Consider the following 56768-nt stretch of genomic DNA (forward strand, 5'->3'; position numbering starts at 1 on the left):
GTCGGAGACCTCTTCGACGTCGTGCCCCAGCTCACCGAGGAGATCAACACCCGCAAGGCCTGACCCCCACCACACACGCAACACGCACACAGCACACAGCACCACCCCGGCCGGGGCCGCACGGTGACACCCACCGCGCGGCCCCGGCCCCGTTCCCCACACCATTGACGCAGGTCCGACGGCCTTATAGCTTCACTATGCGGATTCTCGATTCCGTGAAGCGGAAGATGCGAGCGTGGAGGGTACGGGAATGGGTCAGCAGGAGCAGGTGGCAACGAGCCTCGCCGGTACGGTCAGCGAGGCCGTCAGCGCCTCCCTCTCGGCGGTGGACGCGGAACTCGCCCGCCGCTACCCGGGAGACCCCGGCACCCGCCAGCCCGTGCACACCGTCTACGTCCCCGGTGACGTGTTCACCGCCGGCACCATCCGCTCCTGGGGCGGCCGGGCGCTGGAGGCCCTCGACGCGCACGCCCCCGACGCCGCCTCCTTCGCCGCCGTCCTCGGCATTCCGGAGGAACTGGCCGGGCCCGTCCATGACCGCGTACGCGCCAAGCTGGAGCGCGAGCCCGTCGAGGACCTGCGCATCGACTTCGAGGACGGCTACGGCCCGCGCTCCGACGCCGAGGAGGACGAGGCCGCGGCCCGTGCCGCACGGCTCGTCTCGCAGGCGTACGCGGACGGCACCGCGGCCCCGTACATGGGGATCCGGATGAAGTGCATGGAGGCCGCCGTACGGGACCGAGGGATCCGTACCACAGACGTGTTCCTCACCGGACTGATGCGGGCCGGCGGGCTGCCCGACGGGCTGGTGCTGACGCTGCCGAAGGTGACGTACCCGGAACAGGTCACCGCGTTCGTCCGCCTCCTCGAAGCCTTCGAGGAGACTCATGGCCTCGACGCCGGCCGGCTCGGTTTCGAGATCCAGATCGAGACCAGCCAGTCGATCCTCGCCGCCGACGGCACCGCCGCCGTGGCCCGTATGATCGACGCCGCCCGGGGCCGGGCGACCGGTCTGCACTACGGCACCTTCGACTACAGCGCCTGCGTCGGTGTCAGCGCCGCGTACCAGGCCAGTGACCATCCGGCCGCCGACCACGCCAAGGCCGTCATGCAGGTCGCCGCCGCGGGCACCGGCGTGCGCGTCAGCGACGGCTCCACCAATGTCCTGCCCGTCGGTCCCACCGCGCAGGTCCACGACGCCTGGCGGCTCCACCACGGACTCACCCGCCGCGCCCTGGCCCGCGCCTACTACCAGGGCTGGGACATGCACCCGGGGCATCTGCCCACCCGTTACGCGGCCGTCTACACCTTCTACCGAGAGGGCCTGGAACAGGCGGCGGCCCGCCTCGCCGCGTACGTCGCCAGGGCGGGCGGCGACGTCATGGACGAACCTGCCACCGCCAAGGCCCTCAGCGGCTACCTGCTGCGCGGCATCGACTGCGGCGCCCTGGACACCGCCGAGGTCGCCCGGCTCACCGGTCTCACCCGCGCGGACCTGGACGCCTTCGCCTCGCCGCGCCGGGGCGGGCTGACGGTCACCGCGCCCTGAGAGCCGCCCCGCTGGCGTTCTCCGGGCGGGCTTCAGGCGGGCGGCAGTTCGCCGGAGCCGCGGGCGATGAGCGTCGTCGGGAGCTCCACCCGGACGGGGGCGTGGTCGACGCCGTCCAGACGGCGGAACAGGTGCTCGGCGGCGGTGCGGCCCACCGCCGCCGCGTCCTGCGAGATGACGGTGATGCCGAGCAGATCGGCCAGCTCGATGTCGTCGAAGCCGACCAGGGCCACGGGGCGTTCCCGCTCCGCCAGGACACGTACCGCGGTCACCGTCACCCGGTTGTTGCCCGCGAACAGCGCGGTGACCGGTTCCGGTCCGGCGAGCATCCTCTCGGCCGCCGCCCGGACCCGCCCGGGGTCGGTGGAGCCGAGCGAGACCCAGCCGTCCTCGACCTCGACGCCCGCGTCCGCCATCGCCGCGTGGTATCCGCGCAGTCGCTCGGTGGCCGTGTGGATACGGGGCTGGTCGCCGATGAAGCCGATTCTCCGGTGGCCGTGCGCGAGCAGATGGGCGACGCCTTCGCGGGCGCCGCCGAAGCTGTCCGAGAGGACCATGTCGGCGTTGATCCGGCCCGCCGGGCGGTCCACGAAGACCGTGGCGATGCCCGCCTTCATCTCCGGCTCCAGATAGCGGTGGTCGTCGCCCGCGGGGATCACGATCAGACCGTCCACACGGCGGGCGCACAGCGCGAGGACGAGTTCCTGCTCGCGCTCGGGGTCCTCGGCGCTCGAACCGTTGATCAGGAGCGCGCCGTGCGCGCGGGCCACCTCCTCCACCGCGCGGCTCAGCGGGCCGTAGAAGGGGTCGGCGAGGTCTTCCAGGACCAGGCCGATGGAGGCGGTGCGGCCCTTGCGCAGGACGCGGGCGCTGTCGTTGCGGCGGAAGCCGAGAGCGTCGATCGCCTCCTGGACCCGGCGTTCGGTGTCGGGGGTGACGCCCGGTTCGCTGTTCACCACCCGCGAGACCGTCTTGAGGCCCACTCCGGCGCGGGCCGCCACGTCCTTCATCGTCGGCCGGTTGCCGTAGCGGGGCTCGGAGTGACGGGTGGTCTCGGCCACGTGCGCTGTCCTGTCGTCGGTAAGGTCGGGTCCGGCGCTTCCGGGCGGTCCCGTGAACGGTGCCGGGGAGGGCCGGAAGGCTGTGGCGTCGAGCATAGGCCCTGGACAACGTTGTCAGCAGAATGGAGACTGTGCAGACCATCGACTGAACCCGCAGGTCCCGCCCCTTCACTTCACCCGGAGAGCCCACACCGATGCATACCGACCTCGTCGCCGCGCTCGACATCGGAGGCACCAAGATCGCCGGTGCGTTGGTGGACGGCGGCGGAACCCTTCTCGTACGGGTGCAACGGCCGACGCCCGCCCGGCAGGACGCCGAGACGGTGATGGACGCCGTCGGCGAGGTGCTGTCCGAACTGATGGCGTCGCCGCTGTGGAGCAGGGCGGCCTCCGTCGGTATCGGCAGCGCGGGCCCCGTGGATGCCTCGGCCGGTACGGTGAGCCCGGTCAACGTCCCGTGCTGGCGGGACTTTCCGCTGGTGGAGCGGGTGCACAAGGCGACCGGGGGGCTGGCCGTCACACTCGTCGGCGACGGGGTGGCGATGACGGCGGCCGAGCACTGGCTCGGTGCGGCGCGCGGCTACGACAACGCGCTCTGCCTCGTCGTGTCCACGGGCGTCGGCGGTGGTCTGGTCCTCGGCGGCAGACTGCACCCTGGCCCCACGGGCAACGCCGGTCACATCGGGCACCTCAGCGTGGACCTGGACGGCGACCCGTGCCCGTGCGGCTCCCGCGGCTGCGTCGAACGCCTCGCCAGCGGGCCGAACATCGCCCGCCGGGCCCTGGAGAGCGGCTGGAGCCCCGGCCCGGACGGCGATGCCACAGCCGCAGCCGTGGCCGCCGCCGCCCGTGCCGGGGACCCGGTCGCCATCGCCTCGTACGAGCGGGCGGCCCAGGCGCTGGCCGCCGGGATCGCCGCGACCGCCACGCTCGTCGAGATCGGGATCGCGGTGATCGGCGGCGGCGTGGCGGGTGCGGGCGACGTGCTCTTCGCGCCCCTGCGCCGGTCCCTGCGTGACTACGCCACGCTCTCGTTCGTCCGCCGGCTCGTCGTGGCGCCCGCCGTGATGGGTACGGACGCGGGGCTGGTGGGAGCCGCGGCCGCCGCCGCGACGGCCGCGCGACGGCCGACGGCCCCCTGACGTCCGGGGGGTGCCCGGTTCGTCAGGCCGGACACCCCCCGGACGATTCCCGGCGTTGCCGCGGCCGGCCGGCGGGTCATCACCCGAGGGGACCTCGGGTCATCACCGGAGGGGACCGGTCCCCGACTGCGGCCCCGGTCCCCGCCCCATCGCCGAGGGCTCCGACGACGCCCGGCCGCCCGCCGTGACGGCGCCCCGGGAGCCGGGCCTCGTACAGTGGTACGCCCGGCAACGGGCATCCGGCCGCCACGTCCCGGCAACGGCATCGCCACATCGGGGTTTCCGCGGCAGGGTGTTGCGGGCAAGCCACAGGGGGCTACGGAAGAGGGGGAACCGTGATCGTCTGGGTCAACGGTGCGTTCAGTGCGGGCAAGACGAGCGCCGCGTGCGAACTGATCGATCTGATCCCGAACAGCACGTTGTACGACCCCGAGATGACCGGCGCCGGGCTGCGCGGCCTGCTGCCCCAGAAGAAGCTGGCCGAGGTGAGCGACTTCCAGGACCTGCCGATCTGGCGGCGGCTGGTGGTGGACACGGCGGCCGCGTTGCTCGCCGAGGTGCCGGGGGTGCTCGTGGTGCCGATGACGCTCCTGCGCCAGGAGTACCGCGACGAGATCTTCGGCGGATTCGCCTCGCGGCGCATTCCCGTGTGCCATGTACTGCTCTCACCTGAGGAAACGATCCTGCGAAGCCGGATCGCGGGCCGGGAGGAAGTGCCGGCCGACCCCGAGCACAGCGAACGCGTCCGGCGGTGGGCATACGAGCACATCGACCCCTATCTGGCGGCCCTCGACTGGATCGCGGCGGACGCCCACACGATCGACACCAGCGCGCTCACCCCGTACGAGACGGCCGAGCGGATCGCGGAGGCGGTACGCACCGGAGCGGCCGGGGCGTGCGAGATAGTCCAGACCCCCGATCCGACGGCGGAGACCGTCGCGTCCGGAGTCCTGCTCTTCGACGAACAGGACCGTGTCCTGCTCGTCGATCCCACCTACAAGCCGGGCTGGGAGTTCCCCGGCGGCGTGGTGGAGGCGGGGGAGGCTCCGGCGCGGGCGGGGATGCGGGAGGTCGCGGAGGAGATAGGGATCCGGCTGGAGCGGGTGCCGAAACTCCTGGTGGTCGACTGGGAGTCGCCGAAGCCGCCCGGCTACGGGGGGCTGCGCTTCCTCTTCGACGGTGGCCTGCTGCGCGGTGAGGACGCCGCGCATCTGCTGCTTCCGGGGTCGGAGCTGCGCGGCTGGCGGTTCGTCACCGAGGCGGAGGCGGCGACCATGCTGCCGCCCACCCGCTACGAGCGGCTGCGCTGGGCGCTGCGGGCGCGCGAACGGTCGGTCGTGCTCAATCTGGAGGCCGGCGTGCCGGTGGGCTGAGGGGCCGGAGTGCGGGTGGGCCGGGGTGCCCCCGCACCCCGGCCGGACACGAAGGGCCTAACCCTTCTTGGACTCCGCGTAGTTGCGCAGGAACAGCGCCTCGGCCACCGAGAGACGTTCCAGTTCCTCCGGGGACACGCTCTCGTTCACCGCGTGGATCTGGGCCTCGGGCTCACTGAGGCCGATCAGCAGGATCTCCGCCTCCGGATACAGGCCCGCGAGCGTGTTGCACAGCGGGATCGAGCCGCCCATGCCGGAGGACTGCATCTCCTCGCCCGGGTACGCGACCCGCATGGCCTCGGCCATCGACGTGTACGCCGGGCTCGTGATGTCGGCGCGGAACGGCTGGCCCTGGCCCACCTGTTCCACCGAGACCCGCGCTCCCCAGGGGGCGTGCGACTCCAGATGGGCGGTCAGCAGCTTCGTCGCCTCGGCGGCGTCCTGGCCGGGCGGCACCCGCAGGCTCACCTGCGCGCGGGCGCTCGCCTGGAGGGACGGTGTGGCACCGACCACCGGCGGGCAGTCGATGCCGATGACCGTGACGGCCGGACGCGCCCAGATCCGGTCCGCGACACTCCCCGTACCGATCAGTTCCACACCGTCCAGGACCTTCGCGTCCTTGCGGAACTCCGCCTCCGGGTACTGCAGCCCCTCCCACTCCGTGTCCGTGGTGAGACCGTCGACCGTCGTCGTGCCGTCCTCGGCGCGCAGTGAGGCCAGCAGCTGGATCATGGCCGCCAGCGCGTCGGGGGCCGCGCCGCCGAACTGCCCCGAGTGCAGGTTCCCTTCGAGCGTGTCGAGCTTCACCCGCAGCATCGTCATCCCGCGCAGTGTCGCGGTGACGGTCGGCAGCCCGACACGGAAGTTACCGGTGTCGCCGATGACGATCGTGTCGGCGGCCAGCAGTTCGGGGTGCGCCTCCGCGTACCGCTCCAGGCCGCCGGTGCCCTGTTCCTCCGAGCCCTCGGCGATCACCTTCACGGAGACCGGCACGCCGCCGTTCGCCTTCAGCGCGCGCAGCGCGAGCAGATGCATGATGAACCCGCCCTTGCAGTCGGCCGCGCCCCGGCCGAACCAGCGGCCGTCGCGCTCCGTCAGCTCGAACGGCGGGGAGAGCCAGGCGGACTCGTCCAGCGGCGGCTGCACATCGTAGTGCGCGTAGAGCAGCACGGTCGGCGCACCCGCCGGGCCGGGCAGGAAGCCGTAGACGGACTGGGTTCCGTCGGGGGTGTCGAGCAGGGCGACGTCCTGGAAGTCCTCGGCGCGCAGTGCCGAGGCGACCCATTCGGCCGCCGCCTCGCACTCGCTCTTCGGGAACTGGGCGGGGTCCGCCACCGACCGGAACGCCACCAGCTCGGCCAGCTCCGTCCTGGCTCGGGGCATCAGCGAGGCGACGGTCTCGGAAATCGGACGGGCGGTCATGGGCACGCTCCTCGTGGGTGCGACGTTATGAATACGGCGCGGTGTACGCGTCCGTGGGCGACGCCTTTTGTCCGGCGTTGTCAGTACGACGAAATCATGGCCGATCCTCCCACAGAGGGGCTTGGCCGAATCGCGCCGTAGGATGCCGTGAGCAGCTTGGGGCCACTGGTTGATCGGGAGCAGAAGCACATCGTGAGCAGCGAGAACGCAGACGCCGGACGTGAGTCGGAAGAGCCGTCCATTTCGGAGGAATCGTCCGTTCCGGAGGAGTCGTCCGTGTGGGACGTCGTCGTGGTCGGCGCGGGTCCGGCCGGAGCATCGGCGGCATACGCGGCCGCTGTCGCGGGCCGACGGGTACTGCTGCTGGAGAAGGCGGAACTGCCCCGCTACAAGACCTGCGGCGGCGGAATCATCGGGTACTCCCGCGATTCGCTGCCCCCGGGCTTCGAACTGCCCCTCAGGGACCGCATCCACGCGGTGACCTTCTCGCTCAACGGGAAGCTGTCGCGTACACGCCGGTCCAAGCGCATGCTCTTCGGGCTCATCAACCGCTCCGAGTTCGACGCGGGCCTGGTCGAGGAGGCGCAGAAGGCCGGCGCCGAACTGCGCACCGGAGTCGCGGTGGCGCGGGTGGAGCAGCACGGTCCCGCCGTCCCCGACCGGCGCACCGTCGCCGTGGTGCTGTCCGGGGGCGAGACCGTTCTCGCGCGGGCCGTCGTCGGCGCGGACGGCAGTGCGGGCCGGATAGGGGCTCATGTCGGGGTCAAGCTCGACCAGGTGGACCTCGGGCTGGAGGCGGAGATCCCCGTCCCGGCGACGGTGGCGGAGGACTGGGCGGGGCGGGTGCTCATCGACTGGGGCCCACTGCCCGGGAGTTACGGCTGGGTGTTCCCCAAGGGCGACACCCTGACCGTCGGGGTCATCTCGGCGCGCGGTGACGGTGCGGGGACCAAGCGGTATCTGGAGGACTTCATCGCCCGTCTCGGCCTCGCCGGGTTCGAGCCGAAGATCTCCTCCGGCCATCTGACCCGTTGCCGCAGCGACGACTCCCCGCTGTCGCGCGGCCGGGTCGTGGTGTGCGGCGACGCGGCGGGGCTGCTGGAGCCGTGGACACGGGAGGGCATCTCCTTCGCGCTGCGCTCCGGACGGCTCGCCGGTGAGTGGGCGGTGCGGATCGCCGAGTCCCACGACGCGGTGGACGCCCGCAGGCAGGCCCTCAACTACGCCTTCGCCATCAAGGCCGGGCTGGGCGTGGAGATGGGCGTCGGGCGGCGCATGCTGAAGCTGTTCGAGCGCCGCCCCGGACTGCTGCACGCGGTGCTGACCGGCTTCCGGCCCGCCTGGAACGCGTTCGCCGGTATCACCCGGGGCACCACGTCCCTGGCCGAGCTCGTCCGTACGCACCCGCTGGCCCAGCGCGCGCTGAGCGCGCTGGACCGGTAGAGGCAGTCCCGCGGGGCGTGGGCGGGAAGTCCCGCCGCCGGCCCGGACGACGTACTCCCCGGGGAGTACGGGCGACCACCACGCCCGGCTGACGCCCGAGCGGTGGCGGCCCGTCTAGCGTTGCCGTCATGGACGGACAGCAGCCATCACGCACGGGCGGTGCTCCCCCCGGGGGCCGCGGCTCCCCCCGGGGACGCGGGGGCGCACCGTACTGGCTGTCGGCCCTGGGGGAGAGGCCCGCCGCCCGGCTGCCCTGGCTCTCGACCGCCGCGCTGCTGGTGTTCGTCATGGTCGGCACGGGCTTCGCGGCGCACGGCCAGGACCGGCAGCCGGTGGACCTCTTCGCGCGGCTGCTGCTGTTCGTCGCGGTCGCGGTGCTGCTGGCGCGCCACCGGTACCCCGTGGTGGCCGTCGCCACGACCTCCGCCGTGACCCTGCTCTACATGGGGGCGGGCTATCCGTACGGACCGGTCTTCGTCGCCGTCGCCGTGGGCTGCTTCGGCGCCATCGTGTCCGGCCATCGCAAGGCCGCCTGGTGGTCGCTCGGCGGACTGTGGGCCGGCCATGTGCTGGTGGGCCACTGGCTCTACCGGTGGCTGCCGCCGGCCGGGGACGGCGCCGCCCCCTGGGGGCAGGAGGCGTTCATCGCCGCCTGGGTGCTCGCCATCGCCGCCGCCGCCGAACTGCTGCGGGTACGCCGCGAACAATGGGCGGCGGCCAGGGCGCAACGGCAGGCCGCGGAGCGGCGGCGGGCCGACGAGGAAAGGCTGCGCATGGCCCGCGAACTCCACGACGTGCTCGCCCACAGCATCTCCGTCATCAATGTGCAGGCCGGTGTGGGGCTCGCGCTGCTCGACTCCGATCCCGAGCAGGCCCGCACCGCGCTCATCACCATCAAGGGGGCCAGCAAGGAGGCGCTCGGCGAGGTGCGCCAGGTCCTGGCCGGCCTCCGTACGCCCGGCGAGGCCCCCCGCGCCCCGGCCCCGGGACTGGGCCATCTGCCCGAACTCGTGGAGCAGGCGGCGAGCGCCGGGCTCACCGTCACCGTCGAGACCGGGGGCGTGCGCGCGGCCGTCCCGCCCAGCACCGATCTGGCCGCTTTCCGGATCGTCCAGGAGGCCCTGACCAACGTCGTGCGGCACTCGGGTTCCCGTACCGCGCTGGTCCGGATCGGATATGGCACCGGGCGCCTTCGGCTCCGTATCGACGACGAGGGACCGGCGACCGGCGGGGACGCGGGTGGCGGCGGCAACGGACTCGTGGGGATGCGGGAGCGGGCGGCGGCGCTCGGTGGCACGATCGAGGCGGGCCCCCGGCCCGGGGGCGGCTTCCGGGTACGGGCGGAACTCCCGCTGGCCGCCACCGGGCCGGACCGTGCCGCCCCGCCCCGGGACCCCGGGGCACACCCGGAGGAGACCCCGTGATCCGTGTACTGCTCGCCGATGACCAGCTGCTGGTCCGGGCCGGCTTCCGGGCGCTGCTGGACGCCCAGCCGGACATCGAGGTGGCCGGGGAGGCGGCCGACGGGGAGGAGGCGGTCCGGCTGGTGCGCGAGCTGCGGCCCGACACGGTGCTGATGGACATCCGGATGCCCCGCCTCGACGGCCTGGCCGCCACCCGGCGGATCACCGGGGACCCCGGGCTCGGCGAGGTGAAGGTGGTCATGCTCACCACCTTCGAACTGGACGAGTACGTCTTCGAGGCGATCCGGTCCGGGGCCTCGGGCTTCCTCGTCAAGGACACCGAGCCCGAGGAACTGCTGCGCGCGGTACGGGCGGTGGTGGACGGGGACGCCCTGCTGTCGCCCGGAGTGACCCGCCGGCTGATCGCGGAGTTCGCCGCCCGGTCCAAGGAACCCGCGGAGGCCACCGCGCTCGGCCGGCTCACGGAGCGGGAGCGGGAGGTGATGGCGCTGGTCGGGATCGGGCTGTCGAACGAGGAGATCGCCCGCAGGCTCGTGGTCAGCCCGCTCACGGCCAAGACCCATGTGAGCCGCACCATGGTCAAGCTGGGCGCCCGCGACCGGGCCCAGCTCGTCGTGCTCGCCTATGAGTCGGGGCTCGTACGGCCCGGTTGGCTGGGCTGAGCGTCGGGCACCCTGCGGCCCTCCGCCGGACGCGGGAAACGCCGGAGCACATGGACGACCCGGGCGAGGAACACCACGGCGGCGACCCCCGCGGCGATCCTGAACAGCAGATGCTCGCCGGTGCGCGTGAGATCGAGGAACATGGCCGGTACGTAGATGCCCGCGCAGGTGACCGCGGCGACCGCGACACCGCTCACCACCGCGTAACCGATCTCGATGGTGATGGCGTCCCGGTCTGCCTGTGTGCGTCGCCCCATGCCCGGATTCTCACAGGGGTGCCGGGCGGCGGCAAGGGAGCCCGGGTGCCGCGCGCCGCCGTTGCGCAGCCCCTCGTGGAGCGTCAGCTCCAGGTGACCGCGGAGCTGTCCGCCCACAGCCGCGCCACCGCGCGGTCGCCGGTCAGCGTGACGGCGGAGAGCGGCAGCCGGTTCCACAGCGTCAGATAGATCCCCTCGGCCGTCCCGCGCAACTCGCAGTCGGCGGGCGGCAGGTGGTCGCTCCCGTGCTCCCGTACCACCTTCGGCGGCTCGGCCGACAGCTGTACCGTCCACACCGCGTCCGTCCGCCCCCCGGCTCCGTCGGCCGCGTCCGTGGCCCGCAGCCGCAGGGTGCGCGGAGTGCCGGTGCGCACCTTGCTCGTGGAGCGGGCGTGGAACCCGGTCAGCAACTCGTCGATGCCGTCCAGCGCGTGCTCCGCGGTCACCGGCGTGAGCGGCCCGCCGAGCGCGGACTCGGCGTCGACCCGGTGCACCGTGGTCTCGTGCAGCTGACGGCGCGCCCAGAACGCCAGGGGTGAGGGCGCGGGCAGGAAGGTCCAGCAGTCGAGGTCGGCGGGTGCGGCCTCCAGGGCTTCGACCAGACGGCGGTGGCCCTCGCGGAACCAGTCGAGCAGTTCGTCCCCGTCGAGATCCGGCTCACCGCCGCCGGGGCGGTACTTCCGCTGTCCCTCGGTCACCAGACCCGCCGCCCAGCGGTGCACCATGCCGGTGTGCCGCAGCAGATGGCGTACCTGCCAGCCGGGGCAGGTGGGGACCGAGGCACCGGGACCCGCCGCTCCGGCCGCCGTCGCGAGCAGACGGCCTTCCGCGGCCAGGGCCGTGATGTTCTCCGAGATCGCCATGAGGCTGATTGTGCCAGGGGCCCGGCGGCTCGGGGGCGCAGGTTTTCAGACGCCCTGGGGGTGCGCCGACCGGGCCCCGCCGCCCCGGCGCAGCAGCCGCGTGAACCAGCCGAGCGCCAGCGACTGCGCCAGTACCGACACCACGAGGGCGAGATACATGAACCAGGCGGGCCCGCCCGACTCCGCCCCGGCAAGCGAGCTGCCGACGAAGAAGACGAACACGGTCGGCGCGGCCAGCAGGAACAGCCAGACTCCGGCGAACGAGGCGTCTTCGTGCGAGACGAACAGGGTGTCCACGGTCACGAAGACCGCTGCCGCGAACACCAGGGCGAGGTAGCACAGCGATACGGCGTTGCCGAAGGTCAGCCGGACCAGTGCGCGCAGGTGCGGGTGGTTGATGAGCTGGTTCGTCACTGAAGGCTCCCGGTTGAGTGGTCGAGAACTCCATCGTGCGCCGGGACGGCCGGTCCTGCCTGAGTACACCTACTCAATCGCTCACGTGTACGCACGCTCAGGTGTGCGTCGCGTTGCGGGCGCCGTAGCCCAGCGCGGCGGCCGCGGCGGCCAGCAGGGCCACGGTCGTCAGAGCCACCGGCAGGGAGGACCAGTCGGCCAGGAAGCCGATCGCGGGCGGCCCCAGCAGCATTCCGCCGTAGCCGAGCGTCGAGGCGGCGGCGACCCCGCTCGGCCCTGCCAGCTCCCCGGCCCGGCTCACCGCGACGGGGAAGATATTGGCGAGGCCCAGGCCCGTGACGGCGAAGCCGGCGAGGGCGAGCCAGGCGGTCGGCGCGAGCGCGCCGAGCAGCATTCCGGCCGCGGCGATCACGCCGCCCATGACGAGCGTCCGGGTCTGGCCGAGCCGTTCGAGCAGCGTGGTGCCGGTGAGCCTGCCGATGGTCATGGTCAGGGCGAAGAGCGAGTATCCGGCGGCGGCGAGACCGGGATGGGCGTGGAGGTCCTGTTCCAGGTGCAGCGCGCCCCAGTCGGCGAGCGCGCCCTCGCCGTATGCGGTGCACAGGGCGATCACCCCGAAGAGCACGACGACCCGGCGGGCCCGGCCGTCCGGCCGCCGCTCCGGGTCCGAAGGGGAGCGCGAGGCGGCGGGCGTCGCGGACCGCGAGGGGTGGCGCAGCAGTACCGGTCCCACGGCGGCGGTGACCACCAGCCCGACTCCGGTGAGGACGAAGAGGTGCGTGGCGGGGGAGAGTCCGCCCGCGACCAGCCCGCCGAGCCCGGCGCCGATCATTCCGCCGAGGCTGAACGCGGCGTGGAAGCTCGGCATCACCGGTCGTCGCAGGGCGGCGACCAGATCGACCGCGGCGCTGTTCATCGCCACGTTCATGCCGCCGTAGGCGGCGCCGAAGACCAGCAGCACCAGGCCGAGCGAGGTCGCCGAACGGGTCTGTGCGGGAAGCGCGATGCTCAGGGAGAGGAGGACGCCGCAGACCACGGTGACGGCATGGCTGCCGTAGCGGCGGCAGAGCCGGCCGGTGAGCATCATGGTGACCACCGCACCCGCCGAGACGCCCAGCAGGGCGAGTCCCAGGGTGGAGGCGGAGGCGCCGGTCTGCTGCTTGATGGCCGGGATACGGACCACCCAGCCGGCGAAGAGGAAGCCGTCGAGGGCGAAGAACACGGTCAGCGCGGTACGGAGGCGGGCCGACAAGGGTGGGGCGGTGTCTCCGCCGAGTCCCCCCGGTAGGGCCGTCCGCAGTTTGTTTAGTTGCGGCACAAAGTCAGCATAGGGGCGCGCGGCCGAGGGGCGCAAGACGGCTGCCGGGGGCGCCCGGCGATGCGGGGAAGGGCGGCGGGGGAGCGGCGGTCACCGGTCCCCGGGGCGTCGGCAACGCCTCCGGATCATGGGAGACTCGCCCCCATGAACGGCAAGGTGACCACCACCCGGACGAAGTTGGAGAGGGGCCGCAGCGCGCTCGGGCCCGCGCTGGAGCTGGTCCACACCGGACGCGCGCCCACCCGCGCCGTGCTCACCTCGGAGCTCGGCGTCACCCGTGCCACCGCCGGCGCGGTCGCCGCGGAACTGGAAGCGCTCGGGCTCATCCGGGTCGACTCCAGCCCCGGTTCCGCCGCCGGTTCGCAGGGCCGCCCCTCGCACCGGCTGGCCGTCCGCGAGACCGGACCGGTCGCCCTTGCCGCCCAGGTGCACGCGGACGGCTTCCGTGCCGCACTCGTCGGGCTCGGCGGCCGGATCGTCGCCACCGCACCGGGCTGTGTCGCCGTGATGGCCGACCCCGCGCAGGTGCTCGGGGAGGTCGTCGGGGAGGGCGCCCGGCTGCTGCGCGAGAGCGGGCTGCGCTGCGTCGGCGCGGGGCTCGCCGTGCCCTCGGCCGTGGCCGAACCCGAGGGCACGGCCCTCAACCCGCTCCACATCGCCTGGCCCGCGGGATCGCCGGTCCGCGAGATCTTCGCCGCGTGCGTACGCGAGGCCGGCATCACCGCCCCCGCGTTCACCGGCAACGACGTCAACCTCACCGCGCTCGCGGAGCACCGGCACGGCGCGGGGCGCGGGGCGCAGCATCTGCTCTGCGTCGCCACCGGACACCGCGGTGTCGGCGGCGCCCTGGTGCTCGACGGCCGCCTGCACAGCGGGAGTTCGGGGCTCGCGCTGGAAGTGGGGCATCTCACGGTGAACCCGGAGGGGCGTCCCTGCCACTGCGGCGGACGCGGCTGCCTCGACGTCGAAACGGATCCGCTGGCCTTCCTCACCGCCGCCCGCCGGGAGCCGGGGCCGGAGGAGTCACTGCTGAAACAGGCCGGTGATCTGCTGCGTACGGAGTACGAGGACGCCGGCGTGCGGAACGCCGCCGAGGAGCTGATCGACCGGCTCGGCCTCGGCCTCGCCGGTCTGGTCAACATCCTCAACCCGGACCGCATCATCCTCGGCGGGCTGCACCGGGACCTGCTCGAAGCCGACCCGGAGCGGCTGCGCGCCGTCGTCGCCGACCGCAGCCTCTGGGGGCGCAGCGGCAGTGTGCCGATCCTGTCCTGCACCCTCTCCCACAACAGCCTGGTGGGCGCCGCCGAGCTGGCCTGGCAGCCGGTGCTCGACGACCCGCTCGCCGCCCTCGCCTGACCGCTCCCGCGCGGTACGCAGGACGAGGGGGAGAGCGGGGCCGCGGACCGCCGTGCCGACCGGGAGGGGAGCGGGGGAGCAGCCGCCGGTGCGCCGACTGCTCCCGAGGGGGTACGCACACGGCCGCCGGCCGTACGACGCCCCGGACCCCTCGCCGGGGACATTCTCGTAAGCGTCAGGAGAACACGACAACACCCCTGCACGAGGGAGCTGACCGAAGATGAACACCCTGGCGTACAACGGCGGACCCGGACCCTGGATCCTCCTCTTCCCGATCATCTGGGCGGCGGTCGTCGTCGGCGCCGTCACCCTGCTGCGGCGCACCGGGTGGCGCGGCGGGCGCGGCCCCTGGCAGGCCGCCCGGCCCTCGCACACCGCTCCCGGCGAGCCCTCGCCGATAGCCCTGCTGGGCCGCCGCTTCGCGACGGGCGAGATCGACGAGGACGAGTACTGGCGCCGGCTCTCCGTCCTGGACGAGCAGTTCGGCCCCGGCTCCAGGGGCGGTGCGGTATGAGGGAGGACCGCGCGTAGCGGGCGCAGAGGCGGAGCGGCCCGCCAGACGGCGGGCCGTGCCCCGTACGGTCAGCCGACGACGGCGGGCCGTACGGGGGTCGCGACCGCCGCCGCGGGGCCGGTGCGCTCGGCACCGAACGGCCCGTCGGTCATCGACCCGTACACGGGGAGCGGTGGCAGGGTGGAGGTGTCGCACGGCGCCGGCAGGGTGAACCAGACGGCCTTGCCGGACCGGCCGCTCGGCCGTACACCCCAGCTCTCGCTGACCGCGGCGATCAGGGCCAGGCCCCGGCCCGAGGTGGCGAAGGAGTCCGCGTCGTTCACGGTGGGCAGCCGTGGGTCGTGGTCGTGGACGGAGACCGTCAGCCGGTCGAGCAGCAGCTCGATCTCGACGGTGCATGACTTGTCCGGCTGTGCGTGCCGGTGGACATTGGTCAGCAGTTCGGTGACGCCCAGGGCTGCCTGGTCGATCAGAGGATCGAGATGCCAGTAGCGCAGTTGCGCCGAGATGATTCTGCGGACCTGACCGATCCGCGACGGCAGGGCCTGGAGCTCCACCGTGCAGTGCCTGCTTGGCTCGCTGATCACGGCTGCGACTCCCCGAAATAGGTCCGGAAGAAGACGAAGGAACGGATCCAGCATGTGGCTGGCTGCTGTTTCTGGTCTGCTTTATGGCTGGGACTGCTGGGACTGCTGGGGGTCCTGATTGCTGCCGGCCGGCGGACTGGATCGCAGTGTCACCGCCGGTTCACCATCAGTGACGTATCTCCAGAGTGGACCAGGGGTTACCGCGCCGCAACTCGCGGTGCCCGGCCGACGGATCCCCGCCGGCCGCCCTTCACCTTCTCCGGTCCTCTCGGGCCGTCGCCGGGCCTCTCCCGGCTCCGGCTCAGCCGCGCCGGCCACCCGTGCTGCGCAGTACCTCCAGGAACCGGCTCACCGGAGCCGCGCCGTCCCGCAGGTGGTTGCGCTGGCCCATCGTCAGCCTGTACCGCACCCCGTTGACCCGCGCGATCGCCGAATCGGCGGCAGCGAACCAGCGTTTGCCCGCACTCACCGTCCCCAGCGGGGCGCTGTCGATCTCGCGCCCATTGCTCGTCAGAAGAGCCACCCGGCCGTCCTTGACGATCACCTGTCCGGCATTGGTGAGCGACCTGGTCCATCGCTCGATCCTGACCCCGGTCGCACTGAACTCGACGTCCGCCATTGTGGCTTCGCCCCCCTTCGTACCGACTCCTGCTTGGGCAGTCTGCCCAAACCGAGCCGGATTCGCCAGGTGGCATCCGGACCGAATCGCGCTCCGGCGGCAGCGCACGCCACAACCGCCCCACCGGGCAACACCAAGGCAGTGCTATGGGTCATCAAAGTCAATGTTTGCGCAGGTGGGGGGAATATCGTGGTGGGTGGGCAACATCGATGACACGAGGAGGCACGCGCTGATGGACACCAGTGAGCACGGGCGTGACAGTGGGGCCACGGCGACCCTGGACATCGACCGCAGCGACCCGGAGTACCGGGCCTGGCTCAAGGAGGCCGTACGCAAGGTCCAGGCCGACGCGAACCGCTCGGCCGACACCCATCTGCTGCGCTTCCCGCTGCCCGAGCAGTGGGGCATCGACCTCTACCTCAAGGACGAGTCCACACACCCCACGGGCAGTCTCAAGCACCGGCTGGCCCGCTCGCTGTTCCTCTACGGGCTCTGCAACGGCTGGATCCGCCGGGGCAAGCCGGTCATCGAGGCGTCCAGCGGCTCGACCGCCGTCTCGGAGGCCTACTTCGCGAAACTGATCGGCGTGCCGTTCATCGCCGTGATGCCGCGCACCACCAGCCCGGAGAAGTGCCGCCTGATCGAATTCCACGGCGGACAGTGCCACTTCGTCGACGCGTCGTGGAAGATCTACGAGGAGTCCGCGGCTCTCGCCGCCGAGACCGGTGGGCACTACATGGACCAGTTCACCTACGCGGAGCGGGCCACCGACTGGCGGGGCAACAACAACATCGCGGAGTCGATCTACCAGCAGCTGCGGCTGGAGCGGTATCCGGAACCCGCCTGGATCGTCGCCACGGCCGGGACCGGTGGCACCTCGGCGACCATCGCCCGCTACGTCCACTACATGCAGCACGACACCCGGATCTGTGTGCCCGACCCGGAGAACTCCTGTTTCTTCGACGGCTGGACCCAGCACAACCCGCTGGCCACCAGCGACTGCGGCTCCCGTATTGAGGGCATCGGCAGGCCCCGTATGGAGCCGAGCTTCGTGCCGGGCGCCATCGACCGGATGATGAAGGTGCCCGACGCCGCCAGCGTCGCCGCCGTACGCGCGCTGGAGCGTGCCATCGGACGAAAGGCGGGCGGCTCGACGGGCACCGGCCTGTGGAGCGCGTTCAAGCTGGTCGCCGAGATGGTGGAGCAGGGGCGCACCGGCAGCATCGTCACGCTGCTCTGCGACCCGGGCGACCGCTACCTCGACAAGTACTACTCCGACAGCTGGCTGAGGGAACAGGGCCTGGACATCGCCCCGTACGCCGAGACCATCGACCGATTCCTCGACACGGGAAACTGGTCCGGCTGACCGTCCCGGGGGCCGGTGCGCCGGGACGCCGGGGAGCCGGGGAGCCGAGTCGATCTCAGGCCGGAGCCCCGGCCAGCCGCTTGTCGAGCCGGCGCACGGCGTCGCGGAACGAGCGGCCCACGCCGGCGCGCCCCAGCCCGAGCGCGAACCGGAACAGTGCGCTCCCGTCGGCGGCGAACGTCCACTGGACATGCGTACCGGTCCCGGCGGGGGTGAGCCGCCACTCCTCCAACAGGGCGGTGAGACCGGGTGCGTTGGCGTCGTCGACCCGGTAGGCGTACCGCTCGTCGGGTTCCGCCACGACGATCGTCTCGCGCAGCAGTGCGCCGCCCCTGAGCCGCACCTCCCGGCCCGCCCCCGCATCGGTGGACGCGGCGCTGGTCACCGCGGTGAACCAGCGGGGCCAGGACTCCACGTCGTCGGCCAGCGCCCGGTACACGGCGTCGGGGGGTGCGGCCACTTCGGCGGCGAAGACCAGGCGCAGCGGCGCGGACTCGGTGAAGTCCAGTCCCACGGTACGGAGTCGGCGTGCCATGAACGCACCTCCCGGGCGATCGGCGGCGGACGGGCGGGGCATACCATATCCGCCCGTCAACCAGATGTCTGTACCAATAGACCGATCGGTTCGTACGGCCTGCCGGACATCGCCACTCCCGCCCCGCGCCGTATCCCCCGTCCCCCGAGTGCCATGGGCGGTGCCGCCGCGGTGGGCGGATCCGGCACGGGTGCGGTACGCGGGAGCGGCCAGGTCCCTCAGCGGTCCCACTGGACCGGGTCGTCGAGCAGATGGTCGAGGACCCCGCCGAACACCCGTCGCCCGCACGAGGCGAGCAAGGGGTCTCCCCAGCCCGGCAGCAGCCGGACGTGCAGTTCCTCCACCCACACCACATGGGATCCGGAATTGGTCGGCAGCACATCGATCGAGGCCCGGCCCAGCACCACCGACCCCCTCTTCTCCAGTCGGCAGACCCCGGCCCGCCCGACGGCCGGCGGAGTCCACCGGACCACTTCCATCGGATCGTCGAAGCCCAACGGGCCCATGCCCGTCCGGGCCACGAACAGGGTGCCCATCACGGTCGGCAGACCGGTCGGGACGGTCACCGAGGTGAGCGGGACATGCGTGCCGTGCCGTTCCCAGTCGGTCACCCGCCGCCAGGACTCGGCGGCGGGAAGGGGAGTGAAGCGCTCGATCCGGAAGACGGCCACACCTGAATTCTAGGACGCCCGGGGCGTACGGCGAGCCGAGCGGAATCTCCGGCACCGGCCGAAACCCCCTACGGGCACGGGCCGGCGTACGGGGCGCCTGTCGGCGTACGTACGGGCACGGGCCGGTGAACGGGGCAACGGCCGGCGTACGGGCACCGGTCTGCGCGGGCGCGGACCCACGCCCCCGGGTCAGCTCTCCGGAGCCGCCTCGTCACACGTTTCGCCCGCCACCACGAGACCCGGCAGATGCTCCTCGATCTCCTCGCGCGCACCTGCCGAGAGACCCGAATCCGTGACGAAGGCGGCCACCTCGTCCAGCGTCGCGAAGGAACTCAGCCCGACCGTGCCCCACTTGGTGTGATCGGCCACCACCACGACCCGCCGCGCCGCCTGTACGAAACGGCGGTTGGTCTCCGCCTCCGCGAGATTCGGCGTCGACAGACCGGCCTCGACCGAGATCCCGTGCACACCGAGGAACAGCACGTCGAAGTGGAGTGATGCGATGGCCCGGTCGGCGACGGGGCCCACCAGGGAGTCCGACGGAGTGCGTACACCGCCCGTCAGTACCACCGTCGCCGCCCCCGCCCGTGCCGCGCCGCCCGCCGCGGGGCGCTGCGCGCCGTGGAACACATCGGCGACCCGCACCGAGTTGGTCACCACCGTCAGATCCGGTACGTCCAGCAGGTGCTGGGCCAGCGCGTACGTGGTGGTCCCGCCGGACAGGGCGATGGCGCTGCCCGGCACCGCCATCGCCGCGGCGGTCCGCGCGATGTCCTCCTTGGCGCTCAGTTCGAGCGTCGACTTCGCCTCGAACCCGGGCTCATGGGTGCTCGCCTCGACCACCGGCACCGCGCCGCCGTGCACCTTCTCGATGACACCCTGCCGCGCGAGCGCGTCCAGATCCCGGCGGATGGTCATGTCGGAGACGCTCAGCTTGCGGGTCAGCTCATTGACCCGGACCCCGCCGCGCCTGCGCACCTCGTCGAGGATCAGGGCGCGCCGCTGCTCCGCGAGCAGGTTCTGATTCTCGCTCAACGCCGGGTCCGGTCCTTCCTTCTGGCCTTGCGGTTCCGCGTCGGGCCGCAGAACGTGGTTCATCCTGCCACGCAGGAATGTCGGCCGCGTCACTGGGGAGATTCGGTGAGACATCTGCCGTACCCGGCCCGGGTCCGGGATTCTGGTGACACCGCGCTTCGGCTCGTGTCCCCGCGCGCACCGCCCCGACCCCTGTCGCGCCACTCCTCCCTGTCCGGCCTCCCCTGTCCTCGTCCTCCCGCTTCTCCCGTGTTCTCCCCGCACCTGCCACTCCATCCACCCCCGGCCGTGAGGCCGGACGGCCCAGAGAGCGAGTCACCCCCTTGCCCCCTGCCACCCAGGCCCCGCAGAGCTCCGGGACAGCGCTCGAACTGCTGGTCCACGGTGTCGGCGGCACCACACCCCAGGAGATGCTCGACGATCCCCGGGCGGTCCGGATCACCGGTGACGCGACGGCCGCCGTGTACCGGCGTCCGGAGGACATCGACGGCGAGCGGCACCCGGAGCGGTACCGGGAGGAACCCGTCGCGGAGGCGTACTGCTGGTCCAACCTCACCTCCGGCAACGCTTCCCGCGCCCTGTGGCTGCTCCTGCTGCCGTTCATGGTGGTCAACCTCGCCCACTGGATGCGGCCGACCGCCGTCGGCCGTACCCGCGCCGTCCGGCTGTACGGCGTACTGGTGCGGCTCCTCGCGCTCAGCCTGACCGTCCTGCTGACGGCCGCGGCCTGCGAAGTGGCCCTGGATCTGGTGGCCTGGCAGTGTGCGGGCACGTCCGACTGCTCCGGCCGGCGGTCCTGGCTGGGCTTCCTGTCGACCGAGCAGGGCGGCTGGTGGTCCCAGCCCGGACGCCGCCTGGCGGTCGCGGCCCTCGTGCCCACCTCGCTGGTGGGGCTGCTGTGGTACCTGTCCAACCGCACCTGGAGCGCGTACGAATCGCAGCGCCCGCTGGACGGGGCGGAACCGGACGAGGACACCTCCGGCACTCCCGAAACCTCCGGCACCGCCCACACCCCCGACACCCCCGTGGCCTCGCAGCCGGCAGCCGGTCCTGTCCGTCCCGCGCTCGGCCGGCCCGGATTCTGGTACGGACGCAGGATCGTCGCCCGGCTCCGCGCCGCCCACACCGCGGCCGGATTCCTCACCGTCGCCTCCTGCGTCGCGGGAGCCGCGGTCCGCCACGACCGGGCCGCCGATGGCCCCGTACCGGAGATTCTCGGCGGCCTGATCGAGGCGGCCGTCGGGGCGTGCGCACTGGTGGCGGTCTGGGTCGTGTGCCGGCGGGGCCGCAGCGAGCGGCGTCTGGACCAGCGGCTCGACAGCGCCCTCATCACCTTCCTGCCCGGCACCGCGCTGGCCCTGCTCGTTCTCGCCGCCGGATACGCCGCCTGGTCGCGTCCGGCCTGGGACTCCACGGGCTCCCTGCCCGGCGAGACGGCCTTCCGGGCCCTCGCCATCGGCCAGGGCGCCCTCGTCGTCGTGCTCGCCGTCGTGGCCCGCACCCTGTACCGCCGCGCCCCGGAACCCCGCACCACCATGTACGGACTGGGCGGGCCCGCCGTCGCGATGCTCGCCTGCGCGCTCGGCGGCGTCATGACCGGCGGCGTGGCCCAGCGCGTGGCCGACTGGCTCGACGGGCCCGGCACCCCGGGCATGGGCCGCGGCGCCGCCATCGAGGGCCCGCCCGTACTGCTCAGCTGGCAGGCCTCGGTCATCCCGGTCCTGCTCCTGCTCCTGCTCGTCCCGGTGATCGCGCTGGTCGTCCGCACCGCGCGCGACGCCCGCCGCGCGGGCCCCGGCATCGAGGCGGAGTACGGGGCCGAGCGGCCCGAGCCCGGCCGTACCCGGCGGATCGCGCGGACCCGGGCGCTGGCCGCGCTCACCGACTCCGCGCCCTGGATCGTCGGCGTGGTCTCCGGCGCCTCCCTGCTGCTGGGAGCCGGTGCGGTGGCCGGGGCCTGGCTGAGCGGACAGGTGCCGGGCCTGGCGATGGAAGGGTCCACTCCCTTCGTCGAATCGCTCGCCGAGACCGCACAGTCGACCGGCTCCTGGCTGGTCGGTTTCGGGTTCGTCCTGTTCGTCGCCTGCGGACGCCGTGCCTACCGCGACGCCTCCGCCCGACGCACCATCGGCATCCTCTGGGACGTGGGGACGTTCTGGCCGCGTGCCGCCCACCCCTTCGCCCCGCCCTGCTACGCCGAGCGGGCCGTCCCCGACCTCGCCTCCCGGATGTCCGCCTGGACCGGCGCGAACACCCGCGGCCGGCTCGTCATCTCGGGCCACTCCCAGGGCAGCGTCCTCGCGGCGTCCGCGGTGTGGCAGCTGCCCGACGCGACCCGCCGCCGGGTCGCGCTGCTCACCTACGGCTCACCGATCGAGCGGCTGTACGGGCGTTGGTTCCCGGCCTACTTCGGTCCCGTACCCCTGCACGGGCTGCACCGCTCCGTGCACTGCTGGCGCAATCTGTGGCGGGCCACCGACCCGATAGGCGGCCCCGTCCGCCTCGACGAGGGCCGGCGCACGGAGGTGGACCGAGGCCCGCTGAAGGACCCGCTGGCCTATGGGCGTACCCCCGAACTCCCGCTGCCCGAACCGATCCTGGGGCACTCCGACTACCAGGCCGACCCGGTCTTCGCGCAGGAGCGGGCCGCGCTGCTCGAACAGCTCGGGCCGCTCCTGCCGACGCAGGCCGACGGGGAGGCTCAGACAAGCTCCGGGAGGTCCTCCGGGTAGAGCAGGGTGAGGTCGTCCGTGCTCGTCTCGACGAGCTGGGCGACCCGGCCCGCATGCCGTTCCACCATCGATTCGAAGGTCTGGCGGGCCGTGCGGCCGTTACCGAAGGCGGGGCCCTTGGGCAGCTCCGAGAAGTACGTGAGCAGGGCCTTCCCGGTGCCGTCCGCGAGGCTGTACTCCTGCTCCTCGGCCTGCTGCTCGACGATCCGCAGCAGTTCCTCGGGCAGATAGTCGCTGAAGGTGATGGTCCGGGAGAAACGGGACGCCACACCGGGGTTGACGGTGAGGAACCGCTCCATCTCGTGGGTGTATCCGGCGACGATCACCACGACCGCGTCCCGGTGGTCCTCCATCAGCTTCACCAGCGTGTCGATGGCCTCCCGGCCGAAGTCCCGGCCCGAGTCCTCGGGCGAGAGCGCGTACGCCTCGTCGACGAACAGCACCCCGCCGCGCGCCCGGTCGAACGCCTCCTGGGTCCGGATGGCGGTCGAGCCGATGTGCTCGCCGACCAGGTCGACCCGGGACACCTCGACGAGGTGGCCGCGCTCCAGGACTCCGAGGGAGGCCAGGATCTCCCCGTACAGCCGGGCCACCGTCGTCTTGCCGGTACCGGGGGAGCCGGTGAAGACGAGATGGCGGCGCACCGAGGCGGCCTTGAGCCCGGCCTCCCGGCGGCGCCTGCCGACCTCGATCATGTCGGTGAGCGCCCGCACCTCGCGCTTGACGCTGTCCAGGCCCACCAGCGCGTCCAGTTCGCCCAGGACGGCCGCCGAATCGCGTGCGGTCGCCGCCGCGGGCTCCGGGACCGGGACGCTCTGCGGGGCCGTGCGCTGTCCCGGCATCGCCCCCAGCAGCCCGGGGGTCGACTGGGTCGCCGTCAGTACCGCGGGCGGCGGGGGAGCGGCCGCCCCGCGCAGCCCGCTCTCGTCGCTCGTGCAGTCCTCCACCACGGGGCCCGTCCCGCCCCCGTCGCCGCTCGGGGAGCCGCCCTCCGCGAACTCGTAGCCGCCCCGTGCGCACCGCTCGGTGCGGCAGCGCGTGAGGGTGGTGCGGCAGCCGTCCATCACATGGAAGCCGTAGCCGTCGCTGCCGGTGACACGGCAGCCGTGGAAGGTGCCGCGGCCCTCCGCGGAGACGTAGAACCCCGCCTCGGCGGGTGAGGTGACCGTGCAGCGCTCGATGGTCGGGTCGGCCCCCTTGGTGACGATGACTCCGGTCTGGGCGGCGTCGATGGTGCAGTTGTTCAGCGTGCCGCCGCTGCCGTGGTCGCGGAACCAGGCACCCGTGGACGCCTCCCGGATCCGGCAGTCGTCCAGTTGGGCGGTGGCCCCGTCGCTCACGGAGACCGCGGTGTTGCGGATCTGGGAGAGATCGCTGTCCACGACATCGGCGCGCGAACCCCGGTCGAGGACGAACAGCGCGTCGGGCACGTCGTGGACACGGCACGCGTCGAGTATCACCGTCGCCCCGTCGCTCACCCAGACCGCGGGATAGTCGCCCGTGCTGTCGTGGATCTCGCACTGGTTGGCGTCGACCCTGGTGCCGGGGTCCCAGACCGAGAGTCCGTTGCGGCCGAAGCGGCGCACCGTGGAGCGGGTCAGCGTGAGCACGGAACGGGACCGCAGATCCACCGCGTTCTCAGGAACGTCATGGATGTCGCAGTCGGCCAGCGTCAGCACGGCGTCGGTGTCCAGCGTGACGCCGTCCGCGGACGTGCGGTGCACGGTGCAGTCGGTGAGATGGGCGGAGGCACGGGCGGTGACCTGGACCCCGCTGCCCTTGATCTCGTACACCTCGCAGCCGACGGCCTCCAGGCCGCTGCCCTCGCCGGTGATGCTGAGGCCCGCGCCCGAGGAGTGATGGATCCGGCACCGGTCCAGGCGGGGATGTCCGCCGTCGCGCACGGCGACACCGGACTGCCCGGCGGAGACGACCTCGCACTCCTCGAACACCCCTCCCGCCCCGTCCAGTACGGCGATGCCGACCCCGGCCGGATTGTCCACGGTGCAACGCCGCACGGTGGGCCGGGCGGCGCCGCGTACCTCGATCCCGGCGGCCGACCTGGTCACGATCCGCAGATCGGTGAACTCGGGTGCCCCGTCCTCGACGAGCAGAGCGGGAGCCGCGGAGTCCTGGCCCTCCACATGCAGGTCCTGGACGATCGCGGAGGCCCGCACGGTCAGTGGCACGCCGTCGACCGGCGCGATGCGCACGGAGCCGACCGAGCCCTCGGGGCCGCGCAGTGTCACCGCGCGGTGGACGACGAGATTCTCCCGGTAGGTCCCGGGCGCGACGGTGAGGACGTCACCGTCGGCCGCCGCTTCCAGAGCCGCGGAGAGGGAGGCGTATTCGCCCGTGCGGCGCCGCCATCGAGATGTGCCGGTGTGCGTCACCTGGACGGTTCCCTGTGCCATGGCGCTGCTGTGCCCCCACCTCGTGCTGTGTGCGATCCCCCGGGTACGTCCGCGTCGCGGCGGGCGATGCGCCGGTGCCGACGTCCAGGGGACGGCGACAGCTCCGGGTCCGCCTGCCGAGGGGGCGGGCGGCCGGTCCACCGTAGCGCGCGCGAGGCGCCGGAGTTGACGGGTCCGGCGCTGACCAGCCCGACGGGCGGCCCCGTGTGACGGTCCGTGGCCCGCCGGTCACGGCCGCACCCGGCGGTGGGGGAGCCGGATGCGGGAGCGCGGGCGGGGCCGCGCACGGGGAGGGGACGTCAGTTGCCGGTCCCGGCTCTGCCCCAGTCCGGACCGGCCCTGGCCCAGGCCCGGTCCAGCAGCGCGTAACGCCGGTGCGCCATGCGCCAGACGATCAGCCGTCTGCACACTTCGATGAATCCGGAGACGAGCAGGAACACGCCGACTCCGGCCAGCACCGCGTGGGTGTGGGCCGTGGGCACGTCCATGGGGCGAGGCGCCGGGCGCCCCGCGGCGTCGGTCCAGATCCGGACCCGGGAACCGGGCCCCCCGACCTTGGAGGCGGTGGACACCGTGCCCCTGCGGGGTCTGCCGTCGGGGGCACGCCACTTGGCCACCACCGTGGTGTGCGCGGCCCGTCCGGAGGAGCCCTCCTGCTCCCCGGCGAGGCGCGGCGGGCCCGCCGCCCGGCGCACCACGACCGCGGTCGTGGGATGGCGCTGGGCCCGCTGGGCCCGGACCGACTCCTGGAGGGCGTCGTCGGTCAGCGCGCCGCACACCCAGCCGAGCGCCGGCGCCACCAGCACCACCAGCAGCAGGGCGGCCAGTGCCAGCCAGGCCTCGCGCCGGTCGGTGGCACGGCGCAGGGGATTGCGGCGCCAACGCCAGACTCCCCAGACGGCTCGCATCAGCGCGCACCCCGTTCCGTATCCGTGACCCACCGAATCCGTGATATCCCGATATGGCACGGATCGCCTGCCGGGGAAGCGAGGAGAGAGCAACCTCACTGCTCCAACGTCCGGCCTGTCCGGGCGAGTTCCCGGCTCCCGGGCCGGGAGGCCTGCCGGTGCCGTGGACAGGATCCCCGACCCGGCCCGCCGCGGTCCGCCCGGGGATCCGATTCCGGCCGAAGAGGAGGTTCTTCCCGGCTGTGGTGATCACACGACGCCCGCACGGCCCGAGCGTCCGGGCGGAGGGCTCGCCGATGGCGGTCCGCCGGTACGCGGCCGACACCTGCGTCATACATGGCTGCTGACCTCGCGTGACGACCTCGCCCGCGCTGTCGGCCGGGCTCCGGGGAGGGCCGTCGTCGAGTCCCCATGGCTCGACGGCGACGGCTTCACCGGGGCACACACGGCGGCGTCCCGGAGCGGCCGTGCGTCCACCCCGCCGGTCCCCTCGGCGCGCACGGCCGTCCACGATCGGGCCTGCGCCACGGTCGTGCGTGGCCGCGGGCCCGCCGCGCGGCGCCCCTGTCGTCCGGCTGTCAGTACCCCCGGCCCTGGTACGGGCGGTTGTACGGGTCCTCGTAGGGGGACGGTGCCGGTGCGGGCCTGGGAGAGGCCGGCCGCATCGATTCGTACCCGGTCCCGGGGGCGGGCCGCTGCGGCTGCGGCTGGGGCTGATAGCCGCGTGCCGGGGCCGGCTGCTGCGGGATGTACGGCGCCGGGGCGTGCTGCAGATGGGCGGGCTGCATCGGAGCGTGCTGCACCGGGGCCTGCTGGTACTGAGGGGCCATCGGCTGCTGGTAGCCGTACGACGGGCCCGGCTGCGAGGGGGCGGCCGGAAGGGCCGGCAGCGCCGAAGGCAGCGCGGGCAGATAGCTGTTGCCGGTGTCATAGGCGGCAGGCACTCGGATCGGAGCGATCTGAGGGGTGCCCCGCTCCGCGACCAGGGAGTCGTAGATCGGAGTGTCGGCGAACGACGGTGCGGCGTAGTAGCCGCCGCCGTAGGTGGAGCGAGGGGAGGTCATGGCACCTAAGTTAAGCCCACGATGAGCTGGTTGGGGAGCCCGATAAGAGGGTTGTTTTACGTGTTGTGAGTGAACCACGATCCCCAATGCGAGCGAACTTGGCAAAAAAGGGCGCCTGGTGGCGTAGTGATCGTGTAAAGGGCGAGTTCACGGCAGGTTACCGGCGATCGCCGGGCGGGTCCCCGCGCCCGCCGTGGACTGCGGGGGACGGCGGGGGGATTAGGTTTGACGGGAAAAGCTTTTGGGCACCCGGACTCGCGATGGGGGCGAGCATGACCATGCTAAAAGGAACCAATGTTCCGGTGCCGGCTCGGGCCGTGCGGGTCGAATTGGGCCGGCGGGCCTCTCCCGGGGCGCCGGATGTCGATGCCTCGGCACTCCTTCTGGTGTCGGGAAAGGTTCGCGACGACGCGGACTTCGTCTTTTACAACCAGCCCGCGCACGCCTCGGGCGCCGTCCGTCACGAAGGCAGGACGGCCGGTGACGGCGGTGTCACCGACACCCTCCTGGTCGACTTCACGCGGATCGAACCCGCGATCGACCGTGTCGTCGTCACGGCATCGGCGGACGGCGGCGGTTTCGGACGGGTGAGCGGACTGTACGTACGGATCGTGGACGTGGCGGACGGTGCCGAGATCGCCCGCTTCGACAGCACGGACGCCACGGTCGAGACCGCCCTCATCCTGGGGGAGCTGTATCTGCGTCAGGGCGCCTGGAAGTTCCGTGCCGTCGGCCAGGGGTACAGCACCGGGCTCCAGGGCCTCGCGACGGACTTCGGCATCTCCGTCGACGAACCCCGGCAGCCGGCACCATCCCGTCCGCCCCGGCAGCCGCGACCGCAGCAGTCCCCGGGGTCACCTCCGCGCCCGTCGTCGCCCGCCGCGCCGCCCCCACCCACCCCGTCCGTCCCCGCGGCACCGCCCGCCCCTCCCGCGCCGCCCGTCCCGCAGCCGGTAAGACTGACCAAGGTCACACTGACGAAGGAAGCCCCTTCCGTCTCTCTGGCCAAACAGGGCGGTTCCTCCGGAGCACTTCGCGTCAATCTCAACTGGGAAGTGCGCAAACAGTTCAAGGGCTGGGGAGCCAAACTCGGCAGGGCCATCGCCATGCACGCCGACCTCGATCTCGATCTCTGCGCCCTCTACGAACTCACCGATGGCAGCAAGGGAGTTGTTCAGGCACTCGGAAACGCCTTCGGTTCACTCCGGCAGCCGCCCTATATCCATCTGGACGGGGACGACCGCACCGGAGCCGTCTCCACCGGTGAGAACCTCACCGTCAACCTCGACCACAAGGACCGGCTCCGCCGCGTTCTGATCTTCGTCACCATCTATGAAGGCGCCCGGAGTTTCGCCGATCTCCACGCCACCGTCACCCTGCGGCCGCAGAACGGCGCGGCGATCGACTTCTCGCTCGACGAATGCACCGTTCCCTCCACCGTCTGCGCCCTCGCCCTGATCAGCAACGACGGGGGAGACCTCACCGTGCGGCGCGAGGCCCGCTATCTCGTACCGGAGCGCGGAGTCAGCCCGCAGCGCACCATCGACGCCGCCTACGGATGGGGCATGAACTGGACCCCGGGCCGGAAGTAGCAGGCCGAGGCCGGGGCGAGGACCGGGTCACAGGTCGGGGGTGGCCTCGGGGCGGGAGTAGGTACGCCCCTTCCAGGCCGACCCCCGGCCCCGGTAGTGCCGCACCGCCGAGTCCACCGTCATCAGGAGGTACAGCACCGCGGTGAACGGCAGCAGCGGCGCGAGCCACAGCGACTGCCGGTAGTACGCCAGCATCGGCAGATACGTCCCCGTCATCACCGCCCACGCCGCACCGCCCGCCCAGGCCGCCGCCGGATCACCCGTCAGCAGCCCGGCCACCAGCGTGACGGGCGGAGCGAGATAGACGAGCGCCAGCCCCGCAACGGTGCCGGCGAGCAGCAGAGGGCTGTGCCGCAGCTGCGCGTACGCACTGCGCGCGACCATCTGCCACAGGTCCCCGAGCCGCGGATACGGCCGCACGCTGTCGACCCGCTCCGCGAGCCCCAGCCAGATCCGGCCGCCGCTGCGCTGCACCGCGCGGGCCAGCGACACATCGTCGATCACCGCCTGCCGGATGGACTCCGGGATCCCGGCCCGCTCGGCGGCCTCCGTACGCAGCAGCACACAGCCGCCCGCCGCGGCCGCGGTCCGGGCACCCGCGCGGTTCACCCGCCGGAACGGATACAGCTGCCCGAAGAAGTACACGAACGCGGGCACCACCAGACGCTCCCAGGTGCTCACCACCCGCAGCCGCGCCATCTGGGACACCAGGTCGAACCCGTCGGCACCCCCGCTGCCGGCCGCCGCCACCAGGTCCCGCAGGCTGTCCGGTTCATGTGCGATATCGGCGTCCGTGAGCAGCAGGAACTCGGGCTTCCGCTGCCGGGCCAGCGCGATTCCGTGCCGTACGGCCCAGAGCTTGCCCGTCCACCCCGGCTCCGGCTCCCCGGGCGAGACCACGGTCAGCGGCAGCCCGCCGTACCGCACCGACAGGGCCCTGGCCAGCTGCCCCGTACCGTCCGTGCTGCAGTCGTCGACCAGGATGACCTCCGCCTCGCCCGGGTAGTCCTGGGCCAGCAGCGACGGCAGACTCACCGGCAGCATTTCCGCCTCGTCGCGCGCGGGCACGACAACGGTCACGGACGGCCAGCGCGCGGGTTCGGCCTGACGGGGCAGCCGCTGGTCGGTGCGCCAGTAGAACCCCTGGCCCAGCAGCAGCCACACCCACGCGATCAGCGAACCCACGGCGATCCAGGCAACGGCGCTCATCCGCCGAAGTCTGCCCCACTTCGGGCAGGCCGCAAGGGCTGTCGACTATGGTGACTGGGTGAAGATCGCGCTCATGGACTCCGGAATCGGCCTGCTCCCGGCAGCCGCCGCGGTACGCCGTCTGCGGCCCGACGCGGATCTCGTGCTCTCCTCCGACCCGGACGGGATGCCCTGGGGACCCCGTACGCCGCAGGATGTGACCGCCCACGCGCTGGCCGTGGCCCGTGCCGCCGCCGCGCACCGTCCGGACGCGCTGATCGTCGCCTGCAACACCGCGTCCGTCCACGCCCTGCCGGCCCTCCGCGCCGAGCTGGAACCCGCACTGCCCGTCATCGGTACGGTCCCCGCCATCAAGCCCGCCGCCGCGGGCGGCGGACCCGTCGCGATCTGGGCGACCCCGGCGACCACCGGCAGCCCGTACCAGCGGGGGCTGATCCAGCGGTTCGCCGACTCCGTGGCGGTCACCGAGGTCCCGTGCCCCGGTCTGGCCGACGCCGTGCAGCACGCCGACGAGGCGGCCATCGACCGTGCCGTCGCCGCGGCAGCCGCTCTCACCCCGCCCGATGTGAAGGCCGTCGTCCTGGGCTGCACCCACTACGAGCTGGTCGCCGAACGGATCCGGGCCGCGGTGCAGCGGCCCGGCCGGCCGCCGCTCGCCCTGCACGGTTCCGCGGGAGCCGTGGCCGCCCAGGCGCTGCGCCGGATCGGCGCCGTGCCCGCGCCGTCGGACGGACCGTCCGGGGCCCTCGACGTCATTCTCAGCGGACGGGCCGCCGCACTGCCCGAGCCCGCAATGGCCTACGCGGAGGGGCGTCTCCTGAAGGCGGTCAGCCCCGCGTTCTGAGCGCTCCGACCGCCGGTCGCGGCGGCTCGTCCCCTCCCCGGCGGTGTGCGACGTGAGTACGCTGCTTGACATGACGCACCACGGCGACAGCGCGGGGCACGGCTCCAGCCAGGCACCGTCCAGCGTATGGACCGGCCGGGCCACCAATCGTGTGCAGTGGCTGCTCGCCGCCGTGGGCGCGGGATGCATGGCCCTGGGCATCCAACTGGCCGTGGGCTCCACCTGGACCTCCGGCATCGCCCCGCTGCTGATGTCCGTGATCGGCTGCGTCGCCGCGGGCCTGCTCATGCTGTTCGGAACGCTCGCCTTCGTGCATGTGGCCGTCAAGGTCGACGGGGACGCGCTGGAGGTGCGCTGCGGTCACGCGGGTCTGCCGCGCCGCCGGATCCTGCTCACCCATGTGGTCGGCGCGGAGTTCGCGCCCACGGTCACCCCACGTCAGTGGGGCGGCTGGGGCTACCGCTGGCGGCCCGAGCAGGGCACCGCGGTGGTGGTGCGCAAGGGCGAGGGCCTGGTGCTCAGACTCGGCGACGGCCGGACCTTCACCGTCACGGTGGACGACGCCGAGGCGGCCGTACGGTTCATCCGGGACCGTCTGCACCTCCAGGGCACCGGTACGCACGCCGGAGCCTGACCTCCCGGGCGCCACCCGATGCCGCCCCGCCCGCTCCGGCCCCGGCCCCGATACGGTCCGCGTTCTGCCCCGACCCGACCGGGCGGACCCCTCCCCGGCCCGGTCCGCCCCCGGCCCGGTCCGTCCTTGTGCGTCGTCGCCGCTCAGGCCGGTGGCGCACCGTCCGCCGGCTGCTTCCCGTCCGCGCTGCCGCCCACCGGGTACCGCGCCGAGGCGAGACCGGCGAGCAGGCCGGCCCCCGCCGTCACCGGGGTGAAGCTCAGCGCGTTGCCGACGACGGCCAGGGCCGCCAGCGCGGTCAACGCGGCGCCGGCCGTCAGGACCACCGCCGTCGTACGCGGCGAACGCCACAGGACGTACAGCAGCCAGCCGAACGAGGCCGCGAGCAGCCCGACACCCACCACGCCCTGCTCGGCGGCCTGCTGCAAGGGGGCGGAGTGCGGCTTCCCGTCGGAGCCCAGCGTCTCCTGCGCGGTGGAGCTCAGTTCGCCGAACCGGTCGGGACCCACGCCCAGCAGCGGATGCTCCCGCGCCAGCTCCGCCGCGTCGCGCCAGAGCAGCACCCGGTTCCGGGTGAGCTGGCCCTCCAGGGCGACCGAGAGACCCCGCGGCAGGGCGTCCTCGGCCACCGCCCAGGAGACCCCGGCCATGAGCCCGGCGATCAGGGCGAGAACCGCCATGCCCGCCAGCCGGTGCCGTGTCCGGACCGCGGCCAGCGAGCAGAGCAGCACCCCCACGGCCGCGGCGAATCCGACAGCCGAACCGAGCGTCAGAGCGGCGCAGGCGGAGCAGAGGGCCAGCAGCCGCAGGGCGACCCGCGGCGCGGCCCGCCCCGCCGCCGCCGCGGCGCAGCAGGCGGCGCCCGCCGCCAGCACCAGCAGGGCTGCGGCCGCCCCGGTGTGACCGGGGGCGATGTCCGCCGCCGCAGTGGCGCCCGGCATGCCGTGGCGCGACACCAGGGCCATGACCAGTGCGGCGACGGCGACCGCGGTGGCCGCCGCGACCGGCAGCAGGGTTCCGCAGATCCTGCCGCAGGTGAAGCCCGCCGCGACGGCCAGCAGCGCGAGGAGTACGCCTTCCGGCCGGGTGTCCCGCCCCGCGGCGCTGAGCAGCGACCAGACCGCGCAGGCGGCCAGGATCACGGCTCCCGCCACGTCGGAGGCACTGCCGCGTTCCCGGGTGCGGACCCGGCCCGCCGGTGCAGTCATCCCGTCGACCCCCGACCTGTGACCGTCCCGCCCACGACGGCCGGACCGGCCGGTCCGCGGGGGACTGGCGCACACCGTAACGGCCGGAGGCCACAGATGTGAAGGAATGGCGCAGAAACGTTGTGGCAGGGGACGTCGTACCAGGCCGGGCGCGCGGGCCCGTTCACGGCGGGCGGGTACGGGCGGCGCGGACGCTCCCACGGCCCACCGGATCACGCCGGGCCGGCGCCGCGCGGGGCCGCACGGAAGCGGCCCGCGCCGCCCCGCACAGGCGCCCACCGTAGACTCCGCCGGGTGAGCGCCACCATCACCACCGTCGACGACCCGTCGCCCGCCGTCACGCCCTCCGGCCGCAGGCTGCTGCCGGGGCTCGTCCGGCCGTCCGCCGCCGTACTCTCCGGCCTGCTGCTCTACGCGAGCTTCCCGCCCAGGCCGCTGTGGTGGCTGGTCCTGCCCGGATTCGCGCTGCTCGGCTGGGTGCTGCACGGACGCCGGGCGCGCGCGGCCCTGGGGCTCGGACTCCTGGCGGGGCTCGGCTTCATGCTCCCCCTGCTGCACTGGACGGGTGAGGAGGTCGGCCCGGTGCCGTGGCTGGCGCTCGCCGCCGCCGAAGCGCTGTTCATCGCGGTGGGCTGCGTCGGGATCGCCGCGGTGTCCCGGCTCGCGTACTGGCCCGTCTGGGCCGCCGCGGTCTGGACGCTGGACGAGGCGGTCCGGGCCCGGGTGCCCTTCGGCGGCTTCCCCTGGGGCAAGATCGCCTTCGGACAGGCGGACAGCCTGTTCCTGCCGCTCGCCGCGCTGGGCGGCACCCCGCTGCTCTCCTTCGCGGTGGTGCTGTGCGGCTTCGGGATCTTCGAAGCGGTACGCCGGTTCCGTATGCGCCGCACCACCGGAGAGGTGCCCCGTGCCGCGGTCGTGGCAGCGGCGGCGACCGTGCTGGTGCCCGTGGCCGCCGCGCTCGCCGCACTGCCGCTGGTCGACGACTCGGCGGAGGACGGGACCGCCACCGTCGCGGCGATCCAGGGCAATGTGCCGCGCCTCGGCCTCGACTTCAACTCCCAGCGCCGCGCGGTCCTGGACAACCACGCCAAGCGCACGGAGCAGCTCGCCCGCGAGGTGGAGGCGGGCAAGGTGCCCCGGCCCGACTTCGTGCTCTGGCCGGAGAACTCCTCCGACCTCGACCCCTACCGCAACGCCGACGCCCGCATGGTCATCGACGACGCGGTGAGGGCGATCGGCGTCCCCACGGTCATCGGCGCGGTCGTCGAGCCCGAGTCGGAATCGGGCAACCTCCGCAACACCCTCATCGAGTGGGAGCCGGACAAGGGCCCCGTCGACACCTACGACAAGCGGCACATCCAGCCGTTCGGCGAGTACATGCCGATGCGGTCCTTCGTCCGGATCTTCAGCAAGGACGTCGACCGGGTCCAGCGGGACTTCGGACCGGGGAAGAAGGTCGGGGTCTTCGACCTGGCCGGTACGAAGGTGGGCCTGGTCACCTGTTACGAGGCCGCGTTCGACGACGCCGTACGCGACACGGTGAAGCACGGCGGGCAGCTGATCGCCGTACCGAGCAACAACGCGACCTTCGGCCGCAGCGAGATGACCTACCAGCAGCTGGCGATGTCCCAGGTACGGGCCGTCGAGCACGGGCGCTCCGTGGTCGTCCCGGTGACCAGCGGGGTCAGCGCGGTGATCAGGCCGGACGGGACGATCGTCGAGCGGACCGAGATGTTCACGCCGGACGCTCTCGTCGAGGAGGTGCCGCTGCGGTCCTCACTGACGCCCGCGACCCGGATGGGACCGCTGCCCGAGGGCGTCATCGCCCTGCTCGCCGTGACCGGCCTCGGCTGGGTGACCGTCCGCTCGGTGCGTACCCGGCGGGGAACACGCGGGAACACACGGGCGCAGGGCCCGGGAACGGCCGCGTAGGCTCGCCGCATGGGTACCCCCGACTTCATCCGCGACATCCGCGCCACCTCCGGCCATCAGCTCCTTCTGCTGCCGGGGGTCACCGCGGTGGTCTTCGACGACGAGGGCAGGCTGCTGCTGGGGCGGCGCGCGGACACGGGCAGGTGGGCGCTCGTCGCCGGAATCTGCGAACCGGGCGAGGAGCCCGCGGAGACGGCCGAGCGCGAGGTGTTCGAGGAGACCGCCGTACGCTGTGTGGCCGAGCGCGTGGTGCTCACCAAGGCGCTGCAGCCGGTGCAGTACGCCAACGGAGACCGGTGCCAGTTCCTCGACATCACCTTCCGCTGCCGGGCGACGGGCGGCGAGGCCAAGGTCAATGACGAGGAGTCGCTGGAGGTGGGCTGGTTCGCGGTCGACGCGCTTCCCCCGCTCTCCGAGTTCCATCTCTTCCGGATCAAGCAGGCCATCGCGGACGGACCCACCTGGTTCCAGCCCACGGCCCGGACCTGAGACGACCGCCGCCCGACCGGCGCTCACCCGGCGGGGGCGTCGGCGGACGCGTCCGCGTCGGGCACGCGCGGCGGTGGGTCAGGTGACGAAGAGCTGGTCGGTGAGCATCTCGTCGAGGCTCGTCCTGAAAGCCCGTGCGATCTCGTCGAGGTCGTCCGCGGTATGGGCGGCGCTGATCAGGAAGCTGTGGAGCTCGGGCAGATACACCCCGTGCTTGCGCATGTAGTACGCCAGGGCGATGGTGGCCTTGAAGTTGCTTCCCGTCATACGGTCCCGGTACAGCTCCGGTTCGTTGTGGCTGAAGGTGACGGAGAAGATGGAATTGCGGGCCTTGACCCGGCAGGCGATGCCACGTTCGCGGGCCGCCTCGCTGAGCATGGCGGCGAGCCGCCGGGTGTGGTCGTCGAGCTGCCGGTAGAGCTCGGGATGCGTCCGAAGGTGTCGCACGGTGGCCACACCGGCCGCGCAGGTCAGTGAGTTGCCGCTGAGTGTGCCGCCGGCGAAGATCCGGTTCTCGTAGTCGGAGAAGGGGTCCTGGGAGCTCTTGGCCATGTCGACGAACTCGGCGCGCCCCACGACCGCGCCGCACGGCAGTCCGCCGCCGATCACCTTGCCCAGGCAGGTGAGATCGGGCTGGATACCGGTCATCACCTGGACACCTCCGTAGGCGACCCGGAAGCCGCTGACCACCTCGTCGTAGATCAGCGGGATGCCGAGTTCGGTGCACATGCCGCGCAGTTCGCCCAGGAACGTGGTGTCGAGGGTGACCACCGAGGTCGGCATGGGTTCGAGGATGACGCAGGCCAGCTCGTCGGCATGCTCGCGAAGCCGGCCCAGGCCGGGGATGTCGCCGTACTGGAGCACGAGTGTGCTGTCGACCGTCCCGGGGTCGCACCCCAGCGATCCCGCGATCGGCGTCGGGTGGTCACGGTCGCCCGAGAAGCGGAACCACGAACTGACCATTCCCTGGTCGGAGAAGCCGTGATAGTGCCCTTCGAACTTCGCCACCCTGTGGCGTCGGCGGTATCCGCGGCACATCCGGATGGCGAACAGGATGGCCTCGGTGCCCGAGTTGCACAGCAGGGCCTTGTCGGCCGCCGGGAACGCGTCGACGAGGAGCTCCGCCAGTTCGATCTCGCGGGGGTGGCCGATCCCGTTGACCGGCCCCTGTTCGAGCCCCTCGGCGATCGCGCTTCCGACCGCCGGGTGGCCGTAGCCGAGAAGGTGGGGGCCATATCCTCCGCACAGGTCGAGGTACTCGTTTCCGTCGAAGTCGTGTACGCGTCCGCCGGAGGCCCGGTGGACGAAGACGGGGAAGACGCTGGGGAAGAAGTACCGGTCGATGTGGGTGGGGGCCACCAGCGCCGCCGCGGCCCGTTCGCGCAGCCGTAGAGACGTGGGCATCCGCTCGGTGAAGACGGCCCGGAAACGGGCCTCCACCTCCGCGCTCATGTAGGGCGAGTAGCGGTCGGTGAACTTGCGCGCGTTGGCCCAGATGTCGATCTCGGGACTGACCTGTGCGGCGAAACCCTCTCCGGACAGGAACACCAGCTCCACCTTGGTGAAGTTGGTGGTGTACATCGACTTGTACTTCCGCAGCACGTTGTTCACGTCGTTGAAATAGGCGACGGTGGACCACCGGCTCGAACTGATGTCGAAGTGGTAGGTCAGCACGCGCGTCATGTCCGCGTCGTACTCGTGCCGCCGTTCGGTCAGTTCGGGGCCGATGCGGACGAAGAAGCGCGTGAACCGATCGGTCGCCACCTCCCATTCCTTGCGGATACAGGCGTAGTAGAAGGAGGACAGCCCCCATTTCTCGCCCTCGCTCAACTCCGCGGTGACACCGAAGTCGAGGAGGATGATCTCCCCGGCGGGGGTGAACATGACGTTGCCCGGGTGGGGATCGCCGTGGCTGAGCCCATGCATGTACAGCATCGTGTTGACGGTGTCCTGCATGCGCCGGGCGAGCTGGTGGCGGGGCATGTCGACCTCGGCGGCGTGCTTTCCGGGGATGCCTTCCATGAACTCCATGACCAGCATCCGGGTGGTGACCAGCCGCGGGTGCACGGCGGGCACCCGCACATACGCGTGCCCGGAGAAGTTGTCGCCGATGCGCTGCTGTTGACGGGCTTCGAGCCGCATGTCGGCCTGTGGCCGCAGCAGCCGGGCAATCTCCTCGAAGCGCCGGGACACATCCAGCCGGCGGGCCGGGGCCGAGCAGCGGTCGACCACCCGCAGCAGTGTGGACAGTGCGCGCAGCGACCTCTCGATCTCCTCGGGGACACCGTCCTTGACGAGTTTCACCGCCACCTTCTGCCCGTCGTGCAGTTCGGCCACGTGGACCTGTGCCACCGATGCGCTGGCCACCGGCTCCAGGTCGAAGGTGCGGAAGGTGGATTCCAGCGGTCCGCCCAGTTCCCGCTCGACCGCGCGCCGTGTGTCGGACCGGGTCATGTGGGGAGTCCGGTCCTGAAGGGCCCGCAGCGTGTTCACCCAGTCAGGGGTGAGCAGATCCGACCGGGTGGCCGCGACCTGGCCCAGTTTGATGTAGATCGGGCCCATGCGGAGCAGGAATCCCAGGACCGCCTCGGCCCGGCGCCGCTCGCGGGTCGTGGCGTCACGCCGCAGCGCCGACGCGCGCGCGTATCGGACCGCTCCCAGCGCGATGCCGAAGACGGCCTTGACGAGGTGTCGCAGCATGTTCTTCTCCCACCGGAGGGTCAGAGGACGAAGGTGAAGGCGCCGAAGGACATCCCGGCGCTGCCGACCCAGCCGACCGCGCGCCGGCCCGGCCGAAGCCGGCCCGCTTCGATGGCGGAGTCGATGGCCGCGGGAACCGAGGCCGAGACCACATTGCCCATCCGGTCGTAGATGTGATGGATCACCGTGCCGAGCCCGAGCCTGTCGGCGCCCGCCTGCCACTCGCGTTTGCTGGACGCGTGGGTGAACAGGGCCGCGACCTCGTCGATCGGTGGATCGAGCTCTTCGAAGACCCTCTCCGCCTCGGGCTTGCCGGCCGCGTGCATGTCGAAGCCGAAGGAAGCGAAGATTCCGACACCGTTGTGGGCGAGCTTGTCCGAGGGGTCGCAATAACCCTCGTAGCCCTCAAGGGTGACATTGCACAGCGGTGCGAGGTCCGGCCGGGAGATGAAGCGGAACCGCCACGGCTCGGCGTCCTCCGCGGTGAGCACGGTCGCGGTCGCGGCCTCCCCGAGCGTGTAGGCCGGCAGGGTCGAGCGAAGGTCCTCGGCGCTCTTCAGCTGGAAGGTGCGAGGGTAGACCTGGCCACCGGGACGGAGATTGAATTCCGCGTTGACGATCATCGCCGTGCGGTACTCCCCGGTGCGGAAGAGGGCGTCGGTGAGCTGTACGGCTCTGGTCCAGCTCATGCACGCGTCGAGGATGTCGAAGCACTGGGCCTTGTCGAGCCCGATCGCCGCGGCCGAGTGGTAGGCGCCCGCCGGTTCGAGGAACCCCCGGGAGACCCCGGTGTAGATCAGTACGTCGACCTCTTCCGCGGTGATCCCGGCCTTTGCCAACGCGCGCCGCGCGGCGGTGCGCAGCAGGTCGATGGGGCGTTCCCCGGTGTCGAGCCAGTACCGCGTGACCGACCCGGAATACCGCAGGAACGCGGCGACCCTGTTCACCGTGTGGTCCAGATCCCCCGTGAAGCGCCCGGTGCTCTGCTGGTGGATCAACTGGATGACGTCCGTATTGGTGACCTCGCGTGAGGGAAGTTCCGTCACGACGGAACGCAGTTTCATGTCAGTCCTTTCCCATCCGGGCAGGGAGCCCGGGGCCGAACTCACGAACACCTCTCCCGTGCGGCGGCTGCGCGACCGCGAGGCCGGCCATTCCGCCGGCGCGGGACCGGACAGGCAGCCGGATTTCGTCCGGCGCGAGTCAGGAGTGAATCCAGGCGCGAATTCTTTTCCTCCGGCGTGGAAACGCTCACCGGAGGGTCTGTTCGATGCGGGCCAGGGGCCTCGCGATGATCCTGGCACCACCGGCGGGCGCCATGGTCACACTGTTGAGAACGGCCGCCTCCGGCTTCGGACGGTCGGTGCTGATGGCGCGGGCGGAGAGCAGTACCCCCAGCACCTCGACGGACTGCATCACGGACAGATACGCCCCGATGCAGCGCCGCGCGCCACCACCGAACGGAATGAAGGCATGCGGTGGAATCCTCTTGTCGAGAAAACGTTCGGGGCGGAATGCCTCCGCGTCCGGGTAATGCGCCGTATCCATATGGACGATCCCGATCAGCGGCATGAGCGTGGCCCCTTCGGGCAGCCGGAACCCCGCCAGCTCGATGTCCTCGGTCAGCGTCCAGATCGATTCGAAGATCGCCGGACGCCGTCGTAGTGATTCCTTCACCACCGCTTCCAGATAGGCGGAGTCGTCCACGAGCGCCGCCCGCACGGCGTCGCGCGCCACCCGAGGATCGCGCGCCAGCTCGTGCAGGGCCCAGGCCAGGGTCGTGGCGGTGGGTTCGTGACCCGCGAGCAGGAGCGTGATGATCTGGTCGCGGATCTCGGCATCGCTGAGCCGCTCGCCCGCGTCGCCCGCGCAGATCAGCCGGGACAGCATGTCCTCGCGTTCGCGCAGATCGGGTGCCTTCCTGCGCTCGGCGATCGTCGCGTGGATGAGCGAGTCGAACCGCGCCAGCAGCGCGGCAGCGCGCTTCCACGGGACGACGCGACGCGCGGCCGAGCTGTTCAGCCCGATCAGCACCGTGAGTTGACCCACCGGCAGCCTGTCGACGAGGGCCCGGGTCTCGTCCAGGCGCGCGTCCCGGTCAGGGCCGAAGATGATCCGCCAGATGATGTCGAGACTCAGCGCGCGCATTCTGTCGAGACTCCTGAAGGGCACACCGAGGGGCCAGCGCTCCAGCTCCTTCTCCGTCAGCTCGCGGATCGCGCTGCGGTATCCCCGTACCGCGGTCTTCCCGAACAGCGGGACCATCAGCCTCCGCAGCCGCCGGTGCTGCTCGTCGTCGGAGGTGAGCAGTGACTGTTCGCCGAACACCGGTGTCAGGACCCGGTTGCCCTCCCCGACATGGAACAGCGACGCCGGTGCGCCGAACATGGCCCCGATGTGCTCGCTGTTCATGACCAGGATCACCGTGCGCCACGGGAAGACCCTCAGCGAGACGATGTCACCGTAACGGTCGCGCAGCCTCTTGGCCCATGTGTGCCGCCACCAGGTGAACACCACGGTCTGTACGGGCCGGGGCAGGCGCGGACCGGGCGGAGGCGGTCCGTGCTCCTTTCCGTTCCCGATGCGGATCAGCATGAGGAGCGCTCTCCTTTCCTCGGTTCGGGGGAACCCGGCCGCGTCGGCCACGGAGCCGCCGGCCGCTTCGGCACAGGTCCGTAGGACCGCGATCCGCCCCGCGATCCGGTCGGGGGCGCCGCCGCGTCATTCGGTCAGGGGACCTGAACGGCCTGGCCGGCGTAGGCCAGACCGGCGCCGTAGCCGACCAGTACCGCCCACTGGCCGCTGTGGACGCGGCCCGAGGCCAGCAGCTGGTCAAGGGCGAGCGGCACCGAGGCGGCACTGGTGTTGCCGGTGAAACGGCCGTCGTCGGCCACCACGACCCTGTCGGGCACGCGGAGCGCCGTGACGACCCGCTGGATCATCCTCCAGTTGGCCTGGTGCGGGATGAACGCCGCCACGTCGTCCCAGCCGATTCCGGTGACCGCCAGGATCTCGCGCACCGCGGCGGGCACGGTGGCACAGGCCCATCGCGTCACCGCCAGGCCGTCCATATGCAGACGTGGATGCGGTCGCGCGGCGATGTCCAGCTCACGAGGGTGCGGGCGCACTTCCAGCGCCGCCGCCCGCTGCCCGGACGAACCCCACACGACCGGCCCCACACCCGATGCCCCCTCCGCGGCGCGGACGACCACCGCCCCCGCTCCGTCGGCGAACAGCGGGGCGGTGACCGGATCGTCGGGGTCGACCATGTCCAGCATGCGGTCCGCGCCGATCACCAGCACCGTGTCGCAGCCACCGGCACCGATCAGTGAACGCGCCACATGCAGCGCGTAGCAGAAACCCGCGCAGGCGATGCTCACATCGAACGCGGCCACCCGCAGTCCGAGCGCCGCGGCCACCTGCGGGGCGATGGCCGGGCACAGCTGGAGATTGGACGACGTGGCCACCAGTACGACGTTCACCGCGTCGGCAGGCAACCGTGCCGCCGTCAGCGCCTCCTGCGCGGCGAGGGTGGCCATGGAGATCAGCGACTCGTCCGGACCGGCCACGCACCGGGACTCCACGCCCGTCCGTGAGAGCACCCACTCCCGCGTCACGCCCAGCCGCTCCGCCACCTGTTGGGTATCGGCCGGCGCCGGCCGGTAGGAGCCCGTGGACACCAGGCGGCACGGACGTACGGCTTCGACGCTCACGAACTGCCCCGGCCGTCGGCCGCGGCCACGAACTCCAGCATCGAACGCGGGGTGGTGAGGCGGCCGGCCTCGTCGTCACCGATCTCGATCAGATAGGTGTCGCTGATCACCGTCATCATCTCGGCCCGCGCCAGCGAGTCCACGTCCAGGTCGTCGAAGGGTCTGTCGAGCACCTCTTCGGGAAGCCGGATCGCCTTTTCGGGCGACGCGTTGTCGCCGTGCACCACGCGTGTCAGGATCTGTTCGAACTCCTCAAGCGTCATGACGTCTCCATTCATGGCAGAGGGGCGGACGCGCGCAGATCCGTGTCACGGGAAGTGGGCGGATTCTCGTCTCCTCCGTGAGTCCGCTGTCACGGTTGGCAGGCCGCCCTAGAAGCATCACAGAGACATCTGCTTCTTAGGAACCGGTGAGAAGAGCGTGAATGAGGCTCAAAGGAGTGTACGGAGCATGACCGGAGTGCGAAATGGAGAAATCAGCCCGGGATACAACCTTCGCGTCCGAGGCGCCGTTTACGCTCCGGAACGCCGGGTGAAGTTTACGCTCCAGAACGCCGGGTGAAGGTGAATTCCGCTCCGTTCGCGCGAAGAAAGCGGGATTCCGCGCGGTGAAATCTCCGGGTGAGCGGCCCTGCCGCCGTCGTGGCGGGGCAGGGCCTCGCGCGGTGATCCGTCAGGCCGGGTTGCCGCGCAGCTTGCGCCGTTCCCAGCGGCCGGGGTGGCGGATGACGACTCCCGCCATGCCGCCGGACCCGGTGAGCCGGATCAGCGGAGTCCCGGGGAGCCGGTCGGGAGTGGTCCTGTCCTTGAGACCGCCGATGCCGGGATCCATGCCGGTGGTGTCGACGGCCCAGGAGTCGGGAATGACGATGGTGACTCCGGCCATTTCCCCATGCGCCTCCACCGCGACCTCGGCGAGGCGGCACCGGGTCCGGGTGAAGTCGAGCTTGACGCCGCCCATGCCTCCGCGGGCGACCACGTGCCCAGGAACATCCCAGCACCCGGGCCCCCGGGACGCGCCGTGCATGCCGCCCTTGAGCACCAGCGGCGGCAGGCTCCGGGGGGAACCCACCCTCGGCAGGTCGGCGGTCAGCACGGCCAACTCCGCGTAGGTCCTGGACGTCAGCGCCTGTTCCAGGCGCGAATCCAGCTCGTCAAGGTCTATTCGTCCCTCGGCTGCGGCATCGCGCAGCTGCTCCACCACCGCTTCGCGGTCGTCATGAGAGGCGCGGAGCTCTCCCGGGGGAGCGGGGCGCGGAGAGGGCTCCGGAGGCTGGGCTGTCATGGCCACAAGAATAGGCAACCCGGGCCCGCCCGGAACCCGGCCGCCGCCGAGCCGGATGGTGAATGACCGATGGCGCCCTGTGGTGCGGGGCGGCCTTTCCGCGCTCCTCGCCTCTCCGCGGGTCACGCGCCGCGCTTCGGCCCCGTAGCGATCAGGTCGCTCAGCGGGCGTCCCGGCGAAGGGCGTTCCGTGCGCATGGTCTCCCGCGCGAGCTCCACCAGTTCCTCGGGGGTGAGTTCGGCGAGTGTGGCCCGGAAGTGCGCGAGAAGGCCGGCCGCGGCCGTGTGCAGGGAGGCGTCGTCGTTGGGGCGCGGCGCGATCTCGTCACCGGTCAGCAGCAGGGCCCGCGCCAGCGCGTAGAGCTGGGCGGTGCCGGCCTCGCGCACGGTCAGCGACAGGTGGGCCGACGGGGTGTCGCCCACTGCCACGGCGCAGTGCGCGAACGCCCTCGGCACATAGAGGACTTCGCCCTCCCCGAGCACTGTGTCCAGGAGCGGGTCGCCCAGGTCGCCCGCCGCCCGTTCGGGCTGCCATTCCCCGTCGGCCGGTCCGCCGTACACCCGCCACCGCTTCGCCCCGTGGATCTGGACCGCGAGGATGTCGGCGTCGTCGCGGTGCACGGGGCGTCCCTGCGTGCCCGGCGGGGTGAGGAAGTAGAACGCCTCGACCTGCCGGCCGAACCGCTCGGCGAGCCCGTCCGCCAGATCGCGTACGCCCGCGTGCCACTGGTCGACGTAGCGGAGGAGCAGGGTGGCCCGCTCCTCCGCGACGATCCGGCGGACCGACCCGGCGTCCACGTACCGCTCGACGATCTCGCCGAGAACCACGCGTGGAAGGCAGAAGCGCTCCGGTGCCACCACGCTCTCCTCGTGGACGAGTTGGGCGTAGGGGGTCGCCAGGCTCCCGGCGTCCAGGAGACGGTCCACCTCGGCGACCGTCAGCACATCCACGGGAGGGCTGTCGGGGCGCAGCACGACGGGCTCCTTCCGCCAGTGGCCGGAGAAGAACGCGTCGGGTTCCGGTACGCACCGGGTCAGCCAGTCCATGGTCCTGCTCTTCCTTTCACGCCGCGGTGGCGCGCGATGGTGCCGGCGGCGGGTGTCGCCGCCGGGACGTTGTCAGGCGGTCGGGCGGTTGCTGAAGGCCTGCGGCCGGGCCCGGGCCACGAGATCCTCGGGCGTCACGTCGGCCAACTGCTCCTGGAGGTGTCCGAGCAGGGAGGCCGCGGCGCTGAGCAGGGCGTCGTCGTCCAGCGGACGGCCCGGGAGGGTGATTCCCCCGGAGATCCGGGACAGCAGGGCGTTGCGCAGATGGTCGGTTCCGGCCTCGCGGATCACCACCGTGAGATGGGCCGAGGGATCGTCCCCCACCGCCGCCGCCGTGTGCGCGAAACCCCTTGGTACATAGAGGATTTCGCCGGGACGCACGACGGTGTCGAGGAGCAGCGGCCCCGGTTCGTCCGCCCGGACCGGTTCCCAGTTCGCGTCGGCGGGCCCGGCGTACACGTGCCACCGTTTGGCGCCGCCGAGCTGGATCGCCAGGAGATCGCCGTCGTCGCGGTGCACCGGACCGTGGCGGCCGGGCTGGGAGAAGAAGTAGAACGCCTCCACCAGACGTCCGAGCTGTTCGCCTACGCCGGCCGCGAGCGCGCGTACGGGTGGGTGCCACTGGTCGACGTAACGCAGCTGCAGCGTGGCGCGTTCGTCCCGGATGAGGTCGCGGACGGCCTGTCCGTCCACATAGCCCTCCACCGCACGTCCGGTGACGAGGCGGGGCGGGCAGAACCTTTCGTCGGGGATCCGGCCCTGCGCCGTGTAGAGGCCCGCGTACGGGGTGCGCAACAGGCCGCCGTCCAGGATCGCGTCGAGCCCCGCGCGGGTCAGCAGCTCCAGCGGCGGCTCGGCGGGCCGGAGAACCACCGGGGCCGTACGCCAGTGGGTACGCAGGAACGTCTCGGTGTCCGGTACACACCGTTCGAACCAGTTCATGGCCCGCCTCTCGTTGGGGTGGGCCCACCGGTCCGATCGCCGGCGGGCCCACGGGGTCGTGCCGGAAGGTCAGATGACGTCCGGGTAGCAGTCGCCGCAGCCCGCGGTGGTCCGCTGTTCCGACGACGACGGTCCCGTGCCCGCGGCCGCGGACGGCGCGAAGGCGGCGCCACCGATGACGGCGGCCGCGGCCACGGAGAGCGCGGCGCGCTTGGTCAGCCGGGCGCGCCTGGTCGGCTGCGGTGCGGCGGCATCCTGTCGGACGTTCATGAACTCTCCTTGTTCCCGGTGGATCCGGGCGTCGCCGAGCGCCGGCCGTCGGCCGGTGTCCGGTCATCGATTGCGGCCCCGAAATCCGGTGCCGTGATCAATGGTTGCTGCATGCTTCACCTCTTGGACAGGCCTCATACGGGTTCGATACGGCCCTGACGGTTTTCTTGACGCCAGGCCCCGGTCAGGCCCCTGGCGCGGCGGTACGCCGTCGTGCGCCCCGGCCGGACGAGCAGGTCACCGGGGCTCGTAGGATTGCGGGCGCATACGCGAAGGAGAACGTGGTGGGGTACTTCGAGGGCTTCGACGGCACCGGTTTCTGGGAGGACTCGGCGTACGCGCTGGACCATTACGTCGAGGACCCGCCGTCGCCGGAACGGATCGCCTCCCTGGAGAAGGAGATCGGCGGCTACCGTCTGCCCGCCTCCTATGTCGCTCTGATGCGCGCGCACAACGGCGGTATCCCGGCCCGCGACTGCTTTCCCATGACCGAGCCGACGTCCTGGGCCGAGGACCACATCGCCATCAACGGGATCATGGGCATCGGACGGACGAAGCCGAACTCGCTCGGCGGCGAGTTCGGCAGCCGTTTCTGGATCGACATGTGGGAGTACCCGGACATCGGTGTCTACTTCGCCGACACCCCCTCGGCAGGCCACGACATGCTCGCCCTGGACTACCGCGCCTGTGGCAAGGACGGCGAGCCGTCGGTGGTGCACGTCGACCAGGAGGACGGCTTCGCCGTCACCCCGGTCGCGGAGACCTTCGAGGCGTTCGTCGAGGGTCTGGTCGAGGCATCCGTTTACGACACCTCGGAGGAGGACCGGCTCGCCGCCCTCGCCACGGTGCGCGAGGGCGGCTTCTCACCCGTCCTGCTGCGGGCCTTCCGGGAGGCCGAGGGTGTTCTGCCGGACGCGGACGGGCTCCTGAGGCGGCTCGCCGAGGCCATCGTGCGGGAGAAGGGGTTCTTCTCCCTGCACGCCGACGCGCACTCGACGCTGATGTACGACTTCCTGTTCTGGCTGTTCACACGCGACAACCGGGTCGACTCCTTCGAGCGGTACCTCAGGGCGCCGGATACGCGGGAGCGCTCCTACGCGAGCCCGGACTACGAGCTCATGATCGTCTTCTGTCTCGTGTCCGACCCGTTCGGCTTCCGCACCGGCGGGTACGCCCCCGGCTTCCTGGACGACTGGTGGAGCTCCCGCGTTGCCCGGGGCGCCATCGTGGAGACGGCCGAGGGGCACCGGATGACCGGGGCCGCCGTCGCCGTGATGATCGAGGAGCTCACCGCCGCGGCCGGTGAGCCGTAGGCGCACCGGGTGGGGGCGGACGCCCGGTGTCCGCTCCCGCGGTTCCGGCCACCGCCACCGCCGGCGGCCCGGCCCCGGCGCCGCCGCACGCGATGCCACGGGCTGACCCGCGACCTCGGCCGGGCGCCGGCGTGGCGCGCCCGCCGGTCGATGGGTCCGGGCCCGCCGGGCGGGGCTACCGCCGTGTGCCGGGCGGGGCGCTCAGGGCGCGGGTCAGGGCATCCGTGCGGTAGCCGACGATGCGCGCACTGAGTTCGGCGTCGGGGGCGAGCAGTTCGCCGGCGTGGATGCCACCGGGGTAGACGTGGAGTTCGACCGGGACGCCCGCCTGCATGAGCCGGTTGGCGAAGGCGATGTTCTCGTCGCGGAACAGGTCGAGTTCGCCCACGTCGAGATACGTCGGCGGAAGGCCGCTCAGATCCTCGGCGCGGGCGGGCGCGGCGTACGCGTCGACCTCGTCGGTGCCGGCCCGTTCGCCCAGCAGGGACTGCCACCCCTGGAGGTTGGCCGCGCGGTCCCATATGCCGATGCCGGTGATCTCATGGCTGGACGGGGTGGTGTTGCGGTCGTCGAGCATCGGGTACGGAAGCATCTGGAAGGCGAGCGGCGGAGTGCCGCGGTCACGTGCCAGCAGGGCCACCCCGGCGGCCAGACCGCCGCCCGCGCTGCCTCCGTACAGGGCCAGCCTGCCGGGGTCGACACCGAGACCGGAGGCCTCGCCGGACATCCAGAGCAGAGCCGCGTAGCAGTCCTCGACCGGCGCCGGATGGGGGTGCTCGGGAGCCAGCCGGTATTCGACGGAGACGACGACGGCGCCGATGGCCTCGACCAGGGGGAGCACCTGGCGGTGGTCGGTCCCGACGCTGCCGGTGATCATGCCGCCGCCGTGGATGTAGAGGATGCCGGGCAGCGGGCCGGTGCCCCTGGTGCCGGTGGGCCGGTAGACCCGTACGGCCACGTCCGGTGCGTCGGCCGGGCCCGGCACGGTGAGGTCTTCGTACTCGACGCGGTCGTTGGGCGGCAGCGCCGCCAGGGCCGCCCGGTTCATCTCCTCGTACAGCTCGCGCTGGCGCGGAATGGGGAAGCCGAACAGGCCGCCGGGGCCGGTCAGCTCATGGAGGGCGTTGAGGCCGTGGTGGACCTGGGGGTCGATACGGCGGGTGATGCCGGACTCGGACACGTGAGCGCCTTCTCTCGGGGTGACGTTGCCGGAGTAAGGTAAAACCCTGACATTGGCGTGAGGGTCAATCGGAGTCGCTATGAAGTGGGTCACATGAGGATCGGCGAGCTGTCCCGGCTGACCGGGGTGAGTGTGCGGGCGCTGCGCTACTACGAGGAGGAGGGGCTCATCCTGCCCGCGCGCGGCGGCAACGGCTACCGCGACTACTGCGACGGTGCGGATGAGATGGTCCGGCAGATCCGCGGGCTGATCGAATGCGGACTGCCGACCCGGATCATCCGCGACATCCTTCCGTTCCTGGACGGTCCGGCGGACCTGCTGCCCCAGGTCCCCTGTCCGCGGATGCTCGACCAGGTGGCGGCGGAACGGGAACAGCTCGACCGCCGGATCCGGTGCCTCACCCGCAACCGGAAGGCCATCGACGCCTACTTGAGGGCCGCGCGGACCGCGGCCTCGGAGGCCGGGGAGCTCCAGGACGAGGAGACCGCCGCTCGTTCCCCCGAGCCCGCGACCCGCTGACCCGGGCCCCGCGCGGCACGGTGACGCGCGGACCCCCGGGTGGCACCGGGTGGGACGGGATGGGCCGGCTGTCAGGCGCCGGCGGGCATTTGACCCTCACGCAAGCGTGAGGGTTTTAGTGTCCGGGCATGACCTCGACCACTGATCTCCCCCTTGCCGAAGACCCCTTGTCCGGCGTCGCCCGATGGCCGCTGGGCGGGCTGCTGGTGCTGGCCGGCGCCGCGTTCGTGACCATCCTGACCGAGGCCCTGCCGGCCGGTGTGCTGCCCGTGCTGAGCACGGACCTGCATGTGACCGAGGCCCGTGCCGGGCTGCTCGTCACCGTCTACGCCCTGGCCGCGGCCCTCACCGCGATCCCGGTGACGGCCTGGACGCTGATCGTGCCGCGCCGCACCCTGCTGGTGGCGCTGCTCCTGGGCTTCGCCGCCACCAACGCCGTGACGGCGGTGTCCGCCGAATTCGCGCTCACGCTCGCCGCCCGTGTCGTCTCGGGGGTGTTCGCCGGACTGCTGTGGGCCATGGTCCCCGCATACGCGGCGCGCCTCGCCCCGGAACGCAGCGGCAAGGCGATCGCCACCGCGCTCGCCGGCATGACGGTCGGGCTCTCGCTCGGCATACCCGCCGGGACCGCGCTCGGCGGACTCATCGGCTGGCGATGGACGTTCGGACTTCTCACCGTGCTGGCCCTCGCCCTGGCCGCGGCGGCGCTCCGGCACCTTCCCCAGCTGTCCGGGGAGCGGGCACGGCGGGGCGGAGGGCTGCTGTCCACGATCAGAACCCCCGGAATCGCCGCGATCAACGCCGCCTCGATCGCGACAGTCCTCGGCTTCTACGTGCTCTACACCTACATCGCCCCCTTCGTGGAGCGGTCGCAACTCGGTGTCGGTACCGGCACCGTGCTCTTCGTCTTCGGCCTGGGTTCCATGGGCGGCGTCTGGTTCGCCGGTGTCACCGCCGACCGCCGGCCGCGCACCGCGACACTCGGCCTGCTGGCCCTGGCGACCCTGTGTCTGGTGGCCTTCGGTCTGTTCGGCGGCAGCGCGGTGGCCGTACTGCCCGGCGCCCTGCTCTGGGGCGCGACCCACGGCGGCATCCCCACGCTGATGCAGACCGCGGGCGTGCGGGCGGCCGTCCACGATCCCGACACCGCCAACTCCCTGTGGGTCACCGGCTGGAACATCGGCATGGCCGGTGGATCGCTGCTCGGGGGCGCGGTCCTCACCGGTGCCGGCACCTCGGCACTGCCGTGGGTGGCGGCGGCACTGCTCGCGGTGTCCGTCCTGACGGCCGCACTCGCTCGCCGGAACGGCTTTCCCCCGGCCGGCTGAGGGGCCGGACGACCGGCCGGGCCGGACGGGTCCCGGCTTCGGGCGGCCGGGGGAGCGGTTCTCCCGGAAGGGCGGCCGGACGCACCGGAGACCGGCGGGCCGGTGACGGCCGGCCGGGTCGCGGACGCGGTCCGTGAACTGCCCCGCGCCTCACGGGAGTCGCCCATGACGGCAGGGGAGAGGGTCCGGCCGGTGCTCATGTGCGGGCGGGGAAGGCCTGGTCGAGCGTGGGTACGGTGAGCAGTCCGGAGGTCAGTGCCTGCCGGACACCGTCCACCCGCAGATACCGCCCCTGCTGGATCACCGGCCGGACACTGCCGATCGTGCCCGCCTCGCTGAGGTGGAAGACGGTCCACGGCATCCGTGAGGCCTCCAGGGTCTGTCCGTCACGGACGATCCCGCGGGTCTTCACCGTCGTGCCGCGGGTGCCCGGGACCTCCTGATTGACCGTTTCCACCGCCGTGACGTCGAAGACCGTGCCCCGGCCTCCCGGGCGGTACGCCACCAGCAGCCGGGGGCGCGCGAGCCCGACGTTGCTGCTGCTGAGCGGGCACAAGTACGCGCTGTACGTGGCGAGTTCATCCATTGCCAGGCGGTTGGCCGGAACGATCACCGCATGGTCGTGCAGCGTGCGGAACCAGGCCACCGCGGGCTCCTCCACCCAGACGGACCTGCCGCGGTTGCGATGGGTCGCGTCCGCGAGGAGCCCGCGGGCCGCCATCAGCTCAAGGCTGCGCCCTCCGCGGCCCGCGATGGAAGCGAAGTCCGACCGTGTCAGGACCTCCGGCAATTTCTCGAAGTAGGACAAGTAAGCGCCCTTCCGTGGAGTGGGGTCGGGGAGCCGGATCGCTCCTCCTTCAGCACGATAGGGATCCCGGGGGCGGGCAGATGATGTTCCGCACCCTCGTCACCCTTTCCGGGGACGCTGCCGGGAGCGGTGCCGGCGTCTCCCGGCCCCCGCCCCCTCGGTGGAGGTCAACAGGCGGAAACCATGGGCTGGTTGGATCCCGTGCGGGCCGTTTCCGGTCCGGCGCGACTGTTGCCTACCGGGGGGTAGGCGAGCCGGGCCGCTTGTTATACCTTGTGTCTAACAAGAGGGTCGTGACGGGCCGGGCGTGCGCCCGCCCGACCCCCGTGCCCGGACGCCGGCGGGCAGTCGCCGGCCCGTACGCGAGCAGCGCGTGCGAGCGGGCGGCAGCGAAGAGGAACGCACGCACCCCAGCCAAGGAGCCGCGGCATGGCAGGCAGCACTGTTCGGCCGGTCACACAGAACGACGCCCAGGACGACGGGGTGTCCCGCAGGCTGCTCGACTCGGCAGCCGTGCTGGCGTACGACCCGGCCGTCGAGGTCGACTGGGACACTCCGCTGGACCTGGACTGCCACGGAGCGAGCCCGGAATGGAGCACGCTCTACGGCACCACCTACTGGGCGGAGCTGACCGAGGCTCAGCGCAAGGCGCTGACCAGGCAGGAAGCCGCTTCGGTGGCCAGCACGGGCATCTGGTTCGAGATGATCCTGCAGCAGATGGTGCTGCGCGACGTCTATACGAAGGACCCCGCCGGGGACGAGGTCCAGTGGGCGCTCACCGAGATCGCGGACGAGTGCCGGCACTCGATCATGTTCGCCAGGGGCGCCCAGAAGCTCGGGGCCCCCTCCTACCGGCCGTCCCGGCCGGTGATGGAACTCGGCAGGGCCTTCAAGACACTGGCGTTCGGCGAGGCGGCGTACGCCGCGATCCTCGTCGCCGAAGAGGTTCTCGACGTCATGCAGCGTGACTGGATGCGCGACGAACGGGTGGTGCCGTTCGTCCGCACGATCAACAACATCCATGTGGTCGAGGAATCGCGGCACATGAAGTTCGCCCGCGAGCAGACACGCAGACGGCTCAGGGGCGCGGGACGGATACGCCGCCAGATCAATGCCTTCGTGGTGGCGGTCGCCTCGTACTACATCGTCACCAGCATGGTGAACCGGAAGGTCTACGCGTACGCGGGGCTCGACGAGAAGCGCGCCCTGGCCGAGGCGAAGGCCAACGAGCACCACAAGTCCATGATGAGGTCGAGCTGTTCGGGCCTGATGGAGTTCCTGGCCTCGGCCGGCCTGCTCACCAGGCCCGCCCTCGCCTTCTACAAGCGCGCCCACCTGATCTGAGCCGAGCCGAGCGGAACCGAGTCGAGCCGACGCCATGACCTATGCCATCACCCAGACCTGCTGCAACGACGCCACCTGCGTATCCGTGTGCCCGGTCAACTGCATCCACCCGACCCCCGAGGAGCGGGCGTTCGGCAGCACGGAGATGCTGCACATCGACCCGAAGACCTGCATCGACTGCGGGGCCTGCGCCGACGCCTGCCCGGTCGACGCGATCCTCCCCGCAGACAGCCTGCCCCCCTCGCAGCAGGAGTACGTCGCGATCAACGCGGCGTACTACGAGGGCGCGGCTCCCGTACCGCCCCCGGACGGTCCCAACTTCCACGCCTGGGGCGAGCCGTCCTTCTCCCGGATCCTCCCCTCGGACTTCGCGCCGCTCAAGGTGGCCGTGGTCGGCACCGGACCGGCCGGCATGTACGCCGCGGAGGACCTGCTGCTGCACACGAACGCCGAGGTGACCCTGATCGACCGGCTCCCGGTGGCCGGCGGCCTGGTGCGGTACGGCGTGGCGCCCGATCACCCCGCGACCAAGAAGGCCGGCGACACCTTCGCGCGCTTCCACACACATCCGCGCGTACGGATGCACCTGGGAATCGACGTCGGCACCGACATCACCCCGGACGAACTCGCCGCGCACCACGACGCGGTCGTGTACGCCGTCGGGGCGCCGGCCGACCGCCGGCTCGCCGTCCCGGGCGAGGAGCTGCCCGGCAGCGTCCCGGCGCGCGCGTTCGTCGCCTGGTACAACGCCCACCCGGACGCGGCACAGGAGCCGGCCGACCTGTCGTGCGAACGCGCGGTCGTCGTCGGCAACGGCAACGTCGCCCTGGACGTGGCCAGGATCCTGCTCTCCGACCCCGAGGCCCTCGCCCGTACCGACATCGCCGATCACGCCCTGCGGGCACTGCGCGGGAGCAAGGTGCGCGAGGTGGTGCTGCTCGGCCGCCGGGGCCCCGAGGACGCCGCCTTCACCCGTTCCGAGCTGCTGGCGCTGCGCCATGTGCCGGGCGTCGAGCTGATCGTCGACGACCACGATCCCCGGATCGCCGGGGCCGTCGCCGCGGCCGGACCGAACGACAGGGCCGCGGTGCTGCGGGGCGTGGCGACCGGCCGGCCGGACCTGGACGGGCCGCCCGCACCGGGCCGCCGCATCGTGCTGCGCTTCCATTCGACGCCCGTCGGGATCGTGGGCGGGGAACGCGTCGAAGCCGTACGGGTGGAGAGCGCGGCGGGGGAGCGCACCATTCGTACGGGTCTGCTGATGCGCGCGATCGGCTACCGCGGGGTGCCGGTCGCCGGGCTGCCGTTCGACGAGAGCGCCGGAGTCGTGCCGAACGAGGGCGGCCGGGTGACGGGACGGCCGGGGAGCTACGTCGTGGGCTGGATCAAACGCGGACCCACCGGCGGCATCGGCGCCAACCGGACCTGCGCCGCGGAGACCGTCTCCGCCCTGCTGGCGGACGCGGTGGCCGGTGCCCTGCCCGCGCCGACCCGTACGACGAGGGCCTTCGAGCGGCTGGTCCGGCGCCGCAACGCACGTGTCGTCGACGCCCGGGGGCTGGCCGCCATCGAACGGGCCGAGGTCTCGCGCGGCCACCGCGACGGCCGGCCGCGCGTCAAGCTCGCGACGGTGGAGGAACTCGTCTCGACGGCGAGAGGGCGCTTCGGCGGGCTGCCGCGCTGAGCGCGGTGCCCGTGGACGCGCCGGGGCCGGTCGTCACGGAGGGCCGGAGCCGTTCAGCCAGAACGCTCCGTACACGGAACTGACGACAGCCATCGCGGCAGGCACCGCCCAGGCCAGGGCCGGGCGGGCACGTGCCATCCGGATGGCCAGGGTCAGCAGAAGGGGAAAGGCGGGTATGAGGAGACGTGGTTTCGATCCGAAGTATCCGGAAGCCCCCACCGCCATCACGGTGATGATCGCGGAATAGACGATCAGTGCGATCGGCTGCCGTTGCTGCCACGCGATCCAGTGCGGCCATGCGCAGAGGAGAACGAGGGCGGTCAGAATGCCCGCCGCGAATACTCCGGAATCCAGGACGGGTGCGGCAAGGAATTTCGCGAAGGCGATACCGCCGTCGAATCCGTTCCCCCATTCCGCCTGCACGTCCAGATAACCGAAGAGCTTCTGCCGCCGATGGCCGACCCACAGAATGAAACCGACGGCGCCGAGCGGGGAAACAAGACCGCTCGCGACGATACGGATCCGCTTGTTCCTGCTGAGCCCGGATCCTCCGGTCACGAGCACCACTGCCGCGGACACGACGATGGCCGCACTGATCGCCACCCCGACCGGCCGGGTCAGCCCGGCGAGAACCGCGAGCAGGCCCGCCGTCATCCACCGGTCGCGCAGCAGGGCGAGGAGAGCCCAGACCGCCAGCGCGACGAAGAGCGACTCGCTGTACGCCATCGACTGGACGATCGCGACCGGAAGGGTGCCCCACAGACAGGCCAGGATCACTCCGGCCCGCGCGCTGTGCACCTGCTCGCCGAGCCGGAACAGCCCCAGAGCGGCGACGAGCGAGGAAACCGCGCTGATCGCGAGACCGATATCGCCCGTACTCCAGGAGGTGATGCGGGCTCCCCCTTCCTCCAGCCAGGGGAGGAGGGGGAAGAAGGCCATGCTGGAGAGGTTTCGCCCATCGGGAGCCTGGAGCGAAAACGCATAGCCGCTCTCGGCGATACGTGTGTACCAGAGCGAATCCCAGCGCCCGCTCAGCAGCGTATGGGCGCTCTTCCCCCGGGAAGCGGACCAGATCATCAGGACGACGAGACCGAGAATCTTGGCCGCGGCGAAAAGAATCACCGCGGAAGCGGCGTTGTCGAGGCGCCCCTTTCCGTACGCTTCCGGGGGCCGGCCGGGTTTCGATGTGTCGAGCGATGGTGCGTGGATTGCCAACCCCCGTGTCATGACGGACTCTTTGGATCTTTGACTCTTCTGCGGGAAACTTATTCCGTTGCGTTCCGGGTACACGTTACTCAACGCGAGGGAAGCGGCGGGCGGCAGCTCCCTCTCGGTGAGGGGCCCGTCCATCCGTCCGGTACGCCGACGGCCCCACCGCGCTGTCTGCGGTGGGGCCGTCGGTCTGCCGGGCTGCGGGTGTGCGCGGATCAGCTGTAGAAGTTCCGCTCCCAGCGGTGCCTGGCCAGGACGGCGAGCTGATCGGCGGAGAGCGGGCGTCCGTCGCTCAGGGCCGTGTTGCGCTCGACATTGCGAAGAGTCCGCATCCCGGGGATGACGGTGGAGACCGCCGGCGAACTCAGGACGAACCGCAGCGCGTTCTCCGCGATCTCGTCGGGGGCGATCCCGAGGTCGGCGACGATCGCGGCGACCCGCTTCTCGACCTGTGCCGGGCGGTCGTCACGGAAGTAGCGGTTGCGCCAGTCGCCTTCGGGGAACGTGGTGCCGGCCGTGATCCGGCCGGTGAGACCGCCCTCGTCCAGTGCCACCCGTACGATGACGCCGACGCCGTGCTCCTCGCAGGCCGGAAGCAGTTCGTCGGCGGGGCTCTGGTCGAAGATGTTGTAGATGACCTGCACGCTGTCCACGCTGCCGCTGCGGACGAGTTCGAGCGTGCTGTCGGGCCGGTGGTCGTTCACCGAGACGCCGAAGAGGCCGATCTTCCCCTCCTGCTTGAGCTCGGCGATGGTCTCCAGCCAGTCGCCGCGGCCGACCCAGTCGTCGTTCCAGACGTGGAACTGAAGCACGTCGAAGTGGTCCAGGCCGGTCGCGAGCAGGCTGGTCTCCAGGCTCTCGCGGATGTGTGCGCCGGGGAACGTCTCCGAGGGGTCCAGGCCGTCCGGCGCCGGCCACATCCCGTTCTTCGGCGGAACCTTGGTCGCGACACGCACCTGGTCACCGGTCCGCTCGCGGACGACCCGGCCGACGATCCGCTCGCTCTCGCCATAGCCGCGGGCGGTGTCGATGAAGTTCACACCGAGGTCGATGGCGCGGTGCAGGGCGCGTACGGACTCGTCCTCCGAGGCGCCCACCCAGCCCGACTCACCGATGCCCCACGCGCCGTACCCGATCTCGGACACGGACAGACCGCTGCTTCCCAGCTCGCGGTAGCGCACAATCATCCTCCACGTCATGGTTCCCGCCCCGGCGGAGCCGAGGCGCCCGCCGGGAATCACGTTGACGATAGGCGACCGGGAAGACGGGGTCAGGTGGGTTTCAAGCCCTTGGGGCAACGGCCTGAAAACCACCTGACCTCGGGTTTCGATCTGTGCTCCAAGCGCCGGGGGGCGGTCTTCAGCCGTTCTCGGTGCCTCGGTCGGGTGCGTACACCCGGATCTTCGACTGGCCGTGCGGCCGTTCTTCCCAGTCGTCCATGAACCGGGCTTCGAGACCGTGCTCGGCGGCGAGGGCGATCAGTGTCCCGGTGCGGTAGTAGAAGTCCTCCCGCAGTACCGCGTGCTCGACGCCGTCGGTGCGGTCGAAGGTGAAGTCGAAGAAGCCCCCGGGAGCGAGGATCCGTTCGACGTGCGCCAGGCACTCGGCGATGACCTCGATCGGCGAGTGCGAGAACACGCTGTGCGCGTGCACCACGTCGAAATGGCCCTGGGGAAGGAAGTCGAGGGTCAGATCATGGGTGATCGTGAGATGAGGGAGCTTGTCCTGCAGGTGGTACGTGCTGACCGTTCGCTTGGCGGAGATGAGGATGTCCGGCGAGATGTCGATTCCGTAGTAGTTCCCGGAATCGAGATAGTCGATGAAGCGCCAGCCGGCGCGCAGGTTGCCGCAGCCGATGTCGAGCATCCGGTGGCCCGGCTTCAGCCCGTGCTCCGTCAGATAGTCGAACTGCATCGCGCCGAGTGCCAGCCAGCGCTCGTGCGTCCGGCTTCCGACGGCCGCCTCGGGGTTGCGGCCGGTGTCCGACGCCATCACCGCGCGGTAGTAGGCGACGTGGTCCCGGTGCTTGGCGCTGAGCCAGGTGTCGCGCACGGAACGGCGTACATAGGGAGCGATGCGCCCGGGGTTGCGCAGGGCGTAGGACACGCGGTGGGACAGGGCGGAACGGTTGGCGGACAGGGACGCTGGCGTCTTCTTCGGCATGGTGCGACCTTCGTCAGGTGAAATGGGCATGCGGGGGTAGGGAGTCGGCGCCGTGAGGCTTCAGGGGAGGAGGGAAAGGGACGGCGGAGGGGCTGGGGGGAGAAGGGGGCGGTGCGAGGGGAGTGCGCGGCGCGTCGGCCGGGCGGTTCAGTCCCTGCCGCCGATGACCACCACTCCGTGTTCGTAGGCGTAGATGGCCGCCTGGGTGCGGTCGCGCAGGCCCAGCTTCACGAGCACCTTGCTGACATGGGTCTTGACGGTGGACTCGGTGACGAAGAGATGGTCGCCGATCTCGGTGTTGGACAGGCCCTGGGCGATCAGTGCCAGCACGGCCGTCTCGCGTTCGGTCAGCTCGGGAATGCCGGACCTCGCCGGGGGCAGCGGTCCCGCGCCGCCTCCGTTTCCGGTACCGATCCCGCCTCCGGCCCCGGTTCCGGCGAGGCGGGTGAACTCGGTGATCAGCCGCCGGGTGGAGGAGGGGGACAGCAGGGAGTCACCCGCGGCCACCACCCGTACTCCTTCCGCCAGCTGCCGCGCCGAGGCGTCCTTGAGCAGGAAGCCGCTCGCCCCGGCGCACAGCGCCTGATAGACGTACTCGTCCAGGTCGTAGGTCGTGAGGATG

Annotated in this window: 51 protein-coding genes (1 of these 51 running past the window's edge); 20 read left to right on the forward strand and 31 right to left on the reverse strand. The window is 71.9% G+C overall.

Features of this window, described 5'->3' with window-relative positions; all coding sequences use genetic code 11:
• Positions 1 to 250 precede the first annotated feature (250 nt).
• Complete coding sequence (locus ABT170_RS30130) at positions 251 to 1549, forward strand: DUF6986 family protein (protein ID WP_329945243.1); 1299 nt, start codon at positions 251 to 253, stop codon at positions 1547 to 1549.
• A 32-nt stretch (positions 1550 to 1581) separates the two neighbouring features.
• Here the strand turns inward: ABT170_RS30130 and ABT170_RS30135 are convergent, their stop codons facing one another.
• Positions 1582 to 2610: a LacI family DNA-binding transcriptional regulator gene (locus ABT170_RS30135; RefSeq protein WP_351872590.1), complete on the reverse strand. Its 1029-nt coding sequence runs from the start codon at positions 2608 to 2610 to the stop codon at positions 1582 to 1584.
• Between the two features lie 194 nt (positions 2611 to 2804).
• Here ABT170_RS30135 and ABT170_RS30140 point away from each other — a divergent pair, with 194 nt between their 5' ends.
• Positions 2805 to 3752, forward strand: a complete 948-nt coding sequence (locus tag ABT170_RS30140; protein ID WP_351872593.1) for an ROK family protein — start codon at positions 2805 to 2807, stop codon at positions 3750 to 3752.
• Between the two features lie 335 nt (positions 3753 to 4087).
• Complete coding sequence (locus tag ABT170_RS30145; protein ID WP_329945240.1) at positions 4088 to 5125, forward strand: NUDIX hydrolase; 1038 nt, start codon at positions 4088 to 4090, stop codon at positions 5123 to 5125.
• 57 nt (positions 5126 to 5182) lie between these two features.
• On the opposite strand, the gene ABT170_RS30150 is transcribed toward ABT170_RS30145, so the two are convergent.
• Positions 5183 to 6547, reverse strand: a complete 1365-nt coding sequence (locus tag ABT170_RS30150; protein WP_329945239.1) for a dipeptidase — start codon at positions 6545 to 6547, stop codon at positions 5183 to 5185.
• Positions 6548 to 6739: 192 nt separating this feature from the next.
• Between ABT170_RS30150 and ABT170_RS30155 the strand changes: the two genes are divergently transcribed.
• From ABT170_RS30155 to ABT170_RS30165, 3 genes are all read left to right on the forward strand, one after another.
• A complete protein-coding gene (locus ABT170_RS30155) occupies positions 6740 to 7990 on the forward strand; it encodes a geranylgeranyl reductase family protein (protein WP_443034348.1) in 1251 nt (416 codons plus the stop codon).
• 128 nt (positions 7991 to 8118) lie between these two features.
• The gene (locus ABT170_RS30160; RefSeq protein WP_329945238.1) at positions 8119 to 9414 is read left to right on the forward strand and encodes a sensor histidine kinase; all 1296 of its coding nucleotides are present in this window, start codon (positions 8119 to 8121) and stop codon (positions 9412 to 9414) included.
• A complete protein-coding gene (locus tag ABT170_RS30165; protein WP_329945237.1) occupies positions 9411 to 10076 on the forward strand; it encodes a response regulator transcription factor in 666 nt (221 codons plus the stop codon). The genes ABT170_RS30160 and ABT170_RS30165 overlap by 4 nt, the downstream gene beginning before the upstream one ends.
• Here the strand turns inward: ABT170_RS30165 and ABT170_RS30170 are convergent.
• The 4 genes from ABT170_RS30170 to ABT170_RS30185 all read right to left on the reverse strand — a co-directional run bounded on the left by ABT170_RS30170 (position 10037) and on the right by ABT170_RS30185 (position 12832).
• Positions 10037 to 10333 (reverse strand): DUF6332 family protein, encoded by a 297-nt coding sequence (locus tag ABT170_RS30170; RefSeq protein ID WP_329945236.1) that lies wholly within the window; start codon positions 10331 to 10333, stop codon positions 10037 to 10039. The genes ABT170_RS30165 and ABT170_RS30170 overlap by 40 nt on opposite strands.
• Positions 10334 to 10416: 83 nt before the next feature.
• Entirely contained in the window at positions 10417 to 11196 is a 780-nt protein-coding gene (locus tag ABT170_RS30175) for a maleylpyruvate isomerase family mycothiol-dependent enzyme (RefSeq protein ID WP_329945235.1), read from the reverse strand.
• 45 nt (positions 11197 to 11241) lie between these two features.
• Positions 11242 to 11610 carry an SCO4225 family membrane protein gene (locus ABT170_RS30180; protein WP_329945234.1) on the reverse strand — a complete coding sequence of 123 codons (369 nt, stop codon included), beginning with the start codon at positions 11608 to 11610 and terminating at the stop codon, positions 11242 to 11244.
• Positions 11611 to 11707: 97 nt separating this feature from the next.
• Positions 11708 to 12832: an MFS transporter gene (locus ABT170_RS30185; RefSeq protein ID WP_351872740.1), complete on the reverse strand. Its 1125-nt coding sequence runs from the start codon at positions 12830 to 12832 to the stop codon at positions 11708 to 11710.
• Positions 12833 to 13072: 240 nt separating this feature from the next.
• On the opposite strand from ABT170_RS30185, the gene ABT170_RS30190 reads away from it, so the two are divergent.
• Positions 13073 to 14287: an ROK family protein gene (locus ABT170_RS30190; protein ID WP_329945233.1), complete on the forward strand. Its 1215-nt coding sequence runs from the start codon at positions 13073 to 13075 to the stop codon at positions 14285 to 14287.
• 220 nt (positions 14288 to 14507) lie between these two features.
• Complete coding sequence (locus ABT170_RS30195) at positions 14508 to 14801, forward strand: SHOCT domain-containing protein (protein WP_351872599.1); 294 nt, start codon at positions 14508 to 14510, stop codon at positions 14799 to 14801.
• 68 nt (positions 14802 to 14869) lie between these two features.
• Here the strand turns inward: ABT170_RS30195 and ABT170_RS30200 are convergent, their stop codons facing one another.
• Both ABT170_RS30200 and ABT170_RS30205 read right to left on the reverse strand, forming a co-directional pair.
• Positions 14870 to 15388, reverse strand: coding sequence for an ATP-binding protein (locus ABT170_RS30200; protein ID WP_329945231.1), 519 nt, complete (start codon positions 15386 to 15388; stop codon positions 14870 to 14872).
• Between the two features lie 301 nt (positions 15389 to 15689).
• Complete coding sequence (locus ABT170_RS30205; RefSeq protein WP_329945230.1) at positions 15690 to 16007, reverse strand: hypothetical protein; 318 nt, start codon at positions 16005 to 16007, stop codon at positions 15690 to 15692.
• A 232-nt stretch (positions 16008 to 16239) separates the two neighbouring features.
• Between ABT170_RS30205 and cds1 the strand changes: the two genes are divergently transcribed.
• Complete coding sequence (gene cds1 / locus ABT170_RS30210; protein WP_329945229.1) at positions 16240 to 17373, forward strand: L-cysteine desulfhydrase Cds1; 1134 nt, start codon at positions 16240 to 16242, stop codon at positions 17371 to 17373.
• 55 nt (positions 17374 to 17428) lie between these two features.
• Here the strand turns inward: cds1 and ABT170_RS30215 are convergent, their stop codons facing one another.
• The 3 genes from ABT170_RS30215 to ABT170_RS30225 form a co-directional block, all read right to left on the reverse strand.
• Complete coding sequence (locus tag ABT170_RS30215) at positions 17429 to 17908, reverse strand: SRPBCC family protein (protein WP_329945228.1); 480 nt, start codon at positions 17906 to 17908, stop codon at positions 17429 to 17431.
• Between the two features lie 218 nt (positions 17909 to 18126).
• Positions 18127 to 18579, reverse strand: coding sequence for an SRPBCC family protein (locus ABT170_RS30220; protein ID WP_329945227.1), 453 nt, complete (start codon positions 18577 to 18579; stop codon positions 18127 to 18129).
• 189 nt (positions 18580 to 18768) lie between these two features.
• The gene (locus ABT170_RS30225) at positions 18769 to 19614 is read right to left on the reverse strand and encodes a DeoR/GlpR family DNA-binding transcription regulator (protein ID WP_329945226.1); all 846 of its coding nucleotides are present in this window, start codon (positions 19612 to 19614) and stop codon (positions 18769 to 18771) included.
• 323 nt (positions 19615 to 19937) lie between these two features.
• Between ABT170_RS30225 and ABT170_RS30230 the strand changes: the two genes are divergently transcribed.
• On the forward strand, positions 19938 to 22346 hold the full coding sequence (locus ABT170_RS30230) for a hypothetical protein (protein WP_351872605.1): 2409 nt from the start codon (positions 19938 to 19940) through the stop codon (positions 22344 to 22346).
• On the opposite strand, the gene ABT170_RS30235 is transcribed toward ABT170_RS30230, so the two are convergent.
• The 3 genes from ABT170_RS30235 to ABT170_RS30245 all read right to left on the reverse strand — a co-directional run bounded on the left by ABT170_RS30235 (position 22316) and on the right by ABT170_RS30245 (position 26732).
• Positions 22316 to 24760, reverse strand: a complete 2445-nt coding sequence (locus ABT170_RS30235; RefSeq protein WP_329945224.1) for a right-handed parallel beta-helix repeat-containing protein — start codon at positions 24758 to 24760, stop codon at positions 22316 to 22318. The genes ABT170_RS30230 and ABT170_RS30235 overlap by 31 nt on opposite strands.
• A gap of 299 nt (positions 24761 to 25059) precedes the next feature.
• The gene (locus ABT170_RS30240) at positions 25060 to 25668 is read right to left on the reverse strand and encodes an Rv1733c family protein (protein WP_329945223.1); all 609 of its coding nucleotides are present in this window, start codon (positions 25666 to 25668) and stop codon (positions 25060 to 25062) included.
• A 578-nt stretch (positions 25669 to 26246) separates the two neighbouring features.
• The gene (locus ABT170_RS30245; RefSeq protein WP_266928845.1) at positions 26247 to 26732 is read right to left on the reverse strand and encodes a DUF6643 family protein; all 486 of its coding nucleotides are present in this window, start codon (positions 26730 to 26732) and stop codon (positions 26247 to 26249) included.
• Between the two features lie 260 nt (positions 26733 to 26992).
• Here ABT170_RS30245 and ABT170_RS30250 point away from each other — a divergent pair, with 260 nt between their 5' ends.
• Complete coding sequence (locus tag ABT170_RS30250) at positions 26993 to 28324, forward strand: TerD family protein (protein ID WP_351872610.1); 1332 nt, start codon at positions 26993 to 26995, stop codon at positions 28322 to 28324.
• Positions 28325 to 28351: 27 nt separating this feature from the next.
• On the opposite strand, the gene ABT170_RS30255 is transcribed toward ABT170_RS30250, so the two are convergent.
• Entirely contained in the window at positions 28352 to 29533 is a 1182-nt protein-coding gene (locus ABT170_RS30255) for a glycosyltransferase (protein WP_351872613.1), read from the reverse strand.
• 58 nt (positions 29534 to 29591) lie between these two features.
• Between ABT170_RS30255 and ABT170_RS30260 the strand changes: the two genes are divergently transcribed.
• Together ABT170_RS30260 and ABT170_RS30265 are read left to right on the forward strand one after the other, a co-directional pair.
• Positions 29592 to 30377 carry a glutamate racemase gene (locus ABT170_RS30260; RefSeq protein WP_329945220.1) on the forward strand — a complete coding sequence of 262 codons (786 nt, stop codon included), beginning with the start codon at positions 29592 to 29594 and terminating at the stop codon, positions 30375 to 30377.
• Positions 30378 to 30447: 70 nt separating this feature from the next.
• Positions 30448 to 31011, forward strand: coding sequence for a hypothetical protein (locus tag ABT170_RS30265; RefSeq protein WP_351872617.1), 564 nt, complete (start codon positions 30448 to 30450; stop codon positions 31009 to 31011).
• A 143-nt stretch (positions 31012 to 31154) separates the two neighbouring features.
• On the opposite strand, the gene ABT170_RS30270 is transcribed toward ABT170_RS30265, so the two are convergent.
• A complete protein-coding gene (locus ABT170_RS30270) occupies positions 31155 to 32219 on the reverse strand; it encodes an O-antigen ligase family protein (protein WP_329945219.1) in 1065 nt (354 codons plus the stop codon).
• 294 nt (positions 32220 to 32513) lie between these two features.
• Between ABT170_RS30270 and lnt the strand changes: the two genes are divergently transcribed.
• Together lnt and ABT170_RS30280 are read left to right on the forward strand one after the other, a co-directional pair.
• Entirely contained in the window at positions 32514 to 34151 is a 1638-nt protein-coding gene (gene lnt / locus ABT170_RS30275) for an apolipoprotein N-acyltransferase (RefSeq protein ID WP_329945218.1), read from the forward strand.
• Between the two features lie 9 nt (positions 34152 to 34160).
• Positions 34161 to 34640 (forward strand): NUDIX hydrolase, encoded by a 480-nt coding sequence (locus ABT170_RS30280; protein WP_329945217.1) that lies wholly within the window; start codon positions 34161 to 34163, stop codon positions 34638 to 34640.
• Positions 34641 to 34718: 78 nt separating this feature from the next.
• Here ABT170_RS30280 and ABT170_RS30285 read toward each other — a convergent pair whose 3' ends face one another.
• The 9 genes from ABT170_RS30285 to ABT170_RS30325 form a co-directional block, all read right to left on the reverse strand.
• Positions 34719 to 37340: an aminotransferase class III-fold pyridoxal phosphate-dependent enzyme gene (locus ABT170_RS30285; RefSeq protein WP_351872622.1), complete on the reverse strand. Its 2622-nt coding sequence runs from the start codon at positions 37338 to 37340 to the stop codon at positions 34719 to 34721.
• A 20-nt stretch (positions 37341 to 37360) separates the two neighbouring features.
• Positions 37361 to 38404 (reverse strand): 3-oxoacyl-[acyl-carrier-protein] synthase III C-terminal domain-containing protein, encoded by a 1044-nt coding sequence (locus ABT170_RS30290; protein WP_329945215.1) that lies wholly within the window; start codon positions 38402 to 38404, stop codon positions 37361 to 37363.
• A gap of 187 nt (positions 38405 to 38591) precedes the next feature.
• On the reverse strand, positions 38592 to 39935 hold the full coding sequence (locus tag ABT170_RS30295) for a cytochrome P450 (RefSeq protein ID WP_329945214.1): 1344 nt from the start codon (positions 39933 to 39935) through the stop codon (positions 38592 to 38594).
• A 134-nt stretch (positions 39936 to 40069) separates the two neighbouring features.
• Positions 40070 to 41053: a ketoacyl-ACP synthase III gene (locus ABT170_RS30300; RefSeq protein ID WP_329945213.1), complete on the reverse strand. Its 984-nt coding sequence runs from the start codon at positions 41051 to 41053 to the stop codon at positions 40070 to 40072.
• Positions 41050 to 41316, reverse strand: coding sequence for an acyl carrier protein (locus ABT170_RS30305; RefSeq protein WP_351872627.1), 267 nt, complete (start codon positions 41314 to 41316; stop codon positions 41050 to 41052). Before ABT170_RS30305 ends, ABT170_RS30300 begins: the two co-directional genes overlap by 4 nt.
• A 409-nt stretch (positions 41317 to 41725) precedes the next feature.
• Positions 41726 to 42337, reverse strand: coding sequence for a DUF1707 SHOCT-like domain-containing protein (locus ABT170_RS30310; RefSeq protein ID WP_351872630.1), 612 nt, complete (start codon positions 42335 to 42337; stop codon positions 41726 to 41728).
• Between the two features lie 122 nt (positions 42338 to 42459).
• Positions 42460 to 43383, reverse strand: a complete 924-nt coding sequence (locus tag ABT170_RS30315; RefSeq protein WP_351872633.1) for a JmjC domain-containing protein — start codon at positions 43381 to 43383, stop codon at positions 42460 to 42462.
• A 72-nt stretch (positions 43384 to 43455) separates the two neighbouring features.
• The gene (locus tag ABT170_RS30320) at positions 43456 to 44325 is read right to left on the reverse strand and encodes a JmjC domain-containing protein (protein WP_329945209.1); all 870 of its coding nucleotides are present in this window, start codon (positions 44323 to 44325) and stop codon (positions 43456 to 43458) included.
• 69 nt (positions 44326 to 44394) lie between these two features.
• Positions 44395 to 44595 carry a hypothetical protein gene (locus tag ABT170_RS30325; RefSeq protein ID WP_329945208.1) on the reverse strand — a complete coding sequence of 67 codons (201 nt, stop codon included), beginning with the start codon at positions 44593 to 44595 and terminating at the stop codon, positions 44395 to 44397.
• Positions 44596 to 44879: 284 nt separating this feature from the next.
• Here ABT170_RS30325 and ABT170_RS30330 point away from each other — a divergent pair, with 284 nt between their 5' ends.
• Positions 44880 to 45908 carry an SMI1/KNR4 family protein gene (locus ABT170_RS30330; RefSeq protein ID WP_329945207.1) on the forward strand — a complete coding sequence of 343 codons (1029 nt, stop codon included), beginning with the start codon at positions 44880 to 44882 and terminating at the stop codon, positions 45906 to 45908.
• A 175-nt stretch (positions 45909 to 46083) separates the two neighbouring features.
• On the opposite strand, the gene ABT170_RS30335 is transcribed toward ABT170_RS30330, so the two are convergent.
• Positions 46084 to 47088 carry an alpha/beta hydrolase gene (locus tag ABT170_RS30335; RefSeq protein ID WP_329945206.1) on the reverse strand — a complete coding sequence of 335 codons (1005 nt, stop codon included), beginning with the start codon at positions 47086 to 47088 and terminating at the stop codon, positions 46084 to 46086.
• A 93-nt stretch (positions 47089 to 47181) separates the two neighbouring features.
• On the opposite strand from ABT170_RS30335, the gene ABT170_RS30340 reads away from it, so the two are divergent.
• Positions 47182 to 47607 (forward strand): MerR family transcriptional regulator, encoded by a 426-nt coding sequence (locus tag ABT170_RS30340; RefSeq protein WP_351872639.1) that lies wholly within the window; start codon positions 47182 to 47184, stop codon positions 47605 to 47607.
• Between the two features lie 128 nt (positions 47608 to 47735).
• Entirely contained in the window at positions 47736 to 48935 is a 1200-nt protein-coding gene (locus tag ABT170_RS30345; protein ID WP_351872642.1) for an MFS transporter, read from the forward strand.
• 196 nt (positions 48936 to 49131) lie between these two features.
• Here ABT170_RS30345 and ABT170_RS30350 read toward each other — a convergent pair whose 3' ends face one another.
• Positions 49132 to 49743: a hypothetical protein gene (locus ABT170_RS30350; protein WP_351872645.1), complete on the reverse strand. Its 612-nt coding sequence runs from the start codon at positions 49741 to 49743 to the stop codon at positions 49132 to 49134.
• Between the two features lie 429 nt (positions 49744 to 50172).
• Between ABT170_RS30350 and ABT170_RS30355 the strand changes: the two genes are divergently transcribed.
• Positions 50173 to 51087, forward strand: coding sequence for an AurF N-oxygenase family protein (locus ABT170_RS30355; protein WP_329945202.1), 915 nt, complete (start codon positions 50173 to 50175; stop codon positions 51085 to 51087).
• 34 nt (positions 51088 to 51121) lie between these two features.
• A complete protein-coding gene (locus ABT170_RS30360) occupies positions 51122 to 52771 on the forward strand; it encodes an FAD-dependent oxidoreductase (RefSeq protein WP_351872649.1) in 1650 nt (549 codons plus the stop codon).
• A gap of 33 nt (positions 52772 to 52804) precedes the next feature.
• Here the strand turns inward: ABT170_RS30360 and ABT170_RS30365 are convergent, their stop codons facing one another.
• From ABT170_RS30365 to ABT170_RS30380, 4 genes are all read right to left on the reverse strand, one after another.
• The gene (locus ABT170_RS30365) at positions 52805 to 54121 is read right to left on the reverse strand and encodes a putative hexosyltransferase (RefSeq protein ID WP_351872652.1); all 1317 of its coding nucleotides are present in this window, start codon (positions 54119 to 54121) and stop codon (positions 52805 to 52807) included.
• A 77-nt stretch (positions 54122 to 54198) separates the two neighbouring features.
• Positions 54199 to 55164, reverse strand: coding sequence for an aldo/keto reductase (locus tag ABT170_RS30370; protein WP_329945262.1), 966 nt, complete (start codon positions 55162 to 55164; stop codon positions 54199 to 54201).
• A gap of 178 nt (positions 55165 to 55342) precedes the next feature.
• Positions 55343 to 56146, reverse strand: a complete 804-nt coding sequence (locus ABT170_RS30375) for a class I SAM-dependent methyltransferase (RefSeq protein ID WP_329945199.1) — start codon at positions 56144 to 56146, stop codon at positions 55343 to 55345.
• A 147-nt stretch (positions 56147 to 56293) separates the two neighbouring features.
• Positions 56294 to 56768 carry the 3' portion of a response regulator gene (locus ABT170_RS30380; protein WP_351872654.1) on the reverse strand. The gene runs 251 nt beyond the window's last position, so the window shows 475 of its 726 coding nt (coding positions 252–726); its start codon lies beyond the right edge, outside the window; the stop codon is at positions 56294 to 56296.

Origin of the sequence: Streptomyces sp. NPDC001787, from assembly GCF_040297465.1 — a bacterium.
Taxonomy (GTDB): domain Bacteria; phylum Actinomycetota; class Actinomycetes; order Streptomycetales; family Streptomycetaceae; genus Streptomyces.

Bases quoted from the DNA above. Each gene is read 5' to 3' on its own strand.
- ABT170_RS30130 (WP_329945243.1), top strand. From the start codon at position 251: ATGGGTCAGCAGGAGCAGGTGGCAACGAGCCTCGCCGGTACGGTCAGC.
- ABT170_RS30140 (WP_351872593.1), top strand. From the start codon at position 2,805: ATGCATACCGACCTCGTCGCCGCGCTCGACATCGGAGGCACCAAGATC.
- ABT170_RS30150 (WP_329945239.1), bottom strand. From the start codon at position 6,547: ATGACCGCCCGTCCGATTTCCGAGACCGTCGCCTCGCTGATGCCCCGA.
- ABT170_RS30160 (WP_329945238.1), top strand. From the start codon at position 8,119: ATGGACGGACAGCAGCCATCACGCACGGGCGGTGCTCCCCCCGGGGGC.
- ABT170_RS30170 (WP_329945236.1), bottom strand. From the start codon at position 10,333: ATGGGGCGACGCACACAGGCAGACCGGGACGCCATCACCATCGAGATC.
- ABT170_RS30175 (WP_329945235.1), bottom strand. From the start codon at position 11,196: ATGGCGATCTCGGAGAACATCACGGCCCTGGCCGCGGAAGGCCGTCTG.
- ABT170_RS30190 (WP_329945233.1), top strand. From the start codon at position 13,073: ATGAACGGCAAGGTGACCACCACCCGGACGAAGTTGGAGAGGGGCCGC.
- ABT170_RS30195 (WP_351872599.1), top strand. From the start codon at position 14,508: ATGAACACCCTGGCGTACAACGGCGGACCCGGACCCTGGATCCTCCTC.
- ABT170_RS30205 (WP_329945230.1), bottom strand. From the start codon at position 16,007: ATGGCGGACGTCGAGTTCAGTGCGACCGGGGTCAGGATCGAGCGATGG.
- cds1 (WP_329945229.1), top strand. From the start codon at position 16,240: ATGGACACCAGTGAGCACGGGCGTGACAGTGGGGCCACGGCGACCCTG.
- ABT170_RS30215 (WP_329945228.1), bottom strand. From the start codon at position 17,908: ATGGCACGCCGACTCCGTACCGTGGGACTGGACTTCACCGAGTCCGCG.
- ABT170_RS30235 (WP_329945224.1), bottom strand. From the start codon at position 24,760: ATGGCACAGGGAACCGTCCAGGTGACGCACACCGGCACATCTCGATGG.
- ABT170_RS30240 (WP_329945223.1), bottom strand. From the start codon at position 25,668: ATGCGAGCCGTCTGGGGAGTCTGGCGTTGGCGCCGCAATCCCCTGCGC.
- ABT170_RS30245 (WP_266928845.1), bottom strand. From the start codon at position 26,732: ATGACCTCCCCTCGCTCCACCTACGGCGGCGGCTACTACGCCGCACCG.
- ABT170_RS30250 (WP_351872610.1), top strand. From the start codon at position 26,993: ATGGGGGCGAGCATGACCATGCTAAAAGGAACCAATGTTCCGGTGCCG.
- ABT170_RS30255 (WP_351872613.1), bottom strand. From the start codon at position 29,533: ATGAGCGCCGTTGCCTGGATCGCCGTGGGTTCGCTGATCGCGTGGGTG.
- ABT170_RS30265 (WP_351872617.1), top strand. From the start codon at position 30,448: ATGACGCACCACGGCGACAGCGCGGGGCACGGCTCCAGCCAGGCACCG.
- ABT170_RS30270 (WP_329945219.1), bottom strand. From the start codon at position 32,219: ATGACTGCACCGGCGGGCCGGGTCCGCACCCGGGAACGCGGCAGTGCC.
- ABT170_RS30280 (WP_329945217.1), top strand. From the start codon at position 34,161: ATGGGTACCCCCGACTTCATCCGCGACATCCGCGCCACCTCCGGCCAT.
- ABT170_RS30285 (WP_351872622.1), bottom strand. From the start codon at position 37,340: ATGCTGCGACACCTCGTCAAGGCCGTCTTCGGCATCGCGCTGGGAGCG.
- ABT170_RS30290 (WP_329945215.1), bottom strand. From the start codon at position 38,404: ATGAAACTGCGTTCCGTCGTGACGGAACTTCCCTCACGCGAGGTCACC.
- ABT170_RS30295 (WP_329945214.1), bottom strand. From the start codon at position 39,935: ATGCTGATCCGCATCGGGAACGGAAAGGAGCACGGACCGCCTCCGCCC.
- ABT170_RS30305 (WP_351872627.1), bottom strand. From the start codon at position 41,316: ATGACGCTTGAGGAGTTCGAACAGATCCTGACACGCGTGGTGCACGGC.
- ABT170_RS30310 (WP_351872630.1), bottom strand. From the start codon at position 42,337: ATGACAGCCCAGCCTCCGGAGCCCTCTCCGCGCCCCGCTCCCCCGGGA.
- ABT170_RS30315 (WP_351872633.1), bottom strand. From the start codon at position 43,383: ATGGACTGGCTGACCCGGTGCGTACCGGAACCCGACGCGTTCTTCTCC.
- ABT170_RS30320 (WP_329945209.1), bottom strand. From the start codon at position 44,325: ATGAACTGGTTCGAACGGTGTGTACCGGACACCGAGACGTTCCTGCGT.
- ABT170_RS30325 (WP_329945208.1), bottom strand. From the start codon at position 44,595: ATGAACGTCCGACAGGATGCCGCCGCACCGCAGCCGACCAGGCGCGCC.
- ABT170_RS30340 (WP_351872639.1), top strand. From the start codon at position 47,182: ATGAGGATCGGCGAGCTGTCCCGGCTGACCGGGGTGAGTGTGCGGGCG.
- ABT170_RS30345 (WP_351872642.1), top strand. From the start codon at position 47,736: ATGACCTCGACCACTGATCTCCCCCTTGCCGAAGACCCCTTGTCCGGC.
- ABT170_RS30355 (WP_329945202.1), top strand. From the start codon at position 50,173: ATGGCAGGCAGCACTGTTCGGCCGGTCACACAGAACGACGCCCAGGAC.
- ABT170_RS30360 (WP_351872649.1), top strand. From the start codon at position 51,122: ATGACCTATGCCATCACCCAGACCTGCTGCAACGACGCCACCTGCGTA.
- ABT170_RS30365 (WP_351872652.1), bottom strand. From the start codon at position 54,121: ATGGACGGGCCCCTCACCGAGAGGGAGCTGCCGCCCGCCGCTTCCCTC.
- ABT170_RS30375 (WP_329945199.1), bottom strand. From the start codon at position 56,146: ATGCCGAAGAAGACGCCAGCGTCCCTGTCCGCCAACCGTTCCGCCCTG.